This is a genomic window from Limnohabitans sp. TS-CS-82 (assembly GCF_002943475.1).
Genome location: NZ_PTQX01000009.1, coordinates 114,962 through 169,169 on the forward strand (window position 1 = coordinate 114,962; position 54,208 = coordinate 169,169).

Annotated in this window: 65 protein-coding genes and 1 tRNA gene (2 of these 66 cut by a window edge); 23 read left to right on the forward strand and 43 right to left on the reverse strand. The window is 56.0% G+C overall.

Annotation, left to right across the window (positions count from 1 at the left end):
* Window positions 1–66, forward strand: the 3' portion of a protein-coding gene (gene htpG, locus C5F52_RS17710; RefSeq protein ID WP_104799693.1) for a molecular chaperone HtpG. The gene continues 1,944 nt to the left of window position 1, outside the view; only the last 66 of its 2,010 coding nucleotides appear in the window; its start codon lies off the left edge, out of view; its stop codon occupies window positions 64–66.
* A 19-nt stretch (window positions 67–85) separates the two neighbouring features.
* Complete coding sequence (locus C5F52_RS17715; RefSeq protein WP_104799810.1) at window positions 86–817, forward strand: haloacid dehalogenase type II; 732 nt, start codon at window positions 86–88, stop codon at window positions 815–817.
* 6 nt (window positions 818–823) lie between these two features.
* On the opposite strand, the gene C5F52_RS17720 is transcribed toward C5F52_RS17715, so the two are convergent.
* The 21 genes from C5F52_RS17720 to rplN all read right to left on the reverse strand — a co-directional run bounded on the left by C5F52_RS17720 (window position 824) and on the right by rplN (window position 11,885).
* The gene (locus C5F52_RS17720; protein WP_104799694.1) at window positions 824–1,810 is read right to left on the reverse strand and encodes a serine/threonine protein kinase; all 987 of its coding nucleotides are present in this window, start codon (window positions 1,808–1,810) and stop codon (window positions 824–826) included.
* Window positions 1,811–1,820: 10 nt separating this feature from the next.
* Window positions 1,821–2,174, reverse strand: a complete 354-nt coding sequence (locus C5F52_RS17725) for a DUF1840 domain-containing protein (protein ID WP_104799695.1) — start codon at window positions 2,172–2,174, stop codon at window positions 1,821–1,823.
* A gap of 30 nt (window positions 2,175–2,204) precedes the next feature.
* Window positions 2,205–2,906: an alpha/beta fold hydrolase gene (locus C5F52_RS17730; protein ID WP_236657916.1), complete on the reverse strand. Its 702-nt coding sequence runs from the start codon at window positions 2,904–2,906 to the stop codon at window positions 2,205–2,207.
* Between the two features lie 164 nt (window positions 2,907–3,070).
* Window positions 3,071–3,147, reverse strand: a tRNA-Met gene (locus tag C5F52_RS17735).
* A 22-nt stretch (window positions 3,148–3,169) separates the two neighbouring features.
* Window positions 3,170–3,565, reverse strand: a complete 396-nt coding sequence (rplQ, locus tag C5F52_RS17740; protein ID WP_104799697.1) for a 50S ribosomal protein L17 — start codon at window positions 3,563–3,565, stop codon at window positions 3,170–3,172.
* 78 nt (window positions 3,566–3,643) lie between these two features.
* A complete protein-coding gene (gene rpoA / locus C5F52_RS17745) occupies window positions 3,644–4,636 on the reverse strand; it encodes a DNA-directed RNA polymerase subunit alpha (RefSeq protein ID WP_104799698.1) in 993 nt (330 codons plus the stop codon).
* 112 nt (window positions 4,637–4,748) lie between these two features.
* The gene (gene rpsD, locus C5F52_RS17750; protein WP_100133808.1) at window positions 4,749–5,372 is read right to left on the reverse strand and encodes a 30S ribosomal protein S4; all 624 of its coding nucleotides are present in this window, start codon (window positions 5,370–5,372) and stop codon (window positions 4,749–4,751) included.
* 100 nt (window positions 5,373–5,472) lie between these two features.
* Window positions 5,473–5,874 carry a 30S ribosomal protein S11 gene (gene rpsK / locus C5F52_RS17755; RefSeq protein ID WP_100133809.1) on the reverse strand — a complete coding sequence of 134 codons (402 nt, stop codon included), beginning with the start codon at window positions 5,872–5,874 and terminating at the stop codon, window positions 5,473–5,475.
* A gap of 18 nt (window positions 5,875–5,892) precedes the next feature.
* Window positions 5,893–6,258 (reverse strand): 30S ribosomal protein S13, encoded by a 366-nt coding sequence (gene rpsM / locus C5F52_RS17760; protein ID WP_104799699.1) that lies wholly within the window; start codon window positions 6,256–6,258, stop codon window positions 5,893–5,895.
* A gap of 25 nt (window positions 6,259–6,283) precedes the next feature.
* Entirely contained in the window at window positions 6,284–6,397 is a 114-nt protein-coding gene (rpmJ, locus tag C5F52_RS17765) for a 50S ribosomal protein L36 (protein ID WP_011481465.1), read from the reverse strand.
* Window positions 6,398–6,465: 68 nt separating this feature from the next.
* Window positions 6,466–7,782 (reverse strand): preprotein translocase subunit SecY, encoded by a 1,317-nt coding sequence (gene secY, locus C5F52_RS17770; RefSeq protein ID WP_104799700.1) that lies wholly within the window; start codon window positions 7,780–7,782, stop codon window positions 6,466–6,468.
* A 25-nt stretch (window positions 7,783–7,807) separates the two neighbouring features.
* Window positions 7,808–8,239 carry a 50S ribosomal protein L15 gene (gene rplO / locus C5F52_RS17775; protein WP_100133812.1) on the reverse strand — a complete coding sequence of 144 codons (432 nt, stop codon included), beginning with the start codon at window positions 8,237–8,239 and terminating at the stop codon, window positions 7,808–7,810.
* Between the two features lie 9 nt (window positions 8,240–8,248).
* Window positions 8,249–8,431 (reverse strand): 50S ribosomal protein L30, encoded by a 183-nt coding sequence (gene rpmD, locus C5F52_RS17780; protein ID WP_104799701.1) that lies wholly within the window; start codon window positions 8,429–8,431, stop codon window positions 8,249–8,251.
* 14 nt (window positions 8,432–8,445) lie between these two features.
* Window positions 8,446–8,964: a 30S ribosomal protein S5 gene (gene rpsE, locus C5F52_RS17785; RefSeq protein WP_100133814.1), complete on the reverse strand. Its 519-nt coding sequence runs from the start codon at window positions 8,962–8,964 to the stop codon at window positions 8,446–8,448.
* A gap of 18 nt (window positions 8,965–8,982) precedes the next feature.
* Window positions 8,983–9,348 carry a 50S ribosomal protein L18 gene (gene rplR, locus C5F52_RS17790; protein WP_104799702.1) on the reverse strand — a complete coding sequence of 122 codons (366 nt, stop codon included), beginning with the start codon at window positions 9,346–9,348 and terminating at the stop codon, window positions 8,983–8,985.
* An 11-nt stretch (window positions 9,349–9,359) separates the two neighbouring features.
* Window positions 9,360–9,893: a 50S ribosomal protein L6 gene (gene rplF, locus C5F52_RS17795; protein WP_104799703.1), complete on the reverse strand. Its 534-nt coding sequence runs from the start codon at window positions 9,891–9,893 to the stop codon at window positions 9,360–9,362.
* 24 nt (window positions 9,894–9,917) lie between these two features.
* Window positions 9,918–10,313, reverse strand: a complete 396-nt coding sequence (gene rpsH / locus C5F52_RS17800) for a 30S ribosomal protein S8 (RefSeq protein ID WP_100133817.1) — start codon at window positions 10,311–10,313, stop codon at window positions 9,918–9,920.
* Between the two features lie 17 nt (window positions 10,314–10,330).
* Complete coding sequence (rpsN, locus tag C5F52_RS17805; RefSeq protein ID WP_100133818.1) at window positions 10,331–10,636, reverse strand: 30S ribosomal protein S14; 306 nt, start codon at window positions 10,634–10,636, stop codon at window positions 10,331–10,333.
* An 8-nt stretch (window positions 10,637–10,644) separates the two neighbouring features.
* Window positions 10,645–11,184 carry a 50S ribosomal protein L5 gene (gene rplE / locus C5F52_RS17810; RefSeq protein WP_104799704.1) on the reverse strand — a complete coding sequence of 180 codons (540 nt, stop codon included), beginning with the start codon at window positions 11,182–11,184 and terminating at the stop codon, window positions 10,645–10,647.
* Window positions 11,185–11,186: 2 nt separating this feature from the next.
* Window positions 11,187–11,507, reverse strand: a complete 321-nt coding sequence (rplX, locus tag C5F52_RS17815) for a 50S ribosomal protein L24 (RefSeq protein ID WP_104799705.1) — start codon at window positions 11,505–11,507, stop codon at window positions 11,187–11,189.
* A 9-nt stretch (window positions 11,508–11,516) separates the two neighbouring features.
* Window positions 11,517–11,885, reverse strand: a complete 369-nt coding sequence (rplN, locus tag C5F52_RS17820) for a 50S ribosomal protein L14 (RefSeq protein WP_025596343.1) — start codon at window positions 11,883–11,885, stop codon at window positions 11,517–11,519.
* Window positions 11,886–12,124: 239 nt separating this feature from the next.
* Here rplN and proC point away from each other — a divergent pair, with 239 nt between their 5' ends.
* Together proC and C5F52_RS17830 are read left to right on the forward strand one after the other, a co-directional pair.
* The gene (proC, locus tag C5F52_RS17825) at window positions 12,125–12,955 is read left to right on the forward strand and encodes a pyrroline-5-carboxylate reductase (protein ID WP_104799706.1); all 831 of its coding nucleotides are present in this window, start codon (window positions 12,125–12,127) and stop codon (window positions 12,953–12,955) included.
* A gap of 54 nt (window positions 12,956–13,009) precedes the next feature.
* Window positions 13,010–13,264 carry a hypothetical protein gene (locus C5F52_RS17830; RefSeq protein WP_201747042.1) on the forward strand — a complete coding sequence of 85 codons (255 nt, stop codon included), beginning with the start codon at window positions 13,010–13,012 and terminating at the stop codon, window positions 13,262–13,264.
* A 74-nt stretch (window positions 13,265–13,338) separates the two neighbouring features.
* Here the strand turns inward: C5F52_RS17830 and C5F52_RS17835 are convergent, their stop codons facing one another.
* The 4 genes from C5F52_RS17835 to C5F52_RS17850 are packed head-to-tail and all read right to left on the reverse strand — an operon-like array spanning window position 13,339 to window position 18,604.
* Window positions 13,339–14,244, reverse strand: a complete 906-nt coding sequence (locus tag C5F52_RS17835; RefSeq protein ID WP_104799707.1) for a UbiA family prenyltransferase — start codon at window positions 14,242–14,244, stop codon at window positions 13,339–13,341.
* 9 nt (window positions 14,245–14,253) lie between these two features.
* The gene (locus C5F52_RS17840; protein ID WP_104799708.1) at window positions 14,254–15,216 is read right to left on the reverse strand and encodes a LysR substrate-binding domain-containing protein; all 963 of its coding nucleotides are present in this window, start codon (window positions 15,214–15,216) and stop codon (window positions 14,254–14,256) included.
* A gap of 4 nt (window positions 15,217–15,220) precedes the next feature.
* Window positions 15,221–17,395, reverse strand: a complete 2,175-nt coding sequence (gene recG / locus C5F52_RS17845) for an ATP-dependent DNA helicase RecG (RefSeq protein ID WP_104799709.1) — start codon at window positions 17,393–17,395, stop codon at window positions 15,221–15,223.
* A 30-nt stretch (window positions 17,396–17,425) separates the two neighbouring features.
* Entirely contained in the window at window positions 17,426–18,604 is a 1,179-nt protein-coding gene (locus tag C5F52_RS17850) for a hypothetical protein (RefSeq protein ID WP_161499726.1), read from the reverse strand.
* 171 nt (window positions 18,605–18,775) lie between these two features.
* Between C5F52_RS17850 and C5F52_RS17855 the strand changes: the two genes are divergently transcribed.
* A complete protein-coding gene (locus C5F52_RS17855) occupies window positions 18,776–19,483 on the forward strand; it encodes a hypothetical protein (RefSeq protein ID WP_104799711.1) in 708 nt (235 codons plus the stop codon).
* 18 nt (window positions 19,484–19,501) lie between these two features.
* On the opposite strand, the gene C5F52_RS17860 is transcribed toward C5F52_RS17855, so the two are convergent.
* The gene (locus C5F52_RS17860; RefSeq protein WP_104799712.1) at window positions 19,502–19,747 is read right to left on the reverse strand and encodes a helix-turn-helix domain-containing protein; all 246 of its coding nucleotides are present in this window, start codon (window positions 19,745–19,747) and stop codon (window positions 19,502–19,504) included.
* Window positions 19,748–19,837: 90 nt separating this feature from the next.
* Between C5F52_RS17860 and C5F52_RS29730 the strand changes: the two genes are divergently transcribed.
* The 3 genes from C5F52_RS29730 to tgt all read left to right on the forward strand — a co-directional run bounded on the left by C5F52_RS29730 (window position 19,838) and on the right by tgt (window position 22,993).
* Entirely contained in the window at window positions 19,838–20,608 is a 771-nt protein-coding gene (locus C5F52_RS29730) for a hypothetical protein (RefSeq protein WP_146100108.1), read from the forward strand.
* An 86-nt stretch (window positions 20,609–20,694) separates the two neighbouring features.
* The gene (gene queA / locus C5F52_RS17865) at window positions 20,695–21,792 is read left to right on the forward strand and encodes a tRNA preQ1(34) S-adenosylmethionine ribosyltransferase-isomerase QueA (protein ID WP_104799713.1); all 1,098 of its coding nucleotides are present in this window, start codon (window positions 20,695–20,697) and stop codon (window positions 21,790–21,792) included.
* Between the two features lie 10 nt (window positions 21,793–21,802).
* The gene (tgt, locus tag C5F52_RS17870; RefSeq protein WP_104799714.1) at window positions 21,803–22,993 is read left to right on the forward strand and encodes a tRNA guanosine(34) transglycosylase Tgt; all 1,191 of its coding nucleotides are present in this window, start codon (window positions 21,803–21,805) and stop codon (window positions 22,991–22,993) included.
* Window positions 22,994–23,008: 15 nt separating this feature from the next.
* On the opposite strand, the gene C5F52_RS17875 is transcribed toward tgt, so the two are convergent.
* From C5F52_RS17875 to C5F52_RS17910, 8 genes are all read right to left on the reverse strand, one after another.
* On the reverse strand, window positions 23,009–24,301 hold the full coding sequence (locus tag C5F52_RS17875; RefSeq protein ID WP_104799715.1) for an FIST N-terminal domain-containing protein: 1,293 nt from the start codon (window positions 24,299–24,301) through the stop codon (window positions 23,009–23,011).
* Window positions 24,298–24,981, reverse strand: coding sequence for a PhaM family polyhydroxyalkanoate granule multifunctional regulatory protein (locus C5F52_RS17880; protein ID WP_104799716.1), 684 nt, complete (start codon window positions 24,979–24,981; stop codon window positions 24,298–24,300). The genes C5F52_RS17875 and C5F52_RS17880 overlap by 4 nt, the downstream gene beginning before the upstream one ends.
* Window positions 24,982–25,042: 61 nt before the next feature.
* Entirely contained in the window at window positions 25,043–25,552 is a 510-nt protein-coding gene (locus tag C5F52_RS17885; protein WP_104799717.1) for a copper chaperone PCu(A)C, read from the reverse strand.
* Between the two features lie 15 nt (window positions 25,553–25,567).
* On the reverse strand, window positions 25,568–26,116 hold the full coding sequence (locus C5F52_RS17890; RefSeq protein ID WP_104799718.1) for a YcnI family protein: 549 nt from the start codon (window positions 26,114–26,116) through the stop codon (window positions 25,568–25,570).
* Window positions 26,117–26,161: 45 nt separating this feature from the next.
* Window positions 26,162–28,282: a TonB-dependent receptor gene (locus C5F52_RS17895; RefSeq protein ID WP_104799719.1), complete on the reverse strand. Its 2,121-nt coding sequence runs from the start codon at window positions 28,280–28,282 to the stop codon at window positions 26,162–26,164.
* 140 nt (window positions 28,283–28,422) lie between these two features.
* Entirely contained in the window at window positions 28,423–28,797 is a 375-nt protein-coding gene (locus C5F52_RS17900) for a DUF2946 family protein (RefSeq protein ID WP_104799720.1), read from the reverse strand.
* 26 nt (window positions 28,798–28,823) lie between these two features.
* On the reverse strand, window positions 28,824–30,197 hold the full coding sequence (locus tag C5F52_RS17905; protein WP_104799721.1) for a c-type cytochrome: 1,374 nt from the start codon (window positions 30,195–30,197) through the stop codon (window positions 28,824–28,826).
* Entirely contained in the window at window positions 30,194–30,940 is a 747-nt protein-coding gene (locus tag C5F52_RS17910; protein ID WP_236657909.1) for a c-type cytochrome, read from the reverse strand. The genes C5F52_RS17905 and C5F52_RS17910 overlap by 4 nt, the downstream gene beginning before the upstream one ends.
* Before the next feature lie 136 nt (window positions 30,941–31,076).
* Between C5F52_RS17910 and C5F52_RS17915 the strand changes: the two genes are divergently transcribed.
* Genes C5F52_RS17915 through C5F52_RS17925 form a run of 3 tightly spaced genes read left to right on the forward strand, consistent with a single transcriptional unit; the run spans window position 31,077 to window position 32,295 of the window.
* Entirely contained in the window at window positions 31,077–31,442 is a 366-nt protein-coding gene (locus C5F52_RS17915; RefSeq protein WP_236657910.1) for a TraR/DksA family transcriptional regulator, read from the forward strand.
* Between the two features lie 26 nt (window positions 31,443–31,468).
* Window positions 31,469–31,837, forward strand: a complete 369-nt coding sequence (locus tag C5F52_RS17920) for a hypothetical protein (protein WP_104799722.1) — start codon at window positions 31,469–31,471, stop codon at window positions 31,835–31,837.
* Window positions 31,838–31,881: 44 nt separating this feature from the next.
* Window positions 31,882–32,295: a VOC family protein gene (locus tag C5F52_RS17925; RefSeq protein WP_104799723.1), complete on the forward strand. Its 414-nt coding sequence runs from the start codon at window positions 31,882–31,884 to the stop codon at window positions 32,293–32,295.
* A gap of 44 nt (window positions 32,296–32,339) precedes the next feature.
* Here the strand turns inward: C5F52_RS17925 and C5F52_RS17930 are convergent, their stop codons facing one another.
* Entirely contained in the window at window positions 32,340–33,350 is a 1,011-nt protein-coding gene (locus C5F52_RS17930) for a fumarylacetoacetate hydrolase family protein (protein ID WP_104799724.1), read from the reverse strand.
* Between the two features lie 80 nt (window positions 33,351–33,430).
* On the opposite strand from C5F52_RS17930, the gene C5F52_RS17935 reads away from it, so the two are divergent.
* The 6 genes from C5F52_RS17935 (at window position 33,431) to C5F52_RS17960 (ending at window position 39,106) form a co-directional block, all read left to right on the forward strand.
* Complete coding sequence (locus tag C5F52_RS17935; protein ID WP_104799725.1) at window positions 33,431–34,219, forward strand: IclR family transcriptional regulator; 789 nt, start codon at window positions 33,431–33,433, stop codon at window positions 34,217–34,219.
* Between the two features lie 7 nt (window positions 34,220–34,226).
* Window positions 34,227–35,390 (forward strand): DUF3108 domain-containing protein, encoded by a 1,164-nt coding sequence (locus tag C5F52_RS17940; RefSeq protein WP_104799726.1) that lies wholly within the window; start codon window positions 34,227–34,229, stop codon window positions 35,388–35,390.
* Between the two features lie 61 nt (window positions 35,391–35,451).
* The gene (locus C5F52_RS17945; RefSeq protein ID WP_104799727.1) at window positions 35,452–35,733 is read left to right on the forward strand and encodes a DUF3567 domain-containing protein; all 282 of its coding nucleotides are present in this window, start codon (window positions 35,452–35,454) and stop codon (window positions 35,731–35,733) included.
* 75 nt (window positions 35,734–35,808) lie between these two features.
* Window positions 35,809–36,654: a formyltetrahydrofolate deformylase gene (gene purU, locus C5F52_RS17950; protein ID WP_104799728.1), complete on the forward strand. Its 846-nt coding sequence runs from the start codon at window positions 35,809–35,811 to the stop codon at window positions 36,652–36,654.
* Window positions 36,651–37,529 carry a LysR substrate-binding domain-containing protein gene (locus C5F52_RS17955; RefSeq protein ID WP_104799729.1) on the forward strand — a complete coding sequence of 293 codons (879 nt, stop codon included), beginning with the start codon at window positions 36,651–36,653 and terminating at the stop codon, window positions 37,527–37,529. Before purU ends, C5F52_RS17955 begins: the two co-directional genes overlap by 4 nt.
* Window positions 37,530–37,603: 74 nt before the next feature.
* Window positions 37,604–39,106, forward strand: a complete 1,503-nt coding sequence (locus C5F52_RS17960; RefSeq protein WP_104799730.1) for an FAD-linked oxidase C-terminal domain-containing protein — start codon at window positions 37,604–37,606, stop codon at window positions 39,104–39,106.
* 38 nt (window positions 39,107–39,144) lie between these two features.
* Here C5F52_RS17960 and C5F52_RS17965 read toward each other — a convergent pair whose 3' ends face one another.
* Genes C5F52_RS17965 through C5F52_RS17975 form a run of 3 tightly spaced genes read right to left on the reverse strand, consistent with a single transcriptional unit; the run spans window position 39,145 to window position 40,430 of the window.
* Entirely contained in the window at window positions 39,145–39,444 is a 300-nt protein-coding gene (locus C5F52_RS17965) for a HigA family addiction module antitoxin (protein ID WP_104799731.1), read from the reverse strand.
* Window positions 39,445–39,455: 11 nt separating this feature from the next.
* Window positions 39,456–39,680, reverse strand: coding sequence for a type II toxin-antitoxin system RelE/ParE family toxin (locus tag C5F52_RS17970; RefSeq protein WP_104799732.1), 225 nt, complete (start codon window positions 39,678–39,680; stop codon window positions 39,456–39,458).
* Between the two features lie 27 nt (window positions 39,681–39,707).
* Window positions 39,708–40,430: a YggS family pyridoxal phosphate-dependent enzyme gene (locus tag C5F52_RS17975; protein WP_104799733.1), complete on the reverse strand. Its 723-nt coding sequence runs from the start codon at window positions 40,428–40,430 to the stop codon at window positions 39,708–39,710.
* A gap of 29 nt (window positions 40,431–40,459) precedes the next feature.
* Between C5F52_RS17975 and C5F52_RS17980 the strand changes: the two genes are divergently transcribed.
* A complete protein-coding gene (locus C5F52_RS17980; RefSeq protein WP_104799734.1) occupies window positions 40,460–41,560 on the forward strand; it encodes a type IV pilus twitching motility protein PilT in 1,101 nt (366 codons plus the stop codon).
* Window positions 41,561–41,648: 88 nt separating this feature from the next.
* The gene (locus tag C5F52_RS17985) at window positions 41,649–42,563 is read left to right on the forward strand and encodes an NAD(P)-dependent oxidoreductase (protein ID WP_104799735.1); all 915 of its coding nucleotides are present in this window, start codon (window positions 41,649–41,651) and stop codon (window positions 42,561–42,563) included.
* A 103-nt stretch (window positions 42,564–42,666) separates the two neighbouring features.
* Here the strand turns inward: C5F52_RS17985 and C5F52_RS17990 are convergent, their stop codons facing one another.
* The 3 genes from C5F52_RS17990 to C5F52_RS18000 are packed head-to-tail and all read right to left on the reverse strand — an operon-like array spanning window position 42,667 to window position 44,370.
* Window positions 42,667–43,359: a BON domain-containing protein gene (locus tag C5F52_RS17990; protein ID WP_104799736.1), complete on the reverse strand. Its 693-nt coding sequence runs from the start codon at window positions 43,357–43,359 to the stop codon at window positions 42,667–42,669.
* Window positions 43,356–43,955: a phosphoheptose isomerase gene (locus tag C5F52_RS17995; protein WP_104799737.1), complete on the reverse strand. Its 600-nt coding sequence runs from the start codon at window positions 43,953–43,955 to the stop codon at window positions 43,356–43,358. Before C5F52_RS17995 ends, C5F52_RS17990 begins: the two co-directional genes overlap by 4 nt.
* 25 nt (window positions 43,956–43,980) lie before the next feature.
* On the reverse strand, window positions 43,981–44,370 hold the full coding sequence (locus C5F52_RS18000) for a YraN family protein (RefSeq protein ID WP_104799738.1): 390 nt from the start codon (window positions 44,368–44,370) through the stop codon (window positions 43,981–43,983).
* Window positions 44,371–44,382: 12 nt separating this feature from the next.
* Between C5F52_RS18000 and rsmI the strand changes: the two genes are divergently transcribed.
* The 4 genes from rsmI to C5F52_RS18020 all read left to right on the forward strand — a co-directional run bounded on the left by rsmI (window position 44,383) and on the right by C5F52_RS18020 (window position 51,437).
* Entirely contained in the window at window positions 44,383–45,300 is a 918-nt protein-coding gene (gene rsmI, locus C5F52_RS18005; protein ID WP_104799739.1) for a 16S rRNA (cytidine(1402)-2'-O)-methyltransferase, read from the forward strand.
* Between the two features lie 602 nt (window positions 45,301–45,902).
* On the forward strand, window positions 45,903–47,930 hold the full coding sequence (locus C5F52_RS18010; RefSeq protein ID WP_146100110.1) for a hypothetical protein: 2,028 nt from the start codon (window positions 45,903–45,905) through the stop codon (window positions 47,928–47,930).
* Window positions 47,927–50,683 carry a tyrosine-type recombinase/integrase gene (locus tag C5F52_RS18015; protein WP_104799741.1) on the forward strand — a complete coding sequence of 919 codons (2,757 nt, stop codon included), beginning with the start codon at window positions 47,927–47,929 and terminating at the stop codon, window positions 50,681–50,683. Before C5F52_RS18010 ends, C5F52_RS18015 begins: the two co-directional genes overlap by 4 nt.
* Window positions 50,670–51,437, forward strand: coding sequence for a hypothetical protein (locus C5F52_RS18020; RefSeq protein ID WP_104799742.1), 768 nt, complete (start codon window positions 50,670–50,672; stop codon window positions 51,435–51,437). Before C5F52_RS18015 ends, C5F52_RS18020 begins: the two co-directional genes overlap by 14 nt.
* A 557-nt stretch (window positions 51,438–51,994) precedes the next feature.
* Here the strand turns inward: C5F52_RS18020 and C5F52_RS18030 are convergent.
* Window positions 51,995–52,861: a hypothetical protein gene (locus C5F52_RS18030; protein WP_104799744.1), complete on the reverse strand. Its 867-nt coding sequence runs from the start codon at window positions 52,859–52,861 to the stop codon at window positions 51,995–51,997.
* Window positions 52,858–54,208 carry the 3' portion of an AAA family ATPase gene (locus tag C5F52_RS18035; RefSeq protein ID WP_161499727.1) on the reverse strand. It continues 236 nt past the right edge of the window, so only the last 1,351 of its 1,587 coding nucleotides appear in the window; its start codon lies beyond the right edge, outside the window — the gene reads right to left on this strand; the stop codon is at window positions 52,858–52,860. Before C5F52_RS18035 ends, C5F52_RS18030 begins: the two co-directional genes overlap by 4 nt.

The window sequence follows — 54,208 nt, forward strand, 5'->3', positions numbered from 1 at the left end:
GCCGAGGGTGGTTTGCCCGAAGACCCTGCCGCCTATGTGAAACGGGTGAACGCACTCTTGGTGTAAAACACCGTCCATGACACACATGGACACCCCTCACCCCGCGTTGCTAGACGACTTGAAGGCCAACACACACGTGTTGGCCTTTGACATTTTTGGCACGGTCGTCGACTGGCATGGCAGCATCGTGCGCGAAGTGCAAGCGCACTACCCGTCTGTGGATGCCAATACATTTGCTTTGGCTTGGCGAGCGGGCTACCAGCCTGCGATGGCGCGCGTGCGCTCTGGCGAACTGGGCTGGACGCGCATTGATGAGCTGCATCGTTTGATTCTGGATGACTTGCTGCCCAAGTTTGGCTTAGCGCATTTGAGTGAGTCTGAACGGATGCATCTCAACCGCGTGTGGCATCGCTTAGAGGCTTGGCCAGACAGCGTGGCAGGACTTGAACGACTCAAACAAAAATTCACCATCTGCACCTTGTCCAACGGCAACCTTGGTTTGCTGACCCACATGGCCAAGCGTGCAGGGTTACCTTGGGACTGCGTGCTCTCTGCAGAAGTGTTTCGGGCTTACAAGCCGGACCCCGCCACGTACCTTGGCGTTGCCCAAGTGTTTGATTTGTCAGCGCAGCAAGTCATGCTGTGCGCGGCACACCATGACGATTTAGCGGCGGCGCGTGCTTGCGGCTTGCGCACCGCCTACATTGAACGCCCTTTGGAGTTTGGTGCATCGCAACCCAAAGATGTGTCGCCTCAGGCAGGCAACGATTTGCATGTGCGCGACATTCATGCGCTTGCCGATGCGTTGGGTTGCTAAGTCCCGTTAAACGTAGAGCGGTTCTTCTTGCATGGCTTCGCATTGCTCCACCAACATGTGCGTTTGCCCCGCCCAATAGTCACTGCTGCCAAACCATGAGAAGTGCTGTGCGAACGCAGGATCGTCCTTGCGACGCGCTAGCCAAGCGCTGTAATGGATCAATCGCAAGCTACGCAGTGGCTCAATCAACGCCAACTCATGACGATTGAGTTCACGCATCTGCTCGTACCCATCGAGCAACATCGACAGCTGCTGCGTGCGCTCCTTGCGATCGCCGCTGAGCAGCATCCATAGGTCTTGGATTGCGGGGCCCATGCGTGCATCATCCAAATCTACAAAATGAGGGCCACCATTGGGCAAGTCTGTGGGTGTCCACAAGATGTTGCCTGGGTGGCAGTCACCATGCAGCCGGATGTGATGTGCCGGATGTTCGGCGAATTTTTGCGTCGCGATGTCGATGGCTTGGTTGCACACGGCCAACCATTCTGTTTGCTGATCCAGCGGCATGATGTTTTGCGCCATCAACCAGTCACGTGACTCAACGGCAAATGTGTGCACATCCAATGTTGGACGCGTCGCGAAATGACGCTGTGCGCCCACGTTGTGGATGCGCGCGATAAAACGACCTATCCACTCCAGCACCTCGGCATCATCGAGCTCAGGCATTCGCCCACCCCGACGTGGACTCACGCTGAATGCAAAGTCATGCGTGTGGTGCAAGGTTTTGCCATGCAGCGTCAGCGGCCCCACCAAGGGAACCTCTTCTGCCATCAACTCGGCAGCAAAGCTGTGCTCTTCCAGAATCTGCGCGTCCGTCCAACGCTCTGGCCGATAAAACTTTGCAACCACCGAGGCGTTGTCATCGAGCATGACTTGGTAGACGCGGTTTTCGTAGGAGCTCAGGGCTGTCAATCGTCCATCGACGGCCAGCCCTAAGTCAGACAGTGCATCAAGCACCACGTCAGGTGTGAGGGCGTCGTAGGCGTGTTTCATGCGCGTCTCATCAAACACCCCAAACTACCTCAACATGAGCGGCTTGCGCTCGCTTCAACATGTCAATGAAGGGCGTGGCGCGTTGCCTCAAGGAGACATGGCGAGACGGTTCCTCATGGTGGCTGTTCACGTCTGTTGCGTCAGAACTTTGAGACTTTTCTGCAGCCAATCTCGCGGCTTCTGCTTTGGCAATCTCTTCAGCGTGTATGGCATCATGCAAGCGCTGAATGGCCTGCGCCATCTCGTCAGGCAAGACAATGCCTTGAGCGCCGGGCTCTTTACCAATGAGGGACAAGACCTGACGAGCATGCGGCTCCAACATGATCAAGTCACTGGTTTCTTTGGATTTAAATTTGTACAACATCGTGACATTGTGCGCCGTTGAGACAAACGATCACAGCGTTTTTTGGAGTGCAGTGCGAAAGGCCGATGGATTTTCAAACTGCACCCAGTGCCCTGCATTTGGGATGACTTGGAACGTCGCGAGGGTATGCAACACCTCGGGTACACGCGACAGCGTGTTGACGTATAAAGCATCTTGTGCTCCCCAAATACCATGAACAGGACACTGCCACTGCGTTTGCACTTTGGCCAACACGTCCGTGCGTGCAATGCGTCGTCGGCGCATGCGGTCTCGATCGACATTGATCATCTGTAAATCAATGATGTCTTCCGTGACGCACTCTGTATTGGCCAACATCATGGCGTTTAAGTTGTGCCGATGCACCGCGCGACGCTGCGCGTCAGTCATTGAATCCAACATGCCACGCATCGGTAAATTTTCGACCATCAAACCCAACCCCGGCACACCGACCAGCACCAAGGTAGAGGCTAAATGTGGGTAGTGAGCAGCCATCAATCCCGCCGTCATCCCCCCAAATGAAAAGCCAACGATATCGACAGCGATTTGTTGAAACGTCTCCGACAGTATGTGAGCAACATAAGGCACCAAATCATCGGCATCTTTCACTTGGCTTGGCAAGGCAGAGTCTCCGAAACCCGGCATATCGAGCGCCCAGACTTCACGATCCTGTGAGAGGTCTAAAACGTTGTTGACCCAATGTGTCCAACTTCCTGAGCCGCCATGCAAGAGCACCAAGGGCTTGGCGTTGAGAACGCGTATGGGTCGCCAAACATGCCAGACCGCAGAGCCCCATGGCAGAGACATCTCAATGCGTTGTGCATGGCCAAGTGCGGTTTGAACAAGTGACATACGTTCAGACAAAGAAAAACGCCCACTGTGAAGTGGGCGTTTTAAAGTGGTTGCGCGAGTAGGATTTGAACCTACGACCTTTGGGTTATGAGCCCAACGAGCTACCAGGCTGCTCCATCGCGCGTCAAGAGGATTAGTATAACCTATTAAGCTGCTGTATCAGTAGAAACTTCAGAATCATTTTCTGAACGCTCAACCAACTCAACGAAAGCCATGGGCGCATTGTCACCCACGCGGAAACCCATTTTCAAGATACGTGTGTAGCCACCTGGACGAGCGTTGAAGCGTGGGCCCAACACATCGAACAATTTGACAACGCTGTCACGGTCGCGCAAGCGGTCAAATGCCAAACGGCGGTTAGCCACTGTTGGCACTTTGGCCAAAGTGATCATGGGTTCAATCACGCGACGCAGCTCTTTGGCTTTTGGCAATGTTGTTTTGATGGCCTCATGCTCGATGAGCGAGTTCATCATGTTGCGCAACATAGCCAAGCGGTGTGAGCTGGTGCGGTTGAGTTTACGAAGTCCGTGTCCGTGACGCATTTTGAATTTCCTTAAGTTATTTTGCCGGCCGCCGTATCAGGTACGGCCAGGGGACGTGATGTCGGTGGATATTTTAAATCAACGACGCTCTAAACCAGCAGGTGGCCAGCTCTCGAGCTTCATGCCCAAGGTCAAACCACGTGAAGCCAGAACTTCTTTGATTTCATTGAGAGATTTACGACCCAAGTTAGGCGTCTTCAACAGCTCGTTTTCGCTACGCTGGATCAAATCACCAATGTAGTAAATGTTTTCTGCTTTGAGGCAGTTGGCGGAACGAACGGTGAGTTCGAGCTCGTCAACAGGACGCAACAGGATTGGATCGAAGTTTTGTGTATTGCCTGAACCTGAAGAGGCAGATGTACCAGCCGCTTCTTCGTCGCTCAATTGTGCGAACACTTTGAGTTGCTCAACCAAAATCTTTGACGATGCACGCACGGCATCTTCGGCAGAAATCGCACCGTTGGTTTCGATCTCCATGACCAAACGGTCCAGATCTGTACGTTGCTCAACGCGGGCGTTTTCAACGCTATAGCTCACACGGCTAACAGGCGAGAACGATGCGTCCAACACGATGCGACCGATCGATTTGCTTGGCTCTTCGCCATAACGACGCACAGTACCAGGCACATAGCCACGACCTGTTTCAACTTTGAGTTGGATGTCAATCTTGCCGCCTTGCGACAAGTTGGCAATCACGTGCTCAGGGTTGATGATTTCAACATCGTGCGGTGTTTGAATGTCAGCAGCAGTGATGGGGCCTTCGCCGTCTTTGCGCAAGCTCAAAGTGACTTCGTCACGGTTGTGCAACTTGAACACAACACCTTTGAGGTTCAACAAAATGTTGACCACATCTTCTTGCACGCCATCAATGGATGAGTATTCGTGCACAACGCCTGCGATGGTGACTTCAGTCACTGCGTAGCCAACCATAGACGACAGCAAAACGCGACGCAATGCGTTGCCCAATGTGTGTCCATAGCCACGCTCAAACGGCTCCAAGGTGACCTTGGCGCGGTTGTGACCCAGTTGCTCGACGTGGATGTTTTTAGGTTTCAGCAAATTAGTTTGCATTCAGATTTCCTCTCAATACCCCCGGCTCGTTACACCGGTAAGGCAGGGTGTCTGGACCACGCTGCGCGAGCAGGCAGCGTGGGGTGCGTTAGGTTGAAAACTTCAACCAGAATTAACGCGAATACAGTTCGACGATCAGCGATTCGTTGATGTCGGCTGCAAATTCATCACGGTCAGGTGACTTCTTGAAAGTACCTTCCGCTTTTTCAGCATTCACTTCCACCCAAGCAGGCATGCCCACTTGTTTGGCCAGCTCGAGAGCTTCCAAAACACGGCCTTGCTTCTTGGATTTTTCACGAACAGCGATCACGTCACCGGCTTTGACCAAGTACGAAGGAATGTTCACTTGATTACCGTTAACGGTAATGGCCTTGTGAGAAACCAACTGACGTGCTTCAGCGCGTGTGGAACCAAAGCCCATGCGGTACACGACGTTGTCCAAACGTGACTCAAGGATGAACAACAAGCTAGCACCTGTGTTGCCCTTTTGGCGGTCGGCTTGTGCAAAGTAGCGGCGGAACTGACGCTCCAAAACACCGTACATACGCTTGACTTTTTGCTTTTCGCGCAATTGCAAACCGTAGTCAGACGTGCGCTGACCGGATGTGCGACCGTGTTGGCCTGGCTTGGTGTCGAATTTTGACTTGTCAGCGATAGAGCGACGTGCGCTCTTCAAGAACAGGTCGGTGCCTTCACGGCGTGAGAGTTTGGCCTTGGGGCCGAGGTAACGTGCCACTTGAAATTCCTTCTTTAATCATCTGCTCACAAAAAGTGAGGAGCCGCTGGTAGTGATACCAGCGGCGGTGGGCTTGTGGTTAACAATAAAAGCGAAACGCTTAGATGCGACGACGCTTCTGTGGACGGCAGCCGTTATGCGGCACAGGCGTCACGTCAGCAATCGAATTGATGCGAATGCCCAATGCAGCCAAAGCGCGCACTGAAGATTCACGACCAGGACCTGGACCTTTGATTTCAACATCGAGGTTTTTGATACCTTGATCAACAGCAGCGCGGCCAGCGACTTCAGATGCTACTTGAGCAGCAAATGGGGTCGACTTGCGTGAGCCTTTGAAACCTTGACCACCCGACGATGCCCATGACAAGGCATTGCCTTGGCGGTCAGTGATCGTGATGATGGTGTTATTGAACGAAGCATGCACGTGTGCAATGCCATCGGCAATATTTTTACGAACTTTTTTACGGACGCGCGATGCGGCGCCGCTAGGTGATTTAGCCATTGTTCTGCCTCAATCCTGTTATTTCTTCAGCGCTTGGGCTGCTTTACGCGGACCCTTGCGTGTGCGTGCGTTGGTACGCGTACGCTGACCACGCATTGGCAGACCACGGCGGTGACGGAAACCACGGTAGCAACCGATGTCCATCAAACGCTTGATGTTCATGGTCGTTTCACGACGCAAGTCGCCTTCGATCGTGAACTCAGCGATCTGGTCACGGATCTTTTCGAGGTCCGAGTCAGTCAGATCTTTGATCTTTTTTGCGTAATCAATGCCAGTTGCTTCGCAAATTTTGCGAGCGCGTGTGCGACCAATACCAAAAATAGCGGTGAGGCCAATTTCAGTGTGTTTGTGCGGCGGAATGTTAATGCCAGCGATACGTGCCATGTGCGTCCTCTTTAAACCAGTTCAATCAGCCTTGACGCTGTTTGTGGCGTGGATCTGTACAGATCACACGAACCACGCCCTTGCGGCGGATGATTTTGCAGTTGCGGCAAATTTTCTTGACCGAAGCCGAAACTCTCATTTCATTCTCCTAAAACCCAATTTTACCTCACCCCCATCGAAGGGATGAGACACCTGTTATTCGATTCTTCAACCGAGCGTTGTTTTGAAACTGGCCTTTTTAAGCAGTGAGTCATACTGCTGGCTCATCATGTAGTTCTGCACCTGAGCCATAAAGTCCATGGTGACAACCACAATGATCAACAACGAAGTTCCACCGAAGTAAAACGGGACGTTGTATTTCAAAATCAAAAACTCGGGCAACAAGCATACAAAAGTGATGTACACGGCACCTGCTAAGGTGAGTCGAACCAAAATCTTGTCGATGTACTTGGCGGTGTGCTCGCCTGGACGAATACCAGGAACAAATGCACCGCTTTTCTTCAAGTTATCTGCTGTTTCACGGCTGTTGAACACCAACGCTGTGTAGAAAAAGCAGAAGAAAACAATAGCTGCGGCATACAACATCACATAGACAGGCTGTCCAGGTGCTAATGCAGCAGAAATATCTTTGAGCCAAACCATGCTGTCACCGGAACTGAACCAGCTGACCACGGTTGCAGGCAACAAAATGATCGACGAAGCAAAGATGGGAGGAATAACGCCTGCCATGTTCAACTTCAGTGGCAAGTGCGAAGACTGACCACCATAAACCTTATTACCCACTTGGCGACGCGCATAGTTCACCAAGATCTTACGCTGACCGCGTTCGACGAACACGACGAAGTAAGTCACCATCGCCACAACGACAACGATCAACAACGCAATCAAAATACTCATAGCACCGGTGCGAACCAATTCCAGCAGACCACCCACTGAATTCGGCAAACCAGCAGCGATGCCAGCAAAAATCAGGATCGAAATACCGTTACCCAAACCACGCTCTGTAATCTGCTCGCCCAACCACATCAGGAACATAGTTCCAGCAGTCAAACTCACCATAGCGGTCATACGGAAACCAAAACCAGGCACATTCACCAAGCCTGCTGAAGCTTCTAAAGCCAAAGCAATACCCATGGACTGGAACAATGCCAAACCCAAGGTGCCATAACGCGTGAATTGCGTGATCTTGCGACGACCTGCTTCGCCTTCTTTTTTGAGCTGCTCCAGCGAGGGCAACACATAAGTCAGCAACTGCATGATGATCGATGCAGAGATGTAAGGCATGATGCCCAATGCGAACACCGTGAAACGCGATAGCGCTCCGCCGGAGAACATATTGAACAAACTCAAAATACCGCCCTGCTGACCTTTAAACAACTGCTGGAGTTGGTTAGGGTCAATGCCGGGCACAGGAATATGCGCACCCACGCGGTAGACGACCAAAGCCAGCAGTAAAAAGATCAGTCGACGACGCAAATCGCCGAACTTATCTGCATTACCGACGGATGAAGGATTCGTTGCCACGGAGTGCTATTCCTAATTAGTGTGCTTAAGCGACAGTGCCGCCAGCAGCTTCGATCGCAGCTTTAGCACCAGCAGTAGCGCCAATGCCGTTCAACTTCACAGCTTTGGTCAGTTCGCCAGTTTTGACGACCTTCACAACGCGTGCAATGTGTGCAACCAAACCAGCTTCTTTCAAGCTGTTCATGTCAACTTCTGCAGCACCCAACTGCTCGAGAGCAGCCAAAGTAACTTCAGCGTTGTACTTCAAAGTTGTTGACTTGAAGCCGCGCTTAGGCAAACGGCGTTGCAAAGGCATTTGACCGCCTTCGAAACCAACCTTGTGGTAGCCGCCTGAACGCGACTTCTGACCTTTGTGACCACGGCCGGCAGTTTTGCCGAGACCGGAGCCAATGCCGCGACCGACACGACGCTTGGCGTGTTTAGCGCCAGGTGCGTGTTTGATGTTATTGAGTTCCATCTTCAACCTTTACAGCACTTTGACCAGATAGCTGATCTTGTTGATCATGCCGCGCACTTCGGGGGTGTCTTGCAGCTCGCTCACAGAATTGAGCTTGCGCAAACCCAAACCACGGACAGTGGCACGGTGCGATTCTTTGGTACCAATCGGGCTACGAACCAGTTGGATTTTCACAGTTTGTGGGGTAGTCATCGAATGCTCCGGGATTAGGCGAAGATGTCTTCGACGGTCTTGCCACGCTTAGCTGCGACTTCCGAAGCAGTTGTAGCGTTGTTCAAGGCATCCAAAGTCGCACGAACCATGTTGTAAGGGTTCGACGTACCGTGGCTCTTTGCCACGATGTCTGTGATGCCCATGACTTCAAACACAGCGCGCATTGGACCGCCTGCGATGATGCCGGTACCCTTAGGGGCTGGAATCATCATGACGTTTGCAGCACCGTGGTGACCATGCACCTTGTGGTGAATGGTGCCGTTTTTCAACGACACTTTGGTCATGTTGCGGCGCGCTTCTTCCATCGCCTTTTGCACAGCAGCTGGCACTTCTTTCGACTTGCCCTTGCCCATGCCAACGCGACCATCGCCATCACCAACAACGGTCAAGGCTGCGAAACCGAGAATACGGCCGCCCTTCACCACTTTGGTCACGCGGTTGACCGCGATCATTTTTTCACGCAGACCGTCTTCTGGACCATCACCCTGCGTTTTAGCTTGAAATTTAGCCATTTGTAATTTCCAATTCGATTAGAACTGCAAGCCAGCTTCGCGGGCTGCGTCGGCCAAAGCCTTAACACGACCGTGATAAGCGAAACCGGAGCGATCAAACGCAACCTTCTCAACGCCAGCAGCTTTTGCTTTTTCAGCAATCAACTTGCCGATCACTTGGGCAGCATTGACGTTGCCGCCCTTGCCAGTTGCGCCAAGCGCTTTGCGCACATCGACTTCGGCCGTAGATGCTGTTGCCAACACTTTGGTGCCGCAACCAGAAATCACGCTGGCGTAAATGTGCAAATTGGTACGGTTCACCATCAAACGCGCGACGCCTTGGTTGGCGATACGGATGCGAGTTTGACGTGCCCGGCGAAGACGCTGCTCTTTTTTGGTCAACATGGTGCAGCTCCTTATTTCTTCTTGGTCTCTTTGATCGTGATCTTCTCATCCGAATAACGGATGCCCTTGCCTTTGTAAGGCTCAGGAGGACGAATCGCACGAATCTCAGCGGCCACTTGGCCCACGCGTTGACGGTCAGCACCTTTGATGATGATTTCCGTAGCAGCAGGCGTTTCAACCTTGATGCCTTCAGGCATGTCTTTGTTCACGGGGTGAGAAAAACCCACCGCCAAGTTGAGCTTGGTACCTTGCGCAGCGGCTTTGTAGCCCACGCCAACCAACAACAACTTCTTTTCAAAGCCTTTGGTCACACCGGTCACCATGTTGTTGACCAACTGGCGCAATGTGCCGCTCATGGCATTTGCTTCACGTGAATCGTCAACTGGCGTGAATGTCACTTGACCAGCTTCGTTAACAACCTTCACCAAAGCGTGAGAAGCAACCGACAGCGCGCCGCCGGTACCTTTGACACTGATGAGCTGGCTGTTGATTGACACGTCCACACCTTGGGGGACGGTCACAGGCATTTTTCCTACTCGGGACATTTCAGTCTTTCCTTTAGGCTGCGGTTAAGCGACGTAGCACAACACTTCGCCACCGACACCGGTAGCGCGCGCTTTGCGATCTGTCATCACGCCTTGGGGCGTAGTCACGATAGCCACGCCCAAGCCATTCATGACTTGAGGGATAGCATCGCAGCCTTTGTAAACGCGCAAACCGGGACGGCTCACACGCTCAATACGTTCAATCACTGGACGACCTGCGTAGTACTTGAGAGTAATCTCAAGCTCAGTCTTGCCAGCGTCTTTTTTAATTTGAAAACCGTCGATATAGCCTTCGTCTTTCAGCACTTGCGCGATAGCGATCTTCACTTTGGAAGAAGGCACCATCACAGTGGGCTTAGCCACCATTTGCGCATTGCGAATACGAGTCAGCAAGTCGGCGATTGGATCACTCATGCTCATGTTGAATCTCCTGCCTATTACCAGCTGGCTTTGGTGATACCGGGAATGTTGCCTTGGAAGGCTAATTCACGGATCTTGGCTCGGCCGAGGCCAAATTGGCGGAATGTCCCACGGGGACGTCCGGTGATAGCGCAACGATTGCGCTGACGCGTTGGGTTTGCGTTGCGTGGCAGCTTTTGCAGACCCAGACGGGCAGCGGCGCGCTCTTCATCGCTACGCTTAAAGTCGTTGGCAATTGCCTTCAACTCTGCATGCTTGGCAGCGAACTTGGCAACCAGACGGTCTCGCTTGAGCTCGCGCTCGATCAATGCTTGTTTAGCCATGTTCGACCTCAGTTCTTGAACGGAAAACGGAAACCAGCGAGAAGCGCTTTGCACTCTTCGTCAGTCTTGGCCGTTGTCGTGATGCTGATGTTGAGGCCGCGCAGTGCGTCGACTTTGTCGTACTCAATCTCAGGGAAAATAATCTGCTCTTTAACGCCGATGTTGTAGTTACCACGGCCATCGAACGCACGACCAGAAATACCACGGAAGTCACGAACGCGAGGCAAAGCCACGGTCACGAAACGATCCAGGAATTCGTACATTTGCACGCCGCGCAATGTAACCATACAACCAATAGGCTGCTGCTCACGGATTTTAAAACCCGCAATCGCTTTCTTAGCCTTGGTCACCACAGGTTTTTGGCCTGCGATTTTGGTCAAATCGCTCACGGCGTTGTCCATGACTTTCTTGTCAGCGACAGCTTCGCTCACACCCATGTTCAACGTGATTTTTGTCAAACGCGGAACTTGCATGGGCGATGTGTAACCGAACTTAGCGGTCAACTCAGGAGCCACTTTTTCGCGATAGTGTTGTTGCAGTCGTGCCATGCTTATGCCGCCTTGATTTCTTCGCCGCTGGACTTGTAGACGCGCACTTTATTGCCGTCAGCCAGAACCTTGATACCAACTCGATCAGCCTTACCCGTTGCAGCGTTATAAATCGCCACGTTGGACTGATGAATTGGCATTGTTTTTTCAACGATGCCGCCTTGCGTGCCAGCCATTGGGTTTGGCTTGGTGTGTTTTTTCACCAAGTTAATGCCATCGACCACCAAGTGGCTGTCATCACTGCGCAGCGATACAACGCCACGCTTGCCTTTGTCACGCCCAGCGAGGACGATGACTTGGTCGCCTTTGCGAATCTTGTTCATGATGTGCCCTTACAGAACTTCAGGAGCCAAGGACACGATCTTCATGAACTTCTCAGTGCGCAACTCGCGCGTCACTGGGCCAAAGATACGGGTGCCGATAGGCTCCAATTTGGCATTGAGCAAAACTGCTGCATTGCCGTCGAATTTAACGAGCGAACCGTCACCGCGGCGAATGCCTTTGGCAGTACGAACCACCACAGCACTGTAAACCTCGCCTTTTTTGACGCGGCCACGTGGCGCAGCTTCTTTGATGCTCACTTTGATGATGTCGCCCACGCTTGCGTAGCGACGCTTAGAACCGCCGAGCACCTTGATGCACAAAACGGACTTTGCGCCGGTGTTGTCAGCGACATCTAACCGAGATTCAGTCTGGATCATTTATATATTCCCAACTTGCATCAGCGTTTGCAGAACTTGCGCTCCACACCCAACCGATCAGTCTTGGGCCCGTCATCCACGCTGCAAACCACTCGCAACGCTTCTACTTGGGCAGATAACTCCGCTTTTTGAGCGGAGCCGCAGATTATGGCACAACTATTTGGGCCGCGTCAATTTATTTCACAAAATTTTTCTAGTCGCCTTTTGCGCACTTTAAAGTCTGCGACACAATCTCTCTCATGCCCCATACAGACACAACCTCATCCACCCTCGCTTTTATTGGGGGTGGCAACATGGCCAGCGCCATCATTGGCGGACTGATCAAGCAAGGTACACCTGCCGAAAGCATCTTGGTCATTGAACCCTTCGAAGAAGCGCGTCAGCGAATTGAACGTGAATTCAAGATCAAAACACACCCGACAGCAGGGCCCGAACTAGAAAAAGCGAGTTTGGTCATTTGGGCCGTCAAACCACAAGTTTTTAAAGAAGCCGCCTTGCAGACGGGCCGTTTTTGCAAACAGGCGCTTCATTTGAGTGTCGCAGCAGGCATTCGCAGCGACAGCATTGCCCAATGGCTGCGATCAGAGCGCGTGGTTCGCGCAATGCCCAACACGCCTGCCTTGGTAGGCCTCGGGCAAACCGGCTTATTTGCCCGCCCAGCCGTCACGCCAGCCGATAAGCAGTGGATTGAACGTATCGTGGCGACCACCGGCCAGCACCTTTGGGTAGATGACGAAACCTTGCTTGACGCCGTGACGGCCATTTCAGGCTCAGGACCGGCCTATGTCTTCTTCTTCATCGAAGCCATGGTGGAAGCTGGCGTCAACATGGGCCTCACCCAAGCACAAGCCCATCAACTCGCCGTCGGCACTTTTGTGGGCGCCTCTGAATTGGCCCGCAGCGCCAGCGAACCACCCGCCATTCTTCGCGAACGCGTGACCTCGAAAGGCGGCACCACGTATGCGGCCATCACAGCCATGCAAGAAGCTGGCATTTCTGCCCAGTTCCAAGCGGCATTGGTCGCGGCCCAGCAGCGCGCGGCCGAAATGGGCCAAGCATTTGGCGATTAAGCAGTACTAACCAATGCGACAATGACCGCACAAGTCTCTGAACAACTTTTCAACATGAACAATTTCATCATCTCTCTCGCCTCAGTAGCCGCTTTGGCGCTTCCTTTGGCTGTTTCAGCACAAGCCGTTGCGCCTGCCACCATGCCTGTCGCTCCAGCGCCGCAAGTTGCGCCTGCCGTGCAAGCCCCTCAAGCTGCCCCAGCCCCCACCTACAAAGCTGAGCCTTATGTCGCCCCAAAGGCAGACAAAAAAGCCAAGAAAAAGAAACATAAAAAGGCTAAAAAAGCCAAGAAAGCCAAAGCCCACTAATCAGCGGCTGGCTTTCTGAAAGTTAAAAAGCGCTTGGTCTCCCAAGCGCTTTTTTCATGGGCGCATTGAAACCGTCAAGCGCGCAAAGCAAAGCCAACTGCGATGCCAGCAAACACCGTCGCGCCCAGCCAATGGTTGAGTCGAAACGCCCGAAAGCATCCATCGCGGGTTCGTTCGCGGATAAGCACAAAGTGCCACAACGCCTGCGCCGTCGCAGCGGTCAACGCCACGCCCCACGGCCAGCCCAACTGTTGATCGACCAAAAGAAATGCCCAGCCCGCGAGGTACACGGCGTAAAAGCCCATCACGGCGGCAACATCGAATCGACCCAACGTGATGGCCGATGTCTTCATACCAATGCGCAGGTCGTCATCCCGATCGACCATCGCGTACTCGGTGTCGTAAGCGAGGACCCAAAACAAATTGAACGCAAGAAGCGCCCATGCTTGCCAGGGCACCACGTTGCTCAAGGCTTGAAATGTCAAGGTCTGCCAAGCCATGCCCGCGCCATGCACCACGGCAAACGCCATCGGAATGCCAAAGCTAAACGCCACACCCAACACGGCTTGAGGCATCGACACATGACGTTTGGCATAGGGATACACCAGCGTCACCGCCAGCGCTGCAAATGACCAAGCCACAGCCGCCGCATTGGTGGTCAACACCAGCACAAAAGCCAACGCAGCCAGCACCGCCCCCACAGCCAACGCCTCGCGAACAGACACCGCCCCACGCGTCACAGGCCGCTGTGCCGTGCGCTTCACATGCCGATCAAACTCACGATCAGCGACATCGTTGACGCAGCAACCTGCGCTGCGCATCAAAATAGTCCCGAGCACAAACACAGCCAGCGCGTGCCAGCCCGGCCACCCGCCTGCGGCCAACCACAAGGCAGACAACGAAGGCCACAGCAGCAACATCCAGCCCGCAGGGCGGTTCCAACGAATCAAATCCAAATACAAAGCCAAGCGTTCACGCATACCCAGATCTCACGACAATCGGTTCACGCCCGGCAATTCGCAGGCATAAATGGCATTGCGCAACGCGGCAATGGCTTCGTATCGGGTAAAGCTGCGCCGCCAAGCCAACACCACGCGGCGCGTCGGTGGCGCCACGCCCTCAGCATCCACGATAGGCAAATAACGCACATAGGTTTCTTCACTCTTCTTGCGCTTTTGAGGCTCTAGCGCCTCCTTGGGCACACTCAAACGCGGCACCAAAGTCACGCCCATCCCAGCTGCAACCATGTGCTTGATGGTCTCCAGCGAAGAGCCTTCGAAGCTTTTACGGATGCCCTCGGCATGGCTAGAAAAGCGTGCGAACTCAGGGCAAACCTCCAACACATGGTCTCGAAAACAATGCCCATTGCCCAACAGCAACATGGTTTCGTTCTTCAGTTCTTCGGCGTTGATTTGGTGCAACGCGGCGAAAGGATGGTTGCTCGGCACCGCGGCCATAAAGGGCTCGTCATACAACGACGCGGTGGCCAAGCCTGTATCTGGGAAAGGCTCGGCCATGATGGCGCAATCGATCTCGCCGGTGCGCAACATTTCCAACAACTTGACGGTGAAGTTCTCTTGCAGCATCAAGGGCATTTGCGGGGTCTGCTTGATGTTTTGACGCACCAAGGCGGGCAGCAAATACGGCGCAATGGTGTAGATCACGCCAAGGCGCAAAGGCCCTGCCAGCGGATCTTTGCCGCGTTTGGCAATCTCTTTGATGCTGGCCGCTTGCTCCAACACACTTTGCGCTTGGCGAACAATTTCCTCACCCAAACTGGTGACAGCCACCTCGTTCGCGCTGCGCTCGAACAGCTTGACCTCCAGCTCTTCCTCCAGCTTTTTGATCGCCACCGACAGCGTGGGCTGCGAGACAAAGCAAGCATCGGCCGCACGGCCAAAGTGTTTTTCACGGGCCACGGCCACGATGTATTTGAGTTCAGTCAGCGTCATGCGTTCAAGCTTTCAAGAAGTCCGATTTTCCACCCAACCAGCGGGCCACATGCTGCTCGGCTTGGCGCGGGTACTGGTCCAGCATCTTCGGCGCCAACTCACGGGCCCATTCCAGCAGTTCAACATCCTCGGCCAAGTCGGCAAAACGCAGCAGCGCGGCCCCCGATTGGCGGGCTCCTAAAAACTCACCGGGTCCGCGAATTTCCAAATCTCGACGCGCGATCTCAAAACCATCGGTGGTCTCCACCATGGCTTTGAGGCGTTCACGGGCCGTCTCACTCAAGCGCCCGCTGTCACCGGTGGCGTACATCAGCACGCACGCGGAAGCCGCCGCGCCACGCCCCACGCGGCCACGCAGCTGATGGAGTTGCGACAAGCCAAAACGCTCGGCATGCTCAATCACCATCAACGACGCATTGGGCACATCGACCCCCACCTCAATCACCGTGGTGCTGACCAGCACCGCCATTTGCCCGCTTTCAAACTTGGCCATTTCAGCCTTCTTGTCAGCCGTCGGCATGCGCGAATGCAACAAGCCGACCAACACGGGCGTACTGCCGGGCGGGTTCAGCGCCTCGGTCAGCAAGGCATGCGTTTCGGTGGCGTTGGTCAAGTCAATCGCTTCGCTCTCCTCAATCAACGGACAGACCCAATACACCTGCCGACCTTGGTCAATTTGGTGGCGAATGCGCTCGATCAACTCATCGCGACGACTCTCGGAGACCAAACGCGTGACGATCGGGGTGCGGCCGGGCGGCAACTCGTCCAAGGTGGACACATCCAAGTCCGCGTAATAGCTCATGGCCAAGGTGCGGGGAATGGGCGTGGCGCTCATCATCAACATGTGCGGCTCTTGCTGCACCGCAGCGGCAGACGACTCAGGGGTTTGCATTTTTTCGCGCAGCGCCAAACGCTGCGCCACACCAAAGCGGTGCTGCTCGTCAATGATGGCCAAGGCCAAGTTTTTGAACTTCACTTGCTCTTGAATCACCGCGTGCGTGCCCACCACCAACGCGGCTTCACCGCTGGCGATGAGTCCCAACATTTCAGTGCGCTCTTTTTTCTTTTGACTACCGGTCAGCCACGCCACGCGTTTGCCCAGCGGCGACAGCAAGGGCTCAAGCCAGCCAATGAGCTTGCGAAAGTGCTGCTCCGCCAAAATCTCGGTGGGTGCCATCAAGGCGCATTGCCAGCCCCCATCCATGGCCACGGCGGCGGCCAGCGCGGCCACCACGGTTTTGCCCGAACCCACATCGCCTTGCAGCAAGCGGTGCATGGGCACTTGACGCATCAGGTCTTGGGCCAACTCCTCGCCCACACGCCGCTGCGCCCCTGTCAAAGCAAACGGCAGCACGCCCAACAGCTGCTCGTGCAAGCCGCCTGGGCGCAACGTCAAAGCAGGTGCGCGCAGCAAGTCGCGCGCACGTTTGGACTGCAACTGAGACAGCTGTTGCGCCAACAACTCTTCGGCCTTCAGGCGCTGCCAAGCAGGATGCGTACGGTCCTCCAACTGCGCCAGCGACACATCGGGCGTGGGGTGATGTAAAAAATGCAGCGACTGCGCCAGCCCCCAAGCGTCCACACGGCCGCCATTCGGTTCACGCCCTGTGCCATAACGCAACGTCGACGGCGGCATGGACTCTGGCGGAATCGTCTCAGCAAACGCCCCGTGCCGCGCCGCATGCACCAAACCGCCATGCACCGCCTTGCGCAAATACACCTGCGGCAATCCGGCGGATGTGGGGTACACCGGCGTCAAGGCTTGTGGCAGCTCACCGCCCGCCGCATGAAAACTCGGGTGCATCATCGTGCGCCCCATGAACCCGCCTTTGACCTCGCCACGCAATCGCAAACGGTTACCCACCGCTAACGCTTTTTGTTGTGACGGGTAAAAGCTGAAAAACCGCAAGGTGCAGGTGTCAGACCCGTCATCCACCTCCACCAGCAACTGGCGCCGTGGTTTGTACGCAATTTCGCACGACACCACCGTGGCCTCGATCTGCACCGTATCGCCCTCGCGGGTATCGGCCAAGCGGACGATGCGGGTTTCGTCCTCGTAGCGCAGTGGCAGGTGCAGCGCCAAGTCGATGTCACGGTCGAGCCCAAGCTTGCGCAGCGCCTTTTGCGGCGCGGAAAGCGGCTTGTTTTCTGTTTTGACGGTGGGCTTAGCGGCTGGCATGGGCTGTGATTGTGCCCCGCCGCGTTGGCGCTAGAACTGGTAGCCCAATCGCACACCTAGACCATGACCACCGGCATCGCGGCTCGGGGATGCGGTGATATTTCGGTTGTACAAATCTAACGCGTTGTAACTCCACTGCACCGCGGTATAAAAGCCCTTGGCCCAGTCGTGACGCCAACTGGCGGACATGTTTTTGTTTTTGTAGACGTAGTAATTTCGGTCCGTGACGTAGCCAGGGTCTGGGTAATTCGTCACGGTGTACGAGTTATCGTAGGTGTAACGCGACACCGCAAAAGCGAAAACGTCTTGCGATGAATGCCAATAATTTATCTCAACCACATCTGAGCGACGTGCCAAATCAACACCGCCCAAATAGCTTGGCCAAACGCTGCCAGGTACCGATCGGTTGTTCGACAACATGTCATGTCGCAGTGTTTGTACGCGCACTTGCACTTGTGGCGACAGGTAAAACGCAGCACCTACAAACACCATGTTGTAAGTTTGATGCACGCGAAAAGGCTCCGTATTCCAACTCCCAAAGACATGCTCCGACTGATCGGCGCTGAGTAACCCGAGGCGGAATTCGGTAGCGGTCTCCAAATTTTGCGCGCTGATTGACAACCCTTTTTTGTTGTTCCGATCAATACGCGCGTTCGGATAAGGCACATTCGAAAACTCGGTCGTGTTGTAGTTCAGAAGCAATGGGCGATAAATGCCTGCCGCCCCTTGCACGCGATAGTTGCCAATAGGCGCATTCGCGTACACCTGCAAACCTGGCGCACCACCACTCGCGTCGCTGGTCGTTTTGACCATGCAAAACGGGTCGTTTTCACGCACCCAAGGAGAATCCACGTCGTACGTGCGGCACCAACTGGTTTTATAGCCGACAACCCCCGCCTTAAACCCCAAACTGGGTGACAACGACCAATCCAAACTCATTTCATCCACATGTGTACCCATCGCCTGATCAGCGCGAACTTTCAAGCTCAGCACGGCATTGCGATGCACTGTCATTTGGCCATCAAAGGTCAGCCAAGGCGACACCGACTTGTAATGCCACTCCGAATTCGTTGGCAACATCAGCAAAGTTTCTGGCGTTTTAGGGCTTAGGCGCCAAGCATCAACCCCCAGCTGTGCGACGTGTGTGCTGAACAAATCAGCGTCTTCGTCTAACACCTTCGCAGGCACATCCGCAGCAAAGACACACAAGCACCAGCACGCCAGCCACCGAGCTGCCAACACGCCCAAAGACCGTTGACAGACGAGTCGCCACCTACTTGCAACGAGAAATTGATGGTTAGACATAGGCAACAAGTACTGAGTAAACTTTATTGAAACAATTGTTACCTATTTTTAATTCTAAAAAACTACATTAATGTCATGAAATACAAAATTTGGACCTTCACTTTATCGACCTTATTCGCTCTAAGTGGCTGTGGCGGAGGCGAAGACTGGGCAAGCAAAGACCCGAGCGCAATAGCAGCGTCGCCCAACAGCTTTGACATTGCTGGTGGCTGGAAACAATTGGTGTTGAAGGGATACACCAAAACACTGCATTTCCCGCTAACCAACAGCACATGCGAAGGCTCTCTTCAAATCCTGCAAACGCCGGTCGAAATCTACGATGCAACAAGCTTTAAATATGCTTTTAAAAACACACTGTCCTACACGGAGCGTTACTACAGCTGTGACAGCTCAACCCCTCGTGCAACACTGAATGTCTACCAAAACAACTGGTTTTCACGAGATTACGGCAACTCATTCTTCTCGGTGAATGCTGACAGCGGGGATTGGGATACGCCTGCAGTTTTTCCCCAGGCAGCGCGCGTTGGTGAAATCGGCGTGATCGGGCAATTGACCAGTTACAACAGTACGGGTGCCGCTGCAGGGATAGAAAAATGGACGTACAGCATTGAAATAGACACGGCAACCACGGCAAAGTTCAGATTGCTCATGTCAGCCGTCGACGCTGCGGGTCAGTGGATCGGCAGCGAAGAAAATGTATTCAGAGTTGCACCAGACAACAACTTGACGCTGATTTCTGTTTCCAAAAAATATCCCAGCGGCTTTCATATCGAAGCCAAATAAACGGTCATCAAATTTGCATCACGACGTCAGCTGAACCTGCGCCTGCTCGCGCACCCGCTCAAACAACTCAAACACCGTCAGTCCCAAGCCCACTGCGATGACCTCCATCGCGTTGAGGGTTGGATTCGCCTGCCCGTTCTCAATGCGGCTGAGGTAGGTCTGATAGAAACCACACTTTTCACTGAACTCAACCTGCGTCATGCCATGTGCTTGCCGCAGAGCACGCACGCATTGGCCGAAGGATTGTTGGAGCGAAGGTTTCACGCATAGGAATGTCCCAATTTATGCCTAATTCACATACACACTAATTCACATATAAAATCAAAGCGACAAATTTATTCAACAAGGATGCTTATGCACGCACTCAAATTTTTAGCGCTTTTTTCAACTTGTACCTTAGTGGCATGCGGGGGCGGGGGTGGCGGCGGAAGCGGAACACCAGCCACACAACAATCGGCAGAAGGTGTGTGGGTCGGCACAACAACATCAAGCTCAGGAACGACGACACCTGCCATTGGTTTAGTTCTGGACAGTGGTGAATATTTCTTCGGATCGGGATCTGATTACTCCGGAGTGACCTTCGGCAACGCATCAGTTTCAGGCTCAACCATCACGTCATCAAATATGCGCGACTACTACCCTTCGTTGGGTCTGGTGTCAGGCACGTTCACGGGTTCCGTCACAACGGGAAGCAGCATGAACGTGAACATTTCCGAAACTGTCAATGGAACGGCTTACACGGGAACCGGCAGCTTGACATTTGACCCAACGTATAACGAGCCGTCGTCTTTAGCGACAATTGCTGGTACATATATCAGCCCGAGTGCATTTACCAATTCCTACACTTACACGGTTGACGCAAACGGTGTTCTTACTGGTGCATCGACTAGCTGTACCTTTGCAGGACAACTCACAGTTCGCAACAGCGCGAAAAACATTTACAACCTCTCACTCACGACAGGCAGCACCCCTGGTCACGTATGTGCCCCAGGGGCAAGAACACTACAAGGTGCCGCCACCTATGTCGTGATGCCCGGACGCTCACGTCGTGCATTGGTGCTCATCGGCATGGCAAGCGCCAGCAGCACTTACTACTGGGTAACGGCGGCTGGCGAAAAGCAATAAGTTTTCAGCACTGAAAACACCAAAAACAGCCGTGCGAAAATCACGGCTGTTTTTACTTGGAACGGGCCCGTCCGGCCCTCAAGCGCATGCTTCACACCTACACCCTCAGCGATTTCGATTTCCATCTGCCCGAGTCGCTGATCGCACAACACCCCGCCTCCGAACGCAGCGCCTCGCGCTTGCTCGATGGCCGCTCGGCCCACTTGGTCGACCGCACATTCAAAGACCTCCCCTCACTGCTCAAAGCTGGCGACTTGCTGGTGTTCAACGACACGCAAGTGGTGAAGGCCCGTTTGTTTGGCGAAAAGGCGACGGGCGGCAAGCTTGAACTCTTGGTCGAACGCGTGCTGACCAACCACGAGGTGGTGGCTCACATGAAGGTGAGCAAAAAGCCGCAAGTCGGTGCCGTGATGTACATGGCGGGTGGTTTGCGCAACGGCGGGTTCACCGCCACGCTCTTGGGCCGCTGGCCCAATGAAGACGGCCAACTGTTTCGCTTCAAGTTCAGCGACGAGCCGCACACCCTCATGCAACAGCACGGCCACATGCCGCTGCCGCCCTACATTGAACGCCACCAAAACACCGCTGACGCGCAGCACGAAACCGAAGCCGACAGAGCCGAGGACGAGCGCCGTTACCAAACCGTGTTTGCCAAACACCCCGGTGCCGCCGCGGCACCCACTGCCGCGCTGCACTTTGACGAGGGCGTGCTGCAAGGCCTAGAAGCGCAAGGCGTGTCACGCGCCAGCGTCACGCTGCATGTGGGCGCAGGTACGTTTCAGCCTGTCAAGACCGAGAACTTGGCTGAGCACCGCATGCACAGCGAGTGGTACAACATCCCGCCCGAAACCGTGCAAGCCATTGCCGACTGTCGCGCACGCGGTGGTCGCGTGGTGGCCGTGGGCACGACCAGTGTGCGCACGCTAGAGAGCTGGGCACAAAGTGGGCTGACGAGTGGCGACACGCAAATCTTCATCACACCCGGCTTTACGTTCAAGGTGGTGGATGTGTTGATCACCAACTTCCATTTGCCCAAGAGCACCTTGCTCATGTTGGTCAGTGCGTTTGCTGGCTTCGAGCACATGCACGCGCTGTACCGCCACGCCATTGCCCACCACTACCGATTCTTCAGCTACGGCGACGCCATGCTGCTAGAGAAAACCACCGCATCAAGAACCGCTTGAAAGACCGACCATGTTGAAGTTTGACGTTCTCACCAAAGACACCCCTGCCGCAGACGGCAGCTACGCGGGCAGCCACGCCCGCCGCGGCACGCTCACGCTCAACCACGGCGTGGTGCAAACACCCATCTTCATGCCCGTGGGCACCTACGGCACGGTCAAAGGCGTGATGCCACGTAGCCTCGAAGAAATGGGTGCACAAATCATTTTGGGCAACACCTTCCACCTGTGGATGCGCCCCGGCCTCGATGTGATGCAAAGCTTCGGCGGCCTGCACGACTTTGAGCGTTGGAACAAACCCATCCTCACCGACAGCGGCGGCTTTCAAGTGTGGTCGCTCGGTGCGATGCGCAAAATCACCGAAGAAGGTGTGACGTTCGCCTCGCCCGTCAACGGCGACAAGCTGTTCATGTCGCCCGAGGTGAGCATGCAAATTCAAACCACGCTCAACAGCGACATCGTGATGCAGCTCGACGAGTGCACACCCTATGAAACCAAAGGCCACCTCACCACGGAAGCAGAAGCCCGCAAGTCGATGGAGATGAGCCGCCGCTGGGCCGTGCGCAGCAAAGACGAATTTACGCGCTTAGAAAACCCCAACGCTTTGTTCGGCATCGTGCAAGGCGGCATGTTCACCAACTTGCGCCAAGAGTCGCTGGACGCATTGGTGGAGATGAACTTCCCCGGCTACGCCGTGGGCGGCGTGAGCGTGGGCGAACCCAAAGACCAAATGCTCGAAATCATGGCGCACACGCCCCACCGCTTGCCCGAAAACAAACCTCGCTACTTGATGGGCGTGGGCACCCCCGAAGACTTGGTGCAAGGCGTGGCCGATGGCGTGGACATGTTTGACTGCGTCATGCCCACACGCAATGCGCGCAACGGCACGCTGTTCACCCGCTTTGGCGATTTAAAAATTCGCAACGCCCGCCACAAAGCCGACCACGGCCCGCTCGATAGCACGTGCACCTGCTACACCTGCGCGGGCCACACACGTCCCGATGGCACCACCAGTGGTGGCTTTAGTCGCGCGTACCTGCACCACCTCGACCGTTGCGGCGAAATGCTTGGCCCCATGCTGACCACCGTGCACAACCTGCACTACTACCTCAACCTCATGCGCGAAGTGCGTGAGTCGTTAGAGGTAGGTCAGTTCGGTGCGTTCCGCGCCAAGTTCAAAGCAGACCGCGCACGCGGGGTTTAAGTCAAAGGAGAGGCGTCAAGCCTCGGTGGTGAACACCGTCAACACGCCGGTGTAGCCATGCAGCTCTTGGTGGGCGATCTCGCCACCGGCAAAGAAGCCCACCAACGGCACATCGCCCAAGGCGCGGCGCACGATGTGCATCTCAGCACTCGGGCCGCCAAAGTGCGGTCCGCCGCGGCCTGCGCAACTCACATAAATCGCACCAGCCATGCGCCGCGCTGGATGCGGGCTGGCCGAGGTGTCAGCGCTCAAAGCGTCGGCCAGCTCTGCCGTCATTTCTTCGGGCTCTAAGGCCTCGCGAATCTCAGCACCTATGCGCATCAAATCGGCACGCGCTGCGGCGGGGTTGCGCTGACAAAACGTCAAGCGCATGCCCGCGTCAACCGGTTGACCAATGGCCACCGCTTCTTTGCCGGGGTCAATGCCCACGATGTGGCGCACCAACACCGCCTCGTCAAACTCTCCCGTGCGCTTGATGGCGGGGTGCCCCGGCGCATCTTGCGCGGCAGAGAGACCGACCAAGGTCGCACGCACTTTGGGAATGGCCGTCTGCCGATCGGCGATATTGACTTGCAGATCGCGTTCTAAAACGGTCAAGGCTGGCTCGCCGTCCAAGGCGAGCACCAAGTTGTTTTCGGCACGGGTGATGGTGTGCACTTTGGCCACCGGCAAACAACCTTGTGTCACCCGCGAGATCATGGCCACGTCGGCATCAAACGCCACGCCACTCAGCCCACCGTGAAACACGCCCGTGGCTTTGCCTTGCCCAGCCACGTTGCCATCGCCGTTCAAGGCGAACTGCACCACTTGCGTACGGCTTGAGGCCAAGCCACCAAACACATAACCGCTGGCGGTGCGCTGGGCCAACTCGGCGATCAACTCGGGCACATCGGGCGTCTGTGCATCGGCATGCAAGAGCGCGGTGTGCGGTTCAAAACGACTGCCACGCGCACTGCCCACACCCGCATGCACAAGCGGTGCGACACCGCTGAACACACGGTAGTGCTCGGGCGCAATGTCGCACAACATCACCGACATCGCGGGCTCGTCAAAGTACTCCACGTTGTTGGCCGCAATGCCCACCCCCACGGTGCCCGACCAATCGGTCACCTCGGGCAATTCGGCGCTCAAGAACGCCAAAATTTCAGTCGCTTCAGGCGCGTAATGGTCGGTGATGTAGAGCAGCCCCAAGTGCGGGGCCGAGGCGTAATCGGGCAAGGCCATGTGCGCGCGCAATTGCGCGAGCACCAAGCCTGCGGCCATTTGCCATTGCGGATGTGTGGCGTGGCCGTAGGGAAAGAGCTTCATCGTGCGGCGGGTTTGCTGCTGCGCTTCGCGGCAGGTTTGCGCACGCGCTTGGCGGCAGGCTTGGCTTTGGGCTTAGCCTGACGTGCGGGTTGAGCGGCACCGCTGGCGTCCGCCGTTTTGTGGGCCGTGTCGTGCGCGTTGGCGCGATGCGCCATGTCGGTCATGGCGTGCTTGGCGATGGTTTGAAACTGATCGGTCAAGGCGCCCCACCAATGCGCAGGATCGACACCCGCCGCCGTTTTCTTGGCGCTGGCCCGCTTGGCTTTAGGCGCCGCCTCTGGCGCGGGGGTGGGCGCGGCTTGCGGGGCTGCTTCGGGCGCGGGCGTGAAATTGAAGGGGGACGTGAATGCAGAGGCATCAGCTTGCGGCTTGACCTTCAACGACTCCGCCAAGTCATTGAAACTCATGTTCATGCCCTTCAACGTGGCCAAGGTCATGCGCTGCACTTCCAGCGCTTGGATGGTGGCCCCGACAGCTTTGGCGTTTTGCTCCAGCCAGAACTGCACCGTCTTCAGCTCTTGAATGCGCTTCTCCAACTCTTCGGGGTCCAAGGTGGGGGCCACCCAACCCGGCGCCGCTGTCGAAGCCGCAGCGGCGGCAGCACCGCCTGGGGTGAGGTTTTTCAAAAAATCAAAGCCCGGAACGAACTTGGTGAAATCGAAACCGCTGGGTTGGGTCATGGCTGTCTCCTGTATGTGTCATCGCATTAAACCAAACCGCAAGCCACGCTTAGCTGACAAATCAATGTTTGTGGTCGCCGTGGTTGTGTTCGTTGTGCTTGTGCGTGCCGTGATCGTGGCTGGGCATCGCAGGTGGCTGCATGCCCACCAACACTTTCAGCTCAACCTTGGACTTCACGCCTTTGGCGTCTTGAAACGTCAGCGTCAGAGGAACGGTGCTGTCTTTGACCAACGGGTCCTTCAAATCCATCAACATCACATGGTAGCTACCGGGCTTCAAGGCCACGGCTTTGCCTGCGGGCAGATCAAGGCCGTTGGGCAAGGCCGCCATCTTCATCACGTCTTTGTCTATTTTCATTTCGTGAATTTCGGCCACGCCCGCAGCAGGGCTACTGACGCCCACCAGCTTGGCGTTGTCTTTGGCCGTGAGAGTCATGAATGCGCCGGTGGCTTTTTGCCCCGTGACCGTGGCGCGTGCCCACGCATCAGTGACGGTCACGTTTTGTGCGAAAGCGCTGGCAGCACAAGCAGCCGTCAAGGCTGCAGCGACAAAGTGTTTTGAGAATTTCATCAAAGTTCCTAAAAATTAATGGTGGTGATGTTCGTGTTTAGGCGCGGCTTGGACATCCAGCAACGCAGCGGGCGACTTCAACCCACGCGTGCTCGTGCCCGTTGCTGGCACCTCTGACCAGTCATTTTGACCGGTCTCGCAGGTCTGCAGTGTCTTGACCCACAGAGGTCCCACCTGATCGGGCAAGCGCCCCATGAAGGCGAATTCATCGAACTGGTCGTCGGGCAATGCCGCGTCTTTGCTGGCAGCCGTCCAACGCAACTCCACCACGTCTTCGGTCACGGTTTTTCCATGGCTGTTGTACGGCGTGGCAAGGTTGGCTTTGCGCGTGGCGATAACCCAGCCCGCTTTGGGCTGAGGCTTCGCCCCTTGAAAGCCCGCAGGCACTTGCACAATGAATGCATGGGTGGCGGAGCCACTGCAACCGTGGCCAACACGCAGGGTTGCTTTGTAATAGCTGCCTGCCACCGCTTGGGGCTCTGACAACACCACATGGGCTTGCGACGCTGGTGATGTCGCCAAAAGCCACGCACCCAAGATCAACAGGGCAGCGTTAGATTTCATAAATTAGGACCTCAAGTTGGAAAATTGCAAAATCGTCGCGGCATCTCAATCGAATTTAGCCTCGACACCCATGTAAAAAGAACGGCCATCCCCTGGGTAATAGCGTCGGCCATCCCCAGGAACCGCTGTGTAGTTGGCCGCGATGTTGGTGGTGGCAGCGTATTTTTTGTCAGTCAAATTGCGTGCATCCAAGAACCAAGACCATTTTTTGTCCAGTGCTTGACCCGCCTTGAACCCCAGCACCGCGTAGCTGTCGTTGTAGACCGTGTTGGCGTAATCCATGGGCGCTTGGCGTGGCGCCCATTCAAATTTCGGCCCCACGTAGGTCCCGGGCTTGCCACCCACCTCCACCCCAAATCGGTAGAGCACCTCACCGCGCACGATGACAGGCGGAAAGCCTGGCAACACGTTGTTGCCCATGGTCTCGTTGTCCACAAATCGGAAATCGCTGTACAGCAGCGCAATGCGGGTGTCGATAGCTTTGTCGTAAACATGGCTCACACCCAACTCGAGACCTTGGTGCCTCGTTTTGGGCACGTTGGTCGTGGTGGAGGTCGTGCAGTTCGCGTTTGAACAGGCCGTGAGAAACTCATTTTGCAAATTGGCGCGGTAGTACGTGGCATCCCAACCCAAACGGTGCGCCCCTTGCTGTGCCTCCCCGCGCGTGCCCACCTCGACCGTGGTGCCCGCTTGTGGTTTGAACGCTTGGTTCACCGTGCCTGCCGTGCCAAAAATTGGCGCTTCAAAATTGCGACTGATGCTGGCAAACACCTGCTGCGATGCCGACAGGTCGTGCGTCACACCCACGCGTGGGCTCCATTGACTGAAGGTGTAGTCGTAATTGTTGGAGGCCAATCTCGTGTCCGACACCTTGCGGTTGGCGCGGTCATATTGCAAGGCCGCTGTCCAAGTGGTGCGGTCTGACGATTTGTATTTATCCTCAATGAAGAAACTGTCGTTTTTAGACTGCTGGTCGTAATTGGAGGTCGCCGCACCGCTAGCCGCGCCTTGGTTGTTCGAGGGCTTGGATGTGCCCCGCGTCGAGCCCGTGCTGGGCAAATAAGCCACGCTGAGCTGGTGCTGCTCCAACAGACGCGTCACCTTCACATGGCCGCCAAAGGTCTTGGCGTTTTGTTCAACGATGGCGTCGATGGGGTGCCACAGGCTGTAGTTCATCGCATAGGCGGCAAACTCATACAGGGTATTGCCATCACGGACCGCGGTTTTGTTGGCCACGCGCTGGGCATCCACATCACGGCGTCGGTTGGCGTCCACGCGGTAGGGATACACCGTGCCGCCGTTGGTGGTTTGGCTGCTGGCCATAGAGGGTGTCGCCTCCAATTCCGCTTTCGTCAAATAGCCGGGCAACTGGGAGCGGCTGCGCACGGCCGCCACATAAAAACGCGACTCGATATCGCGGCTGACCTTGACCCCGACATTGCCCAACACCTTCTGATTTTCCACCTCAGCGTGCTCGCGAAAACCCTGTTGTTGAGTTTGTGAACCTGCCACGTAGTAGTCCCACAGGTTGCCATGGGTGTTTGTGGCGCTGGCTTTCGCCACACCGCCCGTGCTGCCAAACACCTTGTTGTAGCCAAAGCTACCGACCTCGGCGCGTGCCACGCTGCCAGCGCTGCTGTAACCGGTGGGTGCTACAAAGTTGATCGCTCCGCCGAGGGTGGTGGCGCCGTAAGTGGTGGCATTGGGGCCGCGCAATACTTCCACATAACGCGAGGCATTGGGGTCTACGGTTTGCATGTCAAAGAAACCATCGGCGTAGTTGATGGGCACGCCGTCTTGCATCACCTTGGTACCGAAGCTGTGATAAGTGCGGCTCAGCGCAGATCCGCGAATAGAAATACGCGCCTCTTCAGAACCAAACCGGTCTTGGATGAACACCCCAGGCGCCAGCCCCAAACTGTCGCTCCACGTCGATTGACGGCCTTCACGCACTTGGTTCAGGTCGACGATGGACGCGCCACCGGGAATGGCTTTGACGCTGTCTTTGGCGGTTTCGATGCTGCTTTGCATCAGCGAGTCCGCCTTGCCCGTGATGACCACGGTGTTCAGGGTGTTTTCTTGATTCGTTTGGGCCATCGCGCCCGTTGAGAGGGCCAGCGCTAAAGAGGTGACGAGGGGAGATAAAGCAAATTTATTCTGTTTCATGAATGACTTTCAACGCGCGCACTGCACACGGCAAACGTGGCAGCAGCGCCTCAGATATTGCGGCCCCGTGTCAGCGCAAACGCGCAGCACAAGGCCAAACCACGAGGCCAAGACTGGAAAGCCTTGACCCGCTTAGAACATCAGAGAGAAAGTGCAGGCGGCCCGCGCGAGGGCAGCGGTGGCGCGGTGACAGCGGCGATGTGCGCTGCGGCCAAGGGCTCCAGCGCATGCGCCAACGAAGAGGGCACAGGCTGGGTGAGCGAGGTGTTCAGCGCGGGCGGTGGCGCTGAGAGGGTTGCACACAAAGGGCAATCCAAGGTGTGGCTGGTGGCCGCCACATCGGCGTCATCGCCCTGCACCACCAGCTTCATGCTGCCGGTGCTGGTACACACCAAGTCCATCGCTTGCGGATTGACCATCGGCGAGGCAATGGCCACCCCGACAGACAACGCAAACCACACCAGCACGAGGCGGGTGAGGTTCAAAGCTTGTCGCAGGGTTTGCAGGTGAGGCATGGGCGCAGATTCTAGCGACGCGCGTGTCAGTGCACTTGCAGCACCCGCACGCGCCCCACATCAAACTCGGTCACGGTCGAGCCCGTGTTGCCCCATTGCTGGCGAATGTGGGTCAGCACGTCGGCCATGTCGCGGTCGCTGAGGGTGAGCACAAAGGGCGGCATGCCAAAGGGCTGCGCTTGGGCGTGGGTGACGGGCGAGAAGCCGCCGTACGTGAGGTTTTGCACCAAGTTGCTGAGCTGCGGCATGACCACAGCGCGGTTGCCCGCCAGCGGCGGGTAAGCCATGGCGCGTGTGCCGTCGGCCAGCGTGACCGCCTGCCCTTGGCCTTGATCGCCGTGACATTGCGCACACTGGTCTTTGTAAACGGCAGCGCCGTTTTGAGCGCTGCGCAAACTGACTTTGCGCGAAGGCATGGGCGCGTCCGGTTCGCTGGGTTCACGTGCGGCCACTTGCGCACGCGCTTGCAAATAGGTGGCCATGGCCTGCAAATCGGCCTCGGTCAAATGCTGGGTGCTGTTTTGCACCACCTCGGCCATGGGCCCGTTCACCCACGCTTTGGGAGCGCTGCCAGTTTTCAGCAAGCGCACGATGTCGGCCAACGGGGTGGTGGCCAGTTGGGTGTCTTGGGCGCTCAGCAGCGATGGGGCATACCAATTAGCACCGGGCATCAGGCCACCGCTCAGGTCGTCCAACTCGCCGCTGGCCCCCAAGCTGTCGCGCGGGCTGTGGCAAGCCGCGCAGTGCCCCAGGCCTTGCACCAAGTACGCGCCACGGTTCCATGCTGGCGATTGCTGTGCGTCCGCCGTGAATTGGGCCGGTTTGAAATACAGGCTGCGCCACACCGCAAACGCGGGCTGCGTGCCAAACGGCCAGCGCAACGCGTGCTCGGGCACAGCGTTGGCCACGGGAGCCAAACTTTGGAAGTAGGCAAACAGCGCATCGGCATCCGCACGGGTCACCAAGCTGGTGTGGTTGTAGGGAAAGGCAGGCGCCAGCAAGCGACCGTCTTTGGACCGGCCGTGATGCAAGGCACGCCAAAAATGCTGCGCGTTCCACGTGCCCAAACCGGTTTGCGCATCGGGCGTCAAGTTGCTGGCGTAGACCTTGCCAAAGGGCGTCTCCAGCGCACGGCCGCCCGTATAAGGCGCTTGCCCAGGCGCGGTGTGACACGACACGCAATTGCCCGCGCGGGCGAGGTAAGCGCCTTGCGCCACGCGGTCTGACACACGCTGCGCCGCATCGGCTGACGCAGCACCTAAAGAGGCAGCGTCGCGGTCAAGCTGGGCAGACGCCACGACGTGATCGCGGGTGTCTACGCCATCGCCAAAGTTGTCCCACACCACCCACGCGGTGAGCGTCACGCACACCGCCAACATCACCAGCAACACGCGCTTCATGGCTGGCCTCCGTTCAAAGGCGCACTGCCGCAGGTCCAGCCGGCTTGGGTGAGCAAATGGCCTGAGGCGGGGCGCTGTGTCCAGCTCGCGCGCAAGGTGGTCACACTCACCGGGGAGGTGTCAGCGGGTAAGGGTTGGCGAGCGAGGTATTGCGCCACAGCCATCAAATCATCTGAGTTCAAACGTTTCACCACTTGCGCCATGCAGTCGGGCGCATGGGCGCGGCGTTGGCCCGATTGCCAAGCACCGAGCTGGCCGTTCAGGTAATCCAAGGGCAAGCCCAACAAGCCCGGCACGTTGGGCGCCACGCCCGTGAGCTGCGCGCCATGACACGACGCACACGCGGGCACGCCACGTGTGGCATCGCCCTCCAAAGTGAGCGCGCGTCCAAGCGCCAGCAAAGCGGGGGGCACGCTGGCCGCGCTCAAGGCGGGTGCGGGGTAAGGCACTTTGAGGCCCGAGAAATACTGCGCCATGTCGCGCAAATAGGCCTCGGGCAAAGGCTCGATCAAGCGCGCCATCAAGTCGTATTGGCGACGGCCTTGCTGAAAGTTTTGCAGCTGGTTGAACAAATACCCCGCGGGCTTGCCCGCCAAGCGTGGGTAATAACCGTCAGGCCCCGCCTTGCCCTGCTCGCCATGGCAGTAAGTGCAGGCCCGCGTGCGCTCGGCCATGGGGGTGTCAAACGCCTGCGCGGCTGTGCTCAAAAAGCCGCACAAAGCGGCGAACCAAATCAATTTCATAGCCCCCATTCTTTCAGATGGCGCCGCGTGAGCCATGAGCCGCCAATTCAACCGGCCGTTCAGCCATTTGTTGATTTACATCAAAACTCAAAATATCGAAAAGATCATCATCAAAGTGCTAATTTAAGGAGTTTTGATGGATCAGACAGAAACCACCCGCATCAAACGCATGCTTGAAACCTTGCGTGCGAACGTGTTGGCGCGCATTGCCGAGCAACGTGGCGGCCTGCACAGCCGCGCCGAAGTGGCCGCCGAGCAATTTGCGCCCACCCAAGACTCGCATGCCCAGACCATCACCGAACACGACATCGCGCTGGCCTTGAGCGAACACGAAACCCAAGAACTAACCCACATCGACGATGCGCTGCAGCGTTTGGCCGCGGGCACCTACGGCCTATGCACCACCTGCGGCCAAGCCATTGCCACCGCTCGCCTGAAGGCGTGGCCCGACGTGGCGCGCTGCATCGGTTGCCAAGAAAAAGCCGAACACATCCACCCCTAACTCACCGTTAACCCCGAAAGCTTTGTATGACCACTTTTCACGCCGTCGTTTGGATGGATTACCAAGAAGCCCATGTGCTGATGTTTGACCGCGAACACGCCGAGGCGCAACGCATCAAATCGCGCAGCCACCACAAACACCAAGGCAAACCGCTGGATACGCCCGCGTTTTATGCCGCCATTGCCAAAGCCTTGGTCGGCACGCACGAGGTGTTGTTGACGGGCCCGGGCTTGGCGCGCAACGAATTTCGAGATTGGTGCAAGCAACACCAAACTGGCCTGCACATCATCGACAGCGTGGTCAGCGACCACCCCAGCGACGCCCAAGTGGTCGCCATGGCGCGTCAATATTTCAAAAAGTTCGATGGCATGGCGGGGAACGCGGTCACGCCATAAACCATGCGCTGACGAGGTCAAGGGCTGCTGCTATGCTTTTGGGCATGCGCAGCCTTTTTCATTTCGCCTTCAACGTCACCGATCTCAACACCGCACGCCATTTTTATGGCGACTTGCTGGGCTGTACCGAGGGCCGCAGCACCGAAACGTGGGTGGACTTTGACTTTTACGACCACCAAATCTCGCTGCACTTGGGCGAGCCTTTGAAAACCCAAAACACAGGCCATGTCGACGGCAAGTTGGTGCCCATGCCGCACTTTGGCTTGGTGCTGAATTTGCCCGACTGGCAAGCCATGGCCGAGCGGCTCAAGGCAGCGGGCACCGCCTTTGTTTTAGAACCGCATTTGCGCTTTGCCGGTCAGCCCGGCGAGCAGTGGACCATGTTCTTTCTGGACCCCTTCGGCAACCCCTTGGAAATCAAAGGGTTTGCCAATTTAGAGACGGTTTACGGCGCCTAAAGCACGCAGCGATCAGGCCTCGCCCCTGACGCTTCGACTTTGAATTACGCCTCTAGTTCGACGATCTTTTGGTCGATCGCGCCAAACACGGTTTGGCCATCTTTGCCCTTCACCTCGATGCGAATCGTGTCGCCAAACTTCATGAACTCGGTGCTGGGCTTGCCGTCCAAAATGGTTTCGATGGCGCGCTTTTCCGCGATGCAGCTGTAGCCTTTGGGCCAGTCTTTTTTGCCCTTGACCTCGATGCCTTGGTTGCTGACCGTGCCGCTGCCAATGATGGAGCCCGCCCGCACGTTGCGCGTTTTGCACAGGTGCGCAATGAGCTGCCCAAAGTGAAACGTCATGTCGGGGCCCGCATCACACATGCCGACCTTGCGGCCATTCCATGTGGACTGCACAGTGAGGTGCAAACGGCCTTTGTCCCACGCGTCGCCCAACTCATCGAGCGTTACCGCCACGGGGCTGAACGCGGTGGCGGGCTTGCTTTGCACAAAGCCAAAGCCTTTGCCCAACTCATCGGGAATCAGGTTGCGCAGCGACACATCGTTGGCGATCATGACCAAACGGATGCGACCCAGCGCTTGCTCGGGCGTAGCGCGCATGGGCACGTCGCCCGTGATGACGGCCACCTCGGCCTCAAAGTCGATGCCAAAGGCTTCGCTGGCACACACCACGTCGTCTTGGGGACCGATGAAGTCATCGCTGCCGCCTTGGTACATCAGCGGGTCGGTGTAAAAACTGGCGGGCACTTCCGAGTTGCGTGCAGCGCGCACCAGCTCCACATGGTTGATGTAAGCGGAGCCATCGGCCCACTGGTAGGCGCGGGGCAGCGGTGCCATGCACAAGGCGGGGTCGAACGGAAAGGCGTGACGGGCTTTGCCGTGGTTCAAGGTGTCGTACAGGTCTTGCAGCTGGGGGGCTAAAAAGTCCCAGTCGTCCAAGACTTGCTGCAAACGCGTGGCGATGCCCGTCGCATAATGCGCGGTGCTTAAATCACGCGACACCACCACGAGTTGGCCGTCGCGTGATCCGTCTTTGTAGGTGGCCAGTTTCATGGGTGTTGTCCTCAGGCAGAATTACGCATTGATGAATTGATTTACTTAATCATAATTCCAAATTCAACCTTGAGGCCCTTATGAAAGAACGCGCAGGCATTCAATCCGTCGAAGTTGGCTTTGCGCTGCTCGACGTGCTGGCCAAAGCAGAAGGCCCCTTGATGCTGCGCGACTTGGCCGCCGCAGCCCAAATGAGCGCCGCCAAAGCGCACCGCTATTTGGTCAGTTTTCAGCGCTTAGGGCTGGTGCAGCAAGACGGCACCAGCACCCGCTACGACCTCGGGCCCGCAGCACTTCAACTGGGCTTGGCCTCGTTGTCGCGCCTCGACCCCGTCAAACTGGCCCGCGAGCGCATGGTGCCGCTGATGGCGCAAATCGGTCACACCGTGGCCTTGGCCGTGTGGGGCAACCAAGGCCCCACCATCATCCACTGGCAAGAGTCGCCCCACGCGATGACGATTTTGCGTTTGGGCGACGTGATGCCTTTGCTCACCTCGGCCACGGGTCGTTGTTTTGCGGCCTACATGCCGAAAGACCTGACGGGTCCGATGCTGAAAACCGAAATCGCCAACGCCCAAAAAATGAAGCGCCGCGACGTGCCCACCACCCAAGCCGAGGCCAAAGCCATGTTCGACGAAGTGCGTCAACGTGGCGTCGCCCGCGTGGTGGATGCGCTGCTACCGGGCGTGGTGGGCTTTTGTGCGCCTGTGTTCGACTCGGACGGCCACTTGGTGCTGGGCATGGTGTCGCTGGGCCCCGCCTCGAACTTTGAGGCCGACTGGGACGGCGCGCCCGCCCAAGCGTTGCGTCAAGCCGCGCAAGCCTTGTCCGCCGAATTGGGGCACCACGCGGAACATCACGCGGGTTGATCTGCGGATGAATGCCACCGTGTTGACCACGCCCGCCACAACACCCCACCTCAAGCGCTCCCACGCGGTGCTGCTGGTGCTGGCTGTGTTGTTGGTGCATTGGTGGGTGCTCGCAGGCGCACCTTTGTGGTGGTCGCCCGAAAAACGTCAAACGCTGCGCCCCCAAGCCATGGTGACGCGCACGATCGAAGCCAGCACGCCACGCGCCGCGCAAGTGCCCACGGTGAAGCCCAACCGTGTAGCGCGCACGTCGCCCGATCTGCCCCAACCGCCCCAAGGCCAGCCACCGCTCGATGCCCAAGAACACCGCCCGCCCTCGTCAGCGCACGACACCTCCGAGCCAAATTCGGCCCCCTCGGCAACCGCCAAGCCCGACCTCCAGCCCTTTGCCACCCCCCATGAACTCGCCGACTTGACCGCCCCCGTCGCCCTGCCCGCCCGCAGCGCCTCGGCCGTCGATTTACCACCCTTCAAACGGGCCGCGGCCAGCGCGCCTGACACCCCGAGCTTGACCGAAGTCACCAGCTTCAAAGCCCCCGCCTCCACCGTGCTGACCTACAAAATGCAAGGCCAGTCCAAGGGGCTGACGTACTGGGCCAGCGGCGAGTTGCTGTGGCAGCAAGACGGCCAGCATTACGACGCCAAGCTGGAGGTGAGCGCCTTTTTAATCGGCACGCGCACGCAAACCAGCACCGGCACACTGGGCTCTGAAGGCTTGATGCCCACGCGCTTTGGCGACAAATCGCGCAGCGAATTGGCTGCGCATTTTCAGCGCGACAAAAACCTCATCAGCTTCAGCGCCAACACGCCCAGCGTGCCCTTGCTCAAAGGCGCGCAAGACCGTTTGAGCGTGATCATTCAACTGGGCGCGTTGCTGGCGGGCGACCCCGCGCGCTACCCGACGGGCACCATGCTGTCGTTCCAAACGGCGTCGCAACGCGAGGCCGAGGTGTGGCAATTCAGCGTGGAAAAAGAAGAAACCCTGCAACTGCCCTACGGCACCGTGGTGGCCGTCAAGCTCAACCGCAGCCCGCGCCGCGCGTTTGACCAGCGCATTGAGGTGTGGCTGGCCCCCGAATTCGGCTATTTGCCCGTGCGCCTGCGCGTCACCAACGCCAATGGCGACTGGATTGACCAGACGCTCAAAGGTGTTGAAAAGCCCAGCCCTTGAATTTGCACTTTTGAATCCGATATCCTAGGGGTGTGATTTGATTTTTCTCGAAAGACCCGCGATGGACATGCTCTACAACTCCGACACCTATTCCGTGATGCACCTGCAGGTGCAAGACGAGGCGTCGGTGCCTGTGCGCCCCGATGTGCCCGTGTTGGCCCGCCACGGCTTTGAAATTGTGGACAAGCGCACTGGCAAAGAGCTGTTCTTAGAAGGCTCGTGGGCCGAACAATTCCAAGCCCACCTGCGCGCATGGCAAGAAAACTCGCCCACCCAAGAAGAGGTGGAAGACACCTTGGCCGGCTACGCCGAGTTGGCGCAAAACCCTGTGCTGGTGCATTGAGGCCTTGCACCACCCAGCACGAGGGGCGCTTTGAGCGCCCCTTTTTCATGGGCGCACCAAATCTACAATCTGACCATGACCGCATACATCCTGAACTTGTCCTGCCCTGATCGTCAGGGCATCGTGCACGCCGTTTCTGGCTTTTTGTTGGAACGCCAAGGCAACATCGAAGAAGCCGCCCAGTACAACGACCCCGACACGGGTTTGTTCTTCATGCGCGTGCAATTTGCCTGCAGTGCCGTGGGTCAAGCTGATTTGCGCACCCAACTGGCCAAGCTCGCCGACACCTTCGGCATGAAGTGGACCCTGCACGACACCACCCAGCCCATGCGCACGGTGTTGATGGTCAGCAAAGAAGGCCATTGTTTGAACGACTTGCTGTTCCGCTGGAAAAGCGGCTTGTTGCCCTTGGACATTCGCGCCATCGTCAGCAACCACCGCGAGTTCTACCAACTCGCGGCCAGCTACAACGTGCCGTTTCACCACATTCCCGTCACAGCCGCCACCAAGGCGCAGGCGGAGGCCAAGCAGTTCGAGGTTATCGAGTCTGAAGGCGCGGAGTTGGTGGTATTGGCGCGCTACATGCAAATTTTGAGTGACGACTTGTGCAAGAAATTGGCCGGTCGCGCCATCAACATTCACCACAGCTTCTTGCCCAGCTTCAAGGGCGCCAAGCCCTATTACCAAGCCCATGACCGTGGCGTCAAGCTGATTGGCGCCACCGCCCATTACGTCACCGCCGATTTGGACGAAGGCCCCATCATTGAGCAAGACGTGGCCCGTGTGGACCACAGCAAAACCGTGGAAGACTTCACCGCCCAAGGCCGTGACACCGAGAGCCAAGTGTTGGCCCGCGCCGTCAAGTGGCACAGCGAACACCGCGTGCTGATCAACGGTCACAAGACCGTGATCTTTAAATGAGCCCAAACCGCATACCGCCCATTCAGTGCTTGCTGACATTTGAGGCCTTGGCGCGCTTGCGCTCGGTCACGCAAGCAGCCGAGGAGTTGTGCGTCACCCCCAGCGCGGTGAGCCACCGCGTGAAGCAGTTGGAGCAGTTGCTGGGCGTCAAGCTGTTTGGCCGTGCTGATTTTTCGCTGACCACCGAAGGCAGCGAGTACCTGGCCCATGTGCGCGAAGGCTTGTCTATTCTTGAGCGCTTCCCTGGCAAAGACGGCAGCACCACCAACGGCAAACGCAAACTGCGCTTGGCCGTGACGCCCACCTTTGCCCGCTCCATCTTGATGCCGCGTCTGCGCCAATTTGCCGAGGCTTACCCCGAAATTGACATCACGCTGCAAGTGAGCATCCCACTGCTGGACGTGGTGGCCGAAGACGCTGACCTGACCATTCGCTTTGGCACCGGCCGCTATGCCGACGTCGAGCATGTGTGCCTCATGAAAGACGATGTGACGCCTTTGGCCTCACCCGCCTACGTCCGCGAACACGGCCCGTTTGAGACCCCCCAAGACTTGGAAGACGCCACCTTGCTGCGCAGCCCGCTGGAGCCGTGGCGCACTTGGTTTGCCGCGCACGACCAAGACTGGCCCGAACCGATGGACGGCTCTAGCTTCAACGACATTGGGTTGATGTGCGACGCTGCCGCCCAAGGCTTGGGCGTGGGTTTGGTACGGCTGAAACTGGGCGCGCCTTGGCTGGAAAACGGCACGCTGGTGCGCATCTTCCCGCGCCAAGTGCCCAGCCCGCACGGGCATTACCTGTGTTGGCGCACGGGTGCGATGGACCGGTGGGAATGCGCGGCGTTTGCGGAGTGGCTGCAAAAGGCCGTGCCCTGAACGCAAAACCATTTCAAACGACGCTGCAACTTTCTTCACGCGGCAGCCGCACGTTTTGACTTAAAGTGAGGCGTATGAACGCCCCACTCACCCCCGACCAGCACAACAGCCTTGCCCGCGCGGAGCGCCAAGCGCAAGTCGTGCAAGCCCTGCTGCAAGTGCTGCCACAGCACGCCCTGCTCTACACCACCGAGGACACCGTGCCTTACGAGTGCGACGGCCTCACCGCCTACCGCGCCCGCCCCATGTGCGTGGCCTTGCCCGAGACGGTGGACCAAGTGCAAGCGGTGCTCAAAGCCTGCTACGCGCTCGACGTGCCCGTGGTCGCACGCGGTGCAGGCACAGGGCTATCGGGTGGCGCGATGCCGCACACCATGGGTGTGACGCTGTCGCTGGCCAAGTTCAACCAAATACTCAACATCGACCCGTTCGCTCGAACTGCGGTGGTGCAGTGCGGTGTGCGCAACCTCGCCATCAGCGAAGCGGTGTCCAAGTTTGGTTTGTATTACGCGCCCGACCCCTCCAGCCAAATTGCTTGCACCATCGGTGGCAATGTGGCCGAGAACTCGGGTGGCGTGCATTGTTTGAAATACGGCCTCACCGTGCACAACGTGCTCAAGGTAAAGGGCTTCACCATCGAGGGCGAACCCATTGAGTTTGGCGGCGACGCCCTCGACGCACCGGGTCTCGACCTGTTGCCCATCGTCGTGGGCAGCGAAGGCATGTTGGCGGTGACGACCGAAGTGACCGTCAAGCTCGTGCCCAAGCCCCAATTGGCGCGCTGCATCATGGCCAGCTTTGACGATGTGCGCAAAGCGGGCGACGCCGTGGCTGCAGTGATTGCCGCAGGCATCATCCCCGCAGGTTTAGAGATGATGGACGGCCCCATGACCGCCGCTGTGGAAGACTTTGTCCACGCCGACTACGACCTGAGCGCCGCCGCGATTTTGCTGTGCGAGAGCGATGGCACACCTGAAGAAGTGGAAGAAGAAATTGGCCGCATGAGCGAAGTGCTGCGCGGCTGTGGCGCGACCGCCATCACGGTGAGCCGCGACGAAGCGCAACGCATGAAGTTTTGGAGCGGACGCAAAAACGCGTTCCCCGCCTCGGGACGCATCAGCCCCGACTACATGTGCATGGACAGCACCATCCCGCGCAAGCGCTTGGCCGACATTTTGGAAGCCATCAGCGAGATGGAAAAGAAATACCAGCTGCGCTGCTTGAACGTGTTCCATGCAGGCGATGGCAACTTGCACCCGCTGATTCTGTTTGATGCAAACGATCCCGACCAAATGCACCGCTGCGAACAGTTTGGCGCCGACATTTTGGAAACCAGCGTGGCCATGGGCGGCACGGTCACGGGCGAGCACGGCGTGGGCATCGAGAAGGTGAACAGCATGTGCGTGCAGTTCAGCGCCGAAGAAAACGAACAGATGTTTGGCGTCAAGCGCGCCTTTGACAGCAAGGGTTTACTCAACCCCGGCAAGGTCATCCCCACCCTGCACCGCTGCGCCGAGTACGGCAAGATGTTGGTGCGTGCGGGGCAGATTAAGCATCCGGATTTGCCGCGGTTTTAAACGCACACACCGGCGCACAAGCGCTGGTGTGTCGCCACTTAGGCAGCCAACAAAGTACAACGCTGGATCTTCGCCAAGGCCTCGCCCATAGACTGGCGAGCAATCGCCATGTCGTAGTTGGTTTGGCCGCGCAGCCACCAACCATCGCTCAAACCAAAGTAACGGCACAAACGCAAATCTGTATCGGCAGTAATTGACCGCTTGCCCGCCACAATTTCACCAATGCGCTGTGCAGGCACACCAATTTCCTTGGCGAGTCGATATTTGCTCAAACCCAAGGGTTTTAGGAATTCTTCTTCCAGCATTTCGCCGGGGGTAACGGGTGCAACTTTTCTCATGTCATTTCACCTCAGTGGTAGTCCACGATTTCCACATCAAATGCGCCTTCAGCGCCCCACTTAAAACAAACGCGCCATTGGTCGCTGATACGGATGCTGTACTGGCCTTTTCGATTGCCTTTGAGCGCCTCAAGTCTGTTTCCAGGTGGCGCACGCAAATCATCCAAAACGCTTGACCAATCTAGTTGCTCTAACTTGCGCAAAGCCGACCGCTCGATGTTGGCCCAACGCGCCATGCGTTTGCCATCAAATAGCTACGAAAATCAAGCGGCGTAAGTCCGCCCACCAAAAATCGCCGTCCCCACCCTCACCATCGTGCTGCCCGCGTGGACGGCGGCTTCTAAGTCGCCGGTCATGCCCATCGACAGGGTGTCGAACTGGGGCAGGTTCAATGCGGCTTTCACCCCGTCAAACAAAGCGCGCGCTTTGGCATGCAACGCCACTTGCGCGTCAAAGCCCGCCACGGGGTCTGGGATGGTCATGAGGCCGCGCAATAGCAAGCGGGGCAGCTTGGCCACTTCAGCGGCCAGCGCCAGCACGTCGGCGGGGGCGATGCCTGATTTGGTTTCACCGCCGTCAATGTTCACTTGCAAACACACGTTCAGTGGCGCGAGGTGTGCAGGGCGTTGGTCGCATAAACGCTGCGCGATTTTGAGGCGGTCTACCGTGTGTGCCCAATCGAAGTGCTCGGCCACGAGCTTGGTTTTGTTGCTTTGCATGGGGCCAATGCAGTGCCACACCAACGGGGGTGCGACACCTTGCAAAGCGGTGATTTTGTCTACCCCTTCTTGGATGTAGTTTTCTCCAAAATCGCGCTGACCACAGGCGGCCACTTGGCGCACATCGTCGGCGCTGAAGGTTTTGGAGACGGCCAGCAATTGCACCGCATCGACGCTGCGGCCACTGGCCACGCAGGCCGCCGCGATGCGCGCTTGCACAGCGCTGAGCTTGTCGCGCAACGGGTTGTCTGTATCTGTGTTTTTCATCTTGGGTCAACTTTAACAAGGAGCCCTGCATGTCATCCACCGCTTCGCCTCTGAACGCACTGCTGCACCTCGCCGTGGCGCAACACGCGTCTGATTTGCACCTGTCTGCGGGGCTACCGCCCATGGCCCGCGTGCTGGGCGCATTGATACCACTTGGCAGCGGTGCAGCGTTGGCCGACGCAACCACCTCATTGCAGCCGCACACCTCCCCATCGCCACAGACAAGCACAGCGCCACTCACGCACAAGGCCTTGCTCGCCCTGTTGACGCCGCTGATGGACGCCCCCGCACAAGCCCGCTTCGCCCAAGGGCACGAGGTGGACTTTGCGTTTGCCGTCGAGGGCCTAGGCCGCTTCAGAGCCAATGCTTTTATGCAACAACACGGCTGCGGCGCTGTGCTGCGGCACATTCCCCAACACACGCCCACGCTAGACGCTTTGCAAACGCCACGGGTGCTGCCTGAGTTGTTAAAGCAAGTCGGCTTGCTGCTGGTCACCGGCCCCACGGGCTCGGGCAAGTCCACAACCTTGGCCGCGATGGTGCAACACCTGAACACCACGACGCAGCAGCACATCGTGACGCTGGAAGACCCGATTGAGTTTGTGCACACCTCGGCGCAATGCGTCATTACCCAGCGCGAAATGGGCACACACAGCCACAGTTTTGCGCACGCCTTACGCGCCGCTTTACGCGAAGACCCAGACGTGATTTTGGTGGGCGAGTTGCGCGACCTCGACACCATCCGCTTGGCCCTCACCGCCGCAGAAACCGGCCACTTGGTGCTGGCCAGTTTGCACACACGCAGCGCGGCAGCGAGTGTGGACCGCATCGTCGATGTGTTTGACGCGCATGAAAAGGCGTTGGTCCGCACGCAACTCAGCGAGGCTTTGATCGGGGTGATCACGCAAACCCTGTGCCCCGCAGCGCCGCAACAAACAGGCGCAGCCCCATCCGCCCGATGTGCTGTGTTTGAAACCTTGGTGGCCACCACGGCCATTCGCAACCTCATTCGCGAAGGCAAAACCGCGCAGATGCAAAGCGCGCAGCAAACGGGCGCGGCGCACGGCATGCAAACCATGGCGCAAGCGCTTCAAGAGGCGCGTGCCAACGGGCGAATGGCACCAGCCTAGTGCCCCCGTTGACTCAGGTGACAGCGCAGGGCTCACACAGCCCCTATGATTCAGCGCAATTCCAACCCCAGCTCTGAACGAAAAAACCATGTCCAGCATCAACGCCAAAACTTACGAATCTGCCCCCTCCACACCCGTTGCCTTCATCGGCATGGGCGTGATGGGCTACCCCATGGCAGGCCACTTGGCCAGCGCCGGTCACGCGGTGACCGTGTACAACCGCTCGCCCGCCAAAGCACAGGCTTGGGTGGCCGAGTTTGCCAACAGCAAAGCGCCCAAAAGCGCCTTGACGCCCCGCGAAGCTGCCAAAGGCGCACGCATCGTGTTTTGCTGCGTGGGCAATGACGACGACTTGCGCTCGGTCATCTACGGTGCCGACGGCGCCTTGGCGGGCATGGAGCCCGGCACGATCTTGGTGGACCACACCACCGCCTCGGCCGATGTGGCCCGCGAGATTTATGCAGCGGCTAAAAACCTCGGCATCCACTTCATCGACGCGCCCGTGTCGGGCGGTCAAGGTGGCGCGCAAAACGGCCTGTTGACCGTCATGTGCGGTGGCGACGCAGCCGTGTTTGAGCAAGTCAAACCCGTGGCCATGGCGTTCTCACGCGCGTTCACATTGATGGGCGAGCCAGGCGCGGGCCAGCTCACCAAGATGGTGAACCAGATCTGCATCGCGGGCTTGGTGCAAGGCTTGAGCGAGGCCATCGCCTTCGGTTCTAAAGCGGGCCTCGACATGAACTTGGTGCTCGACGTGATTGGCAAAGGCGCCGCGCAAAGCTGGCAACTCGACAACCGTGGCAAAACCATGGTGGCCGACAAGTTCGATTTCGGTTTTGCCGTCGACTGGATGCGCAAAGACTTAGGCTTGGTGTTTGACGAAGCCCAGCGCAACGGTGCCGTGTTGCCGGTCACAAAAATGGTGGACCAGTTCTACGGTGAAGTTCAGCAAATGGGCGGCAACCGTTGGGACACCTCCAGCCTGATCAAGCGCTTGAAATAAACGCTGGGCCCCCAAACAAAAGCCGCGCAGTTCTTGGCGAACTGCGCGGCTTTTTTGTGCCGCCATGCACACCTCTGGGTTGAGGCATGCGGCTTTCAAACGTTTATTTGATCGGCGTGACCACCGCGCCGCTGTTGGCAGGGGGCGCCAACGACACAGGCTTGCTGTTCGACTCCAAGGATGGCGTGCGATTCGGGTGCATGGCACGCAGCTCGTCTTCGGTGATGTACTCAAACACCTTCACCACGCGCTTCACGCCGCTGACGCCACGCACCACTTCGGTGGCACGGGTGGCTTCGCGTTGGGTCACGCGGCCCATCAAATAGACCGTGCCGCGCTCGGCCACAACTTTGAACACGTTGGCAAACACGTCTTCGCTGTCGACCATGGCGGCCTTCACCTTGGCCACCAGCAACACGTCGTTTGAACGGTCGCCGAAACTAGAGGCGGGACCCACGGCCAATTCGTTGGCAACCAAGCGGACGTTTTCGACGCGGCCAATCAGTTGCTCCATTTGCTGGCGAATGCGGTCGCTAGACACCTCGCCCGTGAGCAAGACTTGGCGGTTGTAGCTGGTGAAGTTGACGTGCTCTTTGGTGCCAAAGTTTTCGTCACGGGCCGTGGCGCTGCGCTGCTCAATGCCTTCGTCTTCGAGCTGAATGCCGGTGGTACGGCGGTCGCTGGCGACCATGGCACCGCCCATCATGCCGCCGATCATGACGGGTGCGCAAGCGGACAGACCCAAGGAGAGCGCCAGAACGGCGAGTAGCTTTTGGCTTGTGTTTTTCATAGTCATTCGTTTCCTTCTTGATCACCGAGCAGTTGCGTGTCCACGCCATCGCAAATGCAATGGATGGCCAGCAAGTGCACTTCTTGAATTCGGGCGGTGCGGTCGTGCGGCACACAAATGTGCACATCGGTTTCACGCAGGGCTTGGCCCATCTTGCCGCCGCCTTTGCCAGTCAGAGCGACCACCGTCATGTCACGCTCGTGGGCGGCTTGAATGGCGGCCAACACATTGGGCGAACTGCCGCTGGTGGTGATGGCCAACAACACATCGCCCGACTGACCCAACGCACGCACTTGCTTGGCAAAAATTTGCTCGAAGCTGTAGTCGTTGGCAATGGCCGTGATGATGGAACTGTCGGTGGTGAGCGCAATCGCGCCCAGCTCGGGGCGTTCACGCTCAAAGCGACCGACAAACTCCGCCGCAAAGTGCTGCGCGTCAGCGGCAGAGCCACCGTTGCCGCAAGCCAGCACCTTGCCACCGCTGGTGACACTGGCCAGCACAGCAGACACGGCGGATGCAATGGGTTTAGACAAGACTTGCGCGGCTTGGTATTTCAAGTCGGCGCTGTCGATGAAGTGTTGCTCAATGCGTTGCTCTAACATGCGGGAATGATACCTTTTGTGCCATTCACGCGGCATCAAATGCGGCGGGATACCAATGCAGACCGTCGGCTTCGAACGCCACCACGTCAAAACGGCAAGGGGGCTCTTGACGCAAGCGCATTAAAAAATGCCGCGCCGCGAACACAATGCGGCGCCGCTTGGCGGGTGTGATGCTTGCCAAAGCGCCACCGTGATCAAAATTACCACGTTGCCGCACCTCGACAAAGACCAGCGTGCCGTCGTGGTCGCGAAGAATTAAATCTATTTCGCCGCCGCCGCGTCCGGGCGTTCGATAATTGCGCTGCACCAGTTGCAGGCCTTGCGCTTGCAGGTGATGCAAGGCGCGGTCTTCAGCCGCATCCCCTTTTTGCTTGGTGGTCGCGTCACTGGTGGTGTCGACCTTGAGCTTGTCCATAGACCCTCCCTGATGAGCGCCAACTTTGATTCCGCCTTAACGGCCGCACACGCAGCCGCCGCCACGCAGCACTACCCCACTGGGGCTTTGTACGTCGTGGCCACGCCCATTGGCAATTTGGCCGACATCAGCCTGCGTGCGCTGCACACCTTGAGCTTATGCGATACCTTGGCGTGTGAAGACACCCGCCACAGCCAAACCTTGCTACGTGCCTATGGCATCGACAAGGCTTCTTCACATTGGTTGGCCGTGCACCAACACAACGAAGCAGAAGCCGCGCAAGAAGTGGTGCGACGCTTGCAAGCCGGTCAACGCGTGGCCTATGTGAGCGACGCAGGCACGCCCGCTGTGAGCGACCCTGGCGCGCGCTTGGCGTGGCAAGTGCAAGGCGCGGGCTTACGCGTGATTCCGCTGCCGGGGGCCAGCAGTGTGACGGCGCTGTTGAGCGCCTGCGGTACACCCGCGCACGACTCGTCGGGTTTTGTGTTCGTCGGGTTTCTGCCCTCCAAAGCCACCGAGCGCATGCATGCCGTGGAAGTCTTGAAACAAGAGCCTCGCACCCAAGTGCTGCTGGAAGCGCCACACCGCATCGAAGCACTCGCCGCAGCGCTGGCCCCCTTGGGCGCACGCCCTGTGACCATCGGCCGCGAGTTGACCAAACAGTTTGAAGAAATTGCCACCGTCGCCGCACAAGATGTCAGCGCGTGGATACAAGCCAGCCCACAACGCACACGCGGTGAATTTGCCTTGGTGGTGCACGCCCAAGTGCAAGAGGTCGAAACCGGCGCCGACAACGACCGTGTGTTGACGCTGTTGATGGCTGAGTTGCCCTTGAAAACCGCCGTCAAACTGGCTGCAGAGTTGACCGGTGAAGCGAAAAATACGCTGTATGAGCGCGCCTTGGTGCTGAAGGCGCAAAGCGGGGCTTGAGATGGTGCGGCTGGCGGGGATCGAACCCACGACCCTTGGCTTCGGAGACTAAGAGAATTGATGCGGATTAATCGTAATCAACCACACTGGAATAGGCGTTGATCAGTGTAAGTGCTTGAATTACAAGAGTTTTAGCTTTAGGAACTGTGACAGGACCTGAACAACACAATAGACGACTTGACACAGATTGTCACAGCGTTGCACCAAAAATGGCGGCTCGTGCAGCGCCCACATTTATGAGTATTGGTCCAATCTGATCAAGCGGTTAAAAGTTGATTAAAATGAATGCACTGGTCATCCAGAATGAATTCCTTCGTGCACATCATCTTTTACACTGATTCTGCACTGATTACTTAATTGACGTTTCCTGACGTCAGAGCGTCAGCTGGCGAGCGCCATCGCCGACACATAAATACCTATTTATTTTCCGTCACTTCGTGACAACGCACGGTTTCTGCTCGCCTGGACCGCACGCGCAGTCCAGGACACAACAGCTAGCTCCAACTAAGAATTTACCTTCGCACCCGGCTGCGTAGGTAGTAAGACGCGCTCGTCATTTTGCTCAGCCGGGTGGGCTCCCATTTGCCATAGGAGTTCTACTCATGCCCTCTCCCGTTTTTCCATTTGGTGCCACCCGAACTCCCACAATTGCGGGAGGGCTCGACATCGTCCGTACGTTAGTGGACCTGGTGCCCGCCCCCGCGCATTTGCCATGTGTGACACAAGTTGCCAAAACTTGTCATAACTGTCTGATCCTTTTAAAAAATACGTACCCTTCAACACCAGATCGAGTTACTGAAGTTATCAATGACATCGCGCCTTTAACTTCTGAAGTGAATGCCGGCGCTGAGGAAGAAATGATGGGGTTTGTATCTAACTTCCCGTCCTGGTCTTGGCTAAGTTCGTCAAGTTTTCCCACCTCAACAGAAATTCGCCTAGTCATCGGGAAACTTCTAGCTATCGCCATTTTGAAAAAAGTCGCAATAGACAACAACGCCATCCGCACCCTACGAAGCCTGTTACGGCAAAAGACAGAAAACTCAATCTCAATCGGGCAAATAAACCAGGCGCTGGGCAAAATTAAAAATCAAGTCAACAAACGTTTCATAAATTTGGTTGAACTAAGCGCAGTTTCTAGCAACAACCAACAACTGGTTTTTAACTCAGCAGTTAATTCAAAACTGTCAAACAGCCTCAGCTCAGTGCGCGAACACGAGCGCATGGCGGTCTGTGGCGATCGATGTCTAGGATTGCAAGAATTAAATTTGACGGCAACGAAGTTGCTGAGCCAAGCTGAGCAAGGCAGCCCAGACGATCTTGCGGTCCTTCTATGCATCTGTATTGGACTTGGGTGGAAACTCGGGAAACAAACACCACTCATCACCTCGGAAACGAGGAATGGATATCTAGCGTGGATCAATCCAATGACTGGATGGATCTATGTCGATTTAAGCCATGTGCTCAAAGACCTATCAAAGAAAGCTGAGCCAGGTCATATCGAATCCACCCTTCTATTGAAGCGCCCTTTGCCTCAAAGTGTTGCTGCGCTTCTGGGAAATGCTTACCGTCAAAACAATCAACTTCAAGTTGTTGGCGATTTGACGGTGCACAAGAAGACCAGCCGCAAGAAGCTCTCGTTAGAAAGCGCACACCATAGTTCGTCGTTAGCGAACTTGCTAGCATCCATCAGAGGCGCGGCACTCGCCACCATTGGTCGCCGCGATGTATCAGCGTTCGCGTGTCTGGGGTTTGAGCTGTTAAACAAATCTGACCTTCACTACATCAGCCCACGCTTGGGAGAAATTTGGCAAGGGTGCTCATCAATTTATCAGTCGATTGGCCTAGGTCCTGCGATGCCAGCAAACCAAAAATTCGATATCACTCGAATTGGCTCACGCGTGACTCCCGCATCAACTTGGATTCAAGAGATCTTCAATGAAGTATCTGCTCAAGTAGACACTCAGCGCTGTGGGAAAAGGTACACGTTAGATGGATTGATTGCACACCACAACGCCTACACCAGATACGTCAGCTTGTTCATGCACATGTCTGTGGGAGGGAGGCATAAAAAGGAGATCAACTTCGATTCAGCCATGTGGGTACCCAATCGACCATTTGCGCTGATTGAAGAAAAGCCATTGAGCCTGACGAAAGGCAGAACACCAATCCCAATACCTGCGTCACTCAATGAACAAATTCGCTTGTGGTGCGCACACATTCAGACATTGAGTCGACGACTAGGAAAAGTTCATGCGCTCGGCGCAACCGAAACATCAAAACGAGTAAGGGCAATCATTCAAAACGAAAACGCACAGCTGCTCTTCAGTCTGGATAAAGATGGTTTTGCACAAGCGGTTTCTACTGAGCGGATGTTTGCGGGTCTTGCTCAAAACCTCAATCGTGATTTTGGACGCCACTTCCTGACCGATCAGCTGCTTGACATTGGTGTAAGTTTTGAAGACGTTCAAGACTGGCTTCGGCACTTTTCAAATGGGACCTCATCTCACTTAAGCACTTCGGACAGAGACGCTTTCGGATACATACAGCGATTGAGTTTCGGCATTGACAGAGTACTTGCCAATCTGTCCATTCACCCAAAAGCTGGCCTCAGCAAGGCGGCACCGAAATGAGTCGCATCAAATCTCAAGATGCGCAAGCATGGCAAGCGCATCGTGCAAAAAACGTCATCACCCCGACCCTAAGCGCTTCCGCAGGTGCGGCACGCTTCGATCATTTTCTGCGCACGTCAGAAAAAATATTTTCTGGCCTAAGCGACCTTCAGTCATTGCTCCTTTGCACATTGTTGTATCAAGGTACGCAGTCCATAGAGGAACTGGCATCCTTACTTCGAGCGATGGCGACGCCTATTGAAATAAATGATGGCTGTTTTGTTCAATGGACAAGCAATGAAGGGGCGCGGCAAAGCCGAGCACTTGATCCGAGAACACGCATCGCTTTGTCACGTGCACAAATCACACACGATGTGGTGGACGAACTGCGTGCCTTAAAGCTGATCGTGCAAACTCATTACCCAGAGTGCCAGCACTGGACAAGCAAAGAAATTTGGCCAACCATATTTCACGATTCAATGGCTTGGCTATCTCACCACTTGCCACTGGTTGTGTTCGCCATGCATGTCGGACAGATCTCGACAACACGACTTGATCGAGAAATTTTGTTACGAAAAAACGTCCCCACACCCAATTATCCAGACTCCTCTGCGCGGGATGAAGATGCGGCGATGGGGGTGGCTTACGACGCCCCAATGGACGCTCTTTTTGAAATTGATGAGACCAAAACTCAGCGCGCACGCTGCATACCTGAAATTCAACGGCTGTTTTCAGAGACCGGAAGAAATACTGACATACGACTCTCTGACAAATATTGGCGAGCCAACTTACACGCTCGACTTTCGGTTGTGTCCGACTTGGTTACCACCGATGGAACGCCCTGCGATTCAATATTGTTGCTATGGGTTCACCATCTACTAACCGTTGGTAGCTTGCGATTGCTCAATCCAAAAGTTGCAACGATTTCGCGGTACTTCAGTGCAGTGGCCTCTCTAATTTCCAGCACATATTCACTATGCAAAAAATCTGCTGCGTACATGGATGATCAAGACTGGCATGCATTCTTCACGGACCTCAAACACGGGCTCAACAATGATTTACAGAGACCGGCCCTAGCTTCTTTTCATGACTTTTGCACGGTTACGTTTGGTGCGCCCGCAGCAACTGACTTACTCTTTCCAAATAATTCTCAAGAGTCAAACGTTCATGCAAACACGATTTGGAATACCGAAATAGATCAGGCCTTGAAGCTCACAGCAACAGTAAACGACGACCCAAGAATTTGTGCAAGTGTGCAAGCGCTGATAGCAATTGGTGCAATTTTCCCGCTCCGCATTGGAGAAGCAAGAGCGTTGAGACTTGAAGACTTTCGCCAAAGCAGCGACGGTCTAGAACTTCGTTTTTCGCCAAGGCGATTTCAGCACCAGGGGAAAAGTCAAAGTGCAAAACGTTTGATGTATACCAACGAAGCACGTTGGTTGCCTTACGTCACAAGCTGGCTTGACCGCCGCACAAATGAGGAACAAGAAGCACACGGCAAGAGCGCATTGTTTTTTGGCGATCCACACCGACATACACACACATACCAGTTTGCGATGTGCGCACGCCTCGTCAATAGAATTTTGAAGGAAGTAACTGGCGATGAATCAGTGTCATTTCACACATTGCGACATGCTTGGGTCAATCGATCCATCGTTGAGTTCTTTGCTCAACACGGCGAATCTCAACCGACGTCTCGCTTACATGCGATAGCCGCTCAAGTTGGGCACGCCGACATAAGAACCACTCTAGAACACTACTTTCACAGGCCTGATCAAGCTATTAGGCTTGCGTTAAATAACTATTGGCGTACCCAAAAAATGTCCAGCAACATTGTTGGGTATTGGACTGGATCTAACAACGCACGACTTCGTAAGGCCAAGCAGCGCGATTTACAAAGTTCAAGTTTTTACTGGAAGTGCGTAGAGAAAAAAGCTCTAAAAAATTCAACAGCATTGAATCGCCCAAAGGCTGAAGGGATAGATCATTTCATCGCCAATGACTTGCCAAAAAGGAAGCCCCCCACCGTTAAACAAGTACTAAAAATCTTAGAGGACCTCAGCAATGGCCTACCACTAAAAACGATTTCTATCAGATGCTCTTGCTCTCATCAACTCATAGATAAGGTGATAGATCAGGCTGCGGCCATACTGAACGAGTTACTCTCAATGCAAGGCGACCGACGGTCTTGTATTCCTGTTGAGAAGGTGACTTCCAGCCTCAAAATCACATGGATTTTTGAAACGACCCGGCGTCTAAATATTCGACCTAGTCTCAGTGCCGAGCCATCGACAACTTCACTCGTCGAAAGCCAAATCAAAAATCAAAGCCCCACCGAATTACAGCGAGACGCAATGCGCTCTTGGATACATTGCAGGGCAAATCGTGGAATCAGCCTTCCTGCAAATCTTGAAGCCATGCCAATTCTGGAGTGGCTTCACTGCGGAGGCGTAAAACCAGACTGCCTTTTGCTCAGAATTCCGGCTAAATCATTCACATCACCGCACGACCGTGCGCTAACCCTGTCGTCAGAAACGACTTTAAGCGCAACTCAACAGGTGAGAGGCAAATTCGGGAGTTTTTTTAGAACAGAAATCGTCAAACTCCGGGCCGTGCATCAAGCCCCATATCTTCTAGTTGCACGAACACCACTGTCCCAAGTTTCACAAGTCGTTTCACCAGCCCAGTTGCGCATGGATCGGTTACATGGCCTGCTTTTTTCAGTTGCTGTGTGGATTAAATTTTTTCCTGAGTTCAGCCATGAACAACCATAAAGAACTGTTCCGTGTCTTTGTTAACTTTGCAAATGAGACAAGAAATCTCGACGCTGAACAACAGCTCATTAGTCAACTTAGAACCTGTGTTGGAGACTTAATCGAACCACTCGCCTTAAAACATCGTATAGATTTCAGTCTGGATGTTTGCCAAAAAACTTTCAAACAATGGCTCATCGTTTCAGTTTCGGCTGATCTTCAATTTAGTCTATTTAGTAGGCCTGATGATGTCGTTCAATTTCGAGAGCGAGTTGACGATTTAGCTGACGAAGCAGCTTCAGAGCGCATGTTGATAAATGTGCGTTTGCTACGTGAGCTTTCTGAAAAAGCCAGATGGAATCCAAGCGATTTTTACGACGCGATCAGCACATACAAAGCTGCTGACGTTCGCATTTTGAACACTCTTCGTGACCGACGATTTGAGGTCCAAACAGCCAACGGTCAATCAGCCATGATTGATGCACTTGCGCTACCACGACGAACCCTCATGGCCGAACCCGTTGATATCCAATTCACTATATCGAGCCTTGGAAACTCGCATGTAGACATTGAACTTCTTAGTCAATATCGCCGCTTGTTAAAAACTCAACATCGTCTGATAACAATGCAATGGACACATTTTGAATTTCCTAATTTGACAGATCAGCTTTATCCCTTACTTCGTTCTCAATCGCTGATTTTGGCAAGCGCACACAGACTTGTAGATCCACTAGGAGCCACGAAATCTCTGTCGCTCAATTCGCTCACGTTATGAGCGGCATCACACAATTTTTCGATACAGACCTCACGCAAATTTTCCGAATTTTGTGTGTAATCTTCTGTTTAGAAAACTCAATATGCCTAGCCCAACATCAAAAATTAGCCTCATTGTTATCCAAGGATCGAAGATAGATTTGAGCCAGAAAATTTATGACATTCTCATACAAGAGTTGCCAGCGGCACAAACCATGGCACTTGTTAAACCATTGCTTTTGCAGAAGCGCCTAGCGGCAAACTCCCCGCTCACGTTGATTGGTGCAGAGTCATCTAATTTGTCCGACGATACCGTCGTTGGTTAGAGTTCTTTCCGCGGCTCTTTTAGGCTGATAGTGCAACCAAGAGCCGAAGTCCAATCAATCGAAATCAAGGTCAGCTTAAGGCTGGGATCGGTCATTGATTTTTGCTGCCTGACTGGCAGTTTTTGCCAATATCTGTCATTCGACGGGCTAAGGTTTGTTTGTCAGCTTGCCCTTCAAAACCAGTCGTTCGCATCAAGACGAGGTAATGAGAACGAATGGTCTTTTCTATGATTGCCTGCTGCACCCGACCCGATCAGACAAGTCCACTATCAGGCACTCTCCCTAGACGAGCGAGTTTTGCAGAAATCCAAGTAGTGACCGGTGGATCAAGCAGCCCGGAAATAAAGATGGAATTCCAGTTGTTCTTACCCTTGTGCAAGTCGTCTAGGGTGTCGCGTTCCACTTCAAGCATGGAGCGAACTTCGGTCTGCGTCGCGATGTTGTCTGCAAAGGCGCGTACCACGAGGCTTGGCTTGCGGAGCAACGAACTCCATCGATCGGCCAAGTACTTCACAATGGCTGACCTTTGAACAATTGAATGTACGTGAAACTCAATTGCGGGATGAAAAGGGTGGGTGTTTGAAATCAACAGCACGAGAGAAACCTTCGGTACCTCGCCCAAGTCCTCGAAACGAGCGCTCACCAGTCGCTCACCCAGACAGTCGTCAAAGTATGGGTGTAAGACACGTTCGCCCGGATTCGCGCCAAAGAGTGTCTCTTTGCGCTTACTATTGCACTTACAAGCTGGAACCAAATTTTTTGAAAAAACGGAAAAGATCGGATATCCGTTTTTTGGCAGATAGTGATCCAAGGTCCCACTGTGCATCGATCCACACATCGGGCAGATCAAGTGCTCAGTTGATTCACGCATCTCAGTGATGTATGCCAAATCAGCTGGTGGCGATGCGTAGTGCCTTTTCAGAAACGCGGCTGCTTCTGCACTGATCGGATGATTCTGGACAAGCGACGGTGTGCCGTTAACGGCTTCATATTGAGCGTAGCCGGCCTGGACGCACCCCACCAAAGGCTGAAGTTTTGGATAGCTACCTAGTCGCTGGTTCTTCGATAGGTTGTCAAACGCGGCCGAGTCATCGTACGCAGGCAACTGCAACTTGTTCACGGACGCACCTTATCCTCGATCGAAGCGCGAAGTCCATTCAATATTTCCAAGGAAAGCTCGTCTTTGTACTTGGCATAGATCTGTGCCCAAGGAATCTGCTTCGCAATCAGCCGACGCTCGACTTCTACGGCCAACCTAGACGGCTCGTCCTCACCAAACACAAAGTAGGAAATCGCACCCACATCGGCCCCGAAGGTTCGTAACTTCGGAAGCTGCGCTTGTACAAAGTTCTCGTTGTCCACGCTCAATACGGTAACTTGTTCGCGGAAAACCTCGCGCACGAAGTACGCAGAGTGCGTCGCAATGATGGCCGCAGATCCGGTCATCTCTAGCAGACCGTCCAAGAGCGAGACGAACCGGCTGATGAAGTTCGGGTGAAGGTGCGTCTCCGGCTCGTCCAGCAGTAGCAACGAGCCGTTTTCAATATGCAAGCTCACTTGCGCTGCAAACTTGAGAAACGAAATCTCGCCACTGCTCAGAGGGTAGCCCTCGCCCCCCACAACGCGAGCAGGCTCCTTCTTGACGTCGATGGAAGCGAAACGCTCCAGGACACGTTGCTCTGTTCCCTGGGGTAACTTGGCAAGAGGTACATAGGCGTCCAATGTTGAGTAAGTCGGCAGATGGAGCTCTTCGGCATTCGAGATGGCACTGAGCGCCTCGGTAAATATCTCCCACCGTGACTTTGACGCAACCATCTGCGTGGATCTAGCAACCTGTACGATCAAGTCGGAAAGATAGTCATTTCGCCGCGAACGGCGTGACCGATTCATCGAGTAACGTTGGTACCAAATTCGTGGCCGCTTCCTCTTATCCGTCGGGAAAACTGACTCAGCCTCGTTCGTTGGCGCGAAGGCAAGCAGCCGGTTGATAAGAGGTCGCCCGCCATCGGACCCATCTGTTAGGACTGCTGCTCCGTCGATGGCAGCGCGCGCTATGCGACCTAGCGTCTGGCTCTTGCCGACACCGTTCTTCCCGATAATGATGGCGATCCGTTTTGGCAAATCAGCAGCATGGTCGAAACTGAACCTGAGATGGTGCTCGTTCTGTCGCCCCGGTAGCTGAAACCGAATTGCCAAGGTCGGTGACAAGATACCTGTCTGCTCGCTTGAAAGTCCCCGCAGTAGTTGACCTGCGTTCTTATACGCGAAGTAGGAGTCTGAACTTCGCATGAAAGACAGGGAAAACACCTCCGTCTGGGTGGCCAGATCTAGGATAGCCGCGGTCGACTCAAACTCACTCAGCGCAACAAGGTCATTCAACGCGGTAAGTACTGCCGTCGCGTCGTCAGCATCGAGTGTCTGGACGAGCCGCCGATAAGCCTCCATGTCCGGCAGCATGGTGAAGAAG

What these genes read in the sequence shown, in the direction of transcription:
- C5F52_RS17715 (WP_104799810.1), top strand. Translation starts at nt 86, where the DNA reads ATGGACACCCCTCACCCCGCGTTGCTAGACGACTTGAAGGCCAACACA.
- C5F52_RS17720 (WP_104799694.1), bottom strand. Translation starts at nt 1,810, where the DNA reads ATGAAACACGCCTACGACGCCCTCACACCTGACGTGGTGCTTGATGCA.
- C5F52_RS17725 (WP_104799695.1), bottom strand. Translation starts at nt 2,174, where the DNA reads ATGTTGTACAAATTTAAATCCAAAGAAACCAGTGACTTGATCATGTTG.
- rplQ (WP_104799697.1), bottom strand. Translation starts at nt 3,565, where the DNA reads ATGCGTCACGGACACGGACTTCGTAAACTCAACCGCACCAGCTCACAC.
- rpoA (WP_104799698.1), bottom strand. Translation starts at nt 4,636, where the DNA reads ATGCAAACTAATTTGCTGAAACCTAAAAACATCCACGTCGAGCAACTG.
- rpsK (WP_100133809.1), bottom strand. Translation starts at nt 5,874, where the DNA reads ATGGCTAAATCACCTAGCGGCGCCGCATCGCGCGTCCGTAAAAAAGTT.
- rpsM (WP_104799699.1), bottom strand. Translation starts at nt 6,258, where the DNA reads ATGGCACGTATCGCTGGCATTAACATTCCGCCGCACAAACACACTGAA.
- rpmJ (WP_011481465.1), bottom strand. Translation starts at nt 6,397, where the DNA reads ATGAGAGTTTCGGCTTCGGTCAAGAAAATTTGCCGCAACTGCAAAATC.
- rplO (WP_100133812.1), bottom strand. Translation starts at nt 8,239, where the DNA reads ATGGAACTCAATAACATCAAACACGCACCTGGCGCTAAACACGCCAAG.
- rpmD (WP_104799701.1), bottom strand. Translation starts at nt 8,431, where the DNA reads ATGACTACCCCACAAACTGTGAAAATCCAACTGGTTCGTAGCCCGATT.
- rpsE (WP_100133814.1), bottom strand. Translation starts at nt 8,964, where the DNA reads ATGGCTAAATTTCAAGCTAAAACGCAGGGTGATGGTCCAGAAGACGGT.
- rplR (WP_104799702.1), bottom strand. Translation starts at nt 9,348, where the DNA reads ATGTTGACCAAAAAAGAGCAGCGTCTTCGCCGGGCACGTCAAACTCGC.
- rplF (WP_104799703.1), bottom strand. Translation starts at nt 9,893, where the DNA reads ATGTCCCGAGTAGGAAAAATGCCTGTGACCGTCCCCCAAGGTGTGGAC.
- rpsH (WP_100133817.1), bottom strand. Translation starts at nt 10,313, where the DNA reads ATGAGCATGAGTGATCCAATCGCCGACTTGCTGACTCGTATTCGCAAT.
- rpsN (WP_100133818.1), bottom strand. Translation starts at nt 10,636, where the DNA reads ATGGCTAAACAAGCATTGATCGAGCGCGAGCTCAAGCGAGACCGTCTG.
- rplE (WP_104799704.1), bottom strand. Translation starts at nt 11,184, where the DNA reads ATGGCACGACTGCAACAACACTATCGCGAAAAAGTGGCTCCTGAGTTG.
- rplX (WP_104799705.1), bottom strand. Translation starts at nt 11,507, where the DNA reads ATGAACAAGATTCGCAAAGGCGACCAAGTCATCGTCCTCGCTGGGCGT.
- rplN (WP_025596343.1), bottom strand. Translation starts at nt 11,885, where the DNA reads ATGATCCAGACTGAATCTCGGTTAGATGTCGCTGACAACACCGGCGCA.
- proC (WP_104799706.1), top strand. Translation starts at nt 12,125, where the DNA reads ATGCCCCATACAGACACAACCTCATCCACCCTCGCTTTTATTGGGGGT.
- C5F52_RS17830 (WP_201747042.1), top strand. Translation starts at nt 13,010, where the DNA reads ATGAACAATTTCATCATCTCTCTCGCCTCAGTAGCCGCTTTGGCGCTT.
- C5F52_RS17835 (WP_104799707.1), bottom strand. Translation starts at nt 14,244, where the DNA reads ATGCGTGAACGCTTGGCTTTGTATTTGGATTTGATTCGTTGGAACCGC.
- C5F52_RS17840 (WP_104799708.1), bottom strand. Translation starts at nt 15,216, where the DNA reads ATGACGCTGACTGAACTCAAATACATCGTGGCCGTGGCCCGTGAAAAA.
- recG (WP_104799709.1), bottom strand. Translation starts at nt 17,395, where the DNA reads ATGCCAGCCGCTAAGCCCACCGTCAAAACAGAAAACAAGCCGCTTTCC.
- C5F52_RS17855 (WP_104799711.1), top strand. Translation starts at nt 18,776, where the DNA reads ATGAAATACAAAATTTGGACCTTCACTTTATCGACCTTATTCGCTCTA.
- C5F52_RS29730 (WP_146100108.1), top strand. Translation starts at nt 19,838, where the DNA reads ATGCACGCACTCAAATTTTTAGCGCTTTTTTCAACTTGTACCTTAGTG.
- queA (WP_104799713.1), top strand. Translation starts at nt 20,695, where the DNA reads ATGCTTCACACCTACACCCTCAGCGATTTCGATTTCCATCTGCCCGAG.
- tgt (WP_104799714.1), top strand. Translation starts at nt 21,803, where the DNA reads ATGTTGAAGTTTGACGTTCTCACCAAAGACACCCCTGCCGCAGACGGC.
- C5F52_RS17875 (WP_104799715.1), bottom strand. Translation starts at nt 24,301, where the DNA reads ATGAAGCTCTTTCCCTACGGCCACGCCACACATCCGCAATGGCAAATG.
- C5F52_RS17880 (WP_104799716.1), bottom strand. Translation starts at nt 24,981, where the DNA reads ATGACCCAACCCAGCGGTTTCGATTTCACCAAGTTCGTTCCGGGCTTT.
- C5F52_RS17885 (WP_104799717.1), bottom strand. Translation starts at nt 25,552, where the DNA reads ATGAAATTCTCAAAACACTTTGTCGCTGCAGCCTTGACGGCTGCTTGT.
- C5F52_RS17890 (WP_104799718.1), bottom strand. Translation starts at nt 26,116, where the DNA reads ATGAAATCTAACGCTGCCCTGTTGATCTTGGGTGCGTGGCTTTTGGCG.
- C5F52_RS17895 (WP_104799719.1), bottom strand. Translation starts at nt 28,282, where the DNA reads ATGAAACAGAATAAATTTGCTTTATCTCCCCTCGTCACCTCTTTAGCG.
- C5F52_RS17900 (WP_104799720.1), bottom strand. Translation starts at nt 28,797, where the DNA reads ATGCCTCACCTGCAAACCCTGCGACAAGCTTTGAACCTCACCCGCCTC.
- C5F52_RS17905 (WP_104799721.1), bottom strand. Translation starts at nt 30,197, where the DNA reads ATGAAGCGCGTGTTGCTGGTGATGTTGGCGGTGTGCGTGACGCTCACC.
- C5F52_RS17910 (WP_236657909.1), bottom strand. Translation starts at nt 30,940, where the DNA reads ATGAAATTGATTTGGTTCGCCGCTTTGTGCGGCTTTTTGAGCACAGCC.
- C5F52_RS17915 (WP_236657910.1), top strand. Translation starts at nt 31,077, where the DNA reads ATGGATCAGACAGAAACCACCCGCATCAAACGCATGCTTGAAACCTTG.
- C5F52_RS17920 (WP_104799722.1), top strand. Translation starts at nt 31,469, where the DNA reads ATGACCACTTTTCACGCCGTCGTTTGGATGGATTACCAAGAAGCCCAT.
- C5F52_RS17925 (WP_104799723.1), top strand. Translation starts at nt 31,882, where the DNA reads ATGCGCAGCCTTTTTCATTTCGCCTTCAACGTCACCGATCTCAACACC.
- C5F52_RS17930 (WP_104799724.1), bottom strand. Translation starts at nt 33,350, where the DNA reads ATGAAACTGGCCACCTACAAAGACGGATCACGCGACGGCCAACTCGTG.
- C5F52_RS17935 (WP_104799725.1), top strand. Translation starts at nt 33,431, where the DNA reads ATGAAAGAACGCGCAGGCATTCAATCCGTCGAAGTTGGCTTTGCGCTG.
- C5F52_RS17940 (WP_104799726.1), top strand. Translation starts at nt 34,227, where the DNA reads ATGAATGCCACCGTGTTGACCACGCCCGCCACAACACCCCACCTCAAG.
- C5F52_RS17945 (WP_104799727.1), top strand. Translation starts at nt 35,452, where the DNA reads ATGGACATGCTCTACAACTCCGACACCTATTCCGTGATGCACCTGCAG.
- purU (WP_104799728.1), top strand. Translation starts at nt 35,809, where the DNA reads ATGACCGCATACATCCTGAACTTGTCCTGCCCTGATCGTCAGGGCATC.
- C5F52_RS17955 (WP_104799729.1), top strand. Translation starts at nt 36,651, where the DNA reads ATGAGCCCAAACCGCATACCGCCCATTCAGTGCTTGCTGACATTTGAG.
- C5F52_RS17960 (WP_104799730.1), top strand. Translation starts at nt 37,604, where the DNA reads ATGAACGCCCCACTCACCCCCGACCAGCACAACAGCCTTGCCCGCGCG.
- C5F52_RS17965 (WP_104799731.1), bottom strand. Translation starts at nt 39,444, where the DNA reads ATGAGAAAAGTTGCACCCGTTACCCCCGGCGAAATGCTGGAAGAAGAA.
- C5F52_RS17970 (WP_104799732.1), bottom strand. Translation starts at nt 39,680, where the DNA reads ATGGCGCGTTGGGCCAACATCGAGCGGTCGGCTTTGCGCAAGTTAGAG.
- C5F52_RS17975 (WP_104799733.1), bottom strand. Translation starts at nt 40,430, where the DNA reads ATGAAAAACACAGATACAGACAACCCGTTGCGCGACAAGCTCAGCGCT.
- C5F52_RS17980 (WP_104799734.1), top strand. Translation starts at nt 40,460, where the DNA reads ATGTCATCCACCGCTTCGCCTCTGAACGCACTGCTGCACCTCGCCGTG.
- C5F52_RS17985 (WP_104799735.1), top strand. Translation starts at nt 41,649, where the DNA reads ATGTCCAGCATCAACGCCAAAACTTACGAATCTGCCCCCTCCACACCC.
- C5F52_RS17990 (WP_104799736.1), bottom strand. Translation starts at nt 43,359, where the DNA reads ATGACTATGAAAAACACAAGCCAAAAGCTACTCGCCGTTCTGGCGCTC.
- C5F52_RS17995 (WP_104799737.1), bottom strand. Translation starts at nt 43,955, where the DNA reads ATGTTAGAGCAACGCATTGAGCAACACTTCATCGACAGCGCCGACTTG.
- C5F52_RS18000 (WP_104799738.1), bottom strand. Translation starts at nt 44,370, where the DNA reads ATGGACAAGCTCAAGGTCGACACCACCAGTGACGCGACCACCAAGCAA.
- rsmI (WP_104799739.1), top strand. Translation starts at nt 44,383, where the DNA reads ATGAGCGCCAACTTTGATTCCGCCTTAACGGCCGCACACGCAGCCGCC.
- C5F52_RS18010 (WP_146100110.1), top strand. Translation starts at nt 45,903, where the DNA reads ATGCCCTCTCCCGTTTTTCCATTTGGTGCCACCCGAACTCCCACAATT.
- C5F52_RS18015 (WP_104799741.1), top strand. Translation starts at nt 47,927, where the DNA reads ATGAGTCGCATCAAATCTCAAGATGCGCAAGCATGGCAAGCGCATCGT.
- C5F52_RS18020 (WP_104799742.1), top strand. Translation starts at nt 50,670, where the DNA reads ATGAACAACCATAAAGAACTGTTCCGTGTCTTTGTTAACTTTGCAAAT.